The 54738-nt window shown below is 59.7% G+C and carries 56 protein-coding genes, 1 other RNA gene and 3 pseudogenes (1 of these 60 only partly in view); 35 read left to right on the top strand and 25 right to left on the bottom strand.

Translation table 11 applies throughout. The features are described from left to right. The 4 genes in view from AUK77_RS13015 to argH are tightly spaced (at most 28 nt apart) and all read right to left on the bottom strand, a layout consistent with a single transcriptional unit that may run on beyond the window. Window positions 1-207 carry the 5' portion of a hypothetical protein gene (locus AUK77_RS13015; RefSeq protein ID WP_296130383.1) on the bottom strand. It extends 60 nt beyond the left edge of the window, so 207 of the gene's 267 nt are visible here — the first part of the coding sequence; the start codon lies at window positions 205-207; its stop codon lies beyond the left edge, outside the window. A 24-nt stretch (window positions 208-231) separates the two neighbouring features. Next, entirely contained in the window at window positions 232-711 is a 480-nt protein-coding gene (locus tag AUK77_RS13010; RefSeq protein ID WP_296130382.1) for a GNAT family N-acetyltransferase, read from the bottom strand. Window positions 712-718: 7 nt separating this feature from the next. Further along, window positions 719-961 carry a hypothetical protein gene (locus tag AUK77_RS13005; RefSeq protein ID WP_296130380.1) on the bottom strand — a complete coding sequence of 81 codons (243 nt, stop codon included), beginning with the start codon at window positions 959-961 and terminating at the stop codon, window positions 719-721. A gap of 28 nt (window positions 962-989) precedes the next feature. Further along, entirely contained in the window at window positions 990-2384 is a 1395-nt protein-coding gene (gene argH / locus AUK77_RS13000; RefSeq protein ID WP_296130378.1) for an argininosuccinate lyase, read from the bottom strand. 252 nt (window positions 2385-2636) lie between these two features. Between argH and AUK77_RS12995 the strand changes: the two genes are divergently transcribed. From AUK77_RS12995 to rsd, 8 genes are all read left to right on the top strand, one after another. Then, complete coding sequence (locus AUK77_RS12995; protein WP_296130376.1) at window positions 2637-3719, top strand: sensor histidine kinase; 1083 nt, start codon at window positions 2637-2639, stop codon at window positions 3717-3719. Continuing rightward, window positions 3716-4462, top strand: coding sequence for a LytTR family DNA-binding domain-containing protein (locus AUK77_RS12990; RefSeq protein WP_296130375.1), 747 nt, complete (start codon window positions 3716-3718; stop codon window positions 4460-4462). Before AUK77_RS12995 ends, AUK77_RS12990 begins: the two co-directional genes overlap by 4 nt. A 131-nt stretch (window positions 4463-4593) precedes the next feature. Next, window positions 4594-5532, top strand: a complete 939-nt coding sequence (gene hemC / locus AUK77_RS12985) for a hydroxymethylbilane synthase (RefSeq protein ID WP_296130373.1) — start codon at window positions 4594-4596, stop codon at window positions 5530-5532. Further along, window positions 5529-6302, top strand: coding sequence for a uroporphyrinogen-III synthase (locus tag AUK77_RS12980; protein WP_296130370.1), 774 nt, complete (start codon window positions 5529-5531; stop codon window positions 6300-6302). Before hemC ends, AUK77_RS12980 begins: the two co-directional genes overlap by 4 nt. A 16-nt stretch (window positions 6303-6318) precedes the next feature. Next, a complete protein-coding gene (locus AUK77_RS12975; protein WP_296130369.1) occupies window positions 6319-7506 on the top strand; it encodes a uroporphyrinogen-III C-methyltransferase in 1188 nt (395 codons plus the stop codon). Further along, entirely contained in the window at window positions 7503-8753 is a 1251-nt protein-coding gene (locus AUK77_RS12970) for a heme biosynthesis HemY N-terminal domain-containing protein (RefSeq protein WP_296130367.1), read from the top strand. The genes AUK77_RS12975 and AUK77_RS12970 overlap by 4 nt, the downstream gene beginning before the upstream one ends. Before the next feature lie 20 nt (window positions 8754-8773). Further along, window positions 8774-9316, top strand: a complete 543-nt coding sequence (locus AUK77_RS12965; RefSeq protein WP_296130365.1) for a DUF3833 domain-containing protein — start codon at window positions 8774-8776, stop codon at window positions 9314-9316. Between the two features lie 193 nt (window positions 9317-9509). After that, window positions 9510-9986, top strand: coding sequence for a sigma D regulator (gene rsd / locus AUK77_RS12960; RefSeq protein ID WP_296130364.1), 477 nt, complete (start codon window positions 9510-9512; stop codon window positions 9984-9986). A 7-nt stretch (window positions 9987-9993) separates the two neighbouring features. Here the strand turns inward: rsd and AUK77_RS12955 are convergent, their stop codons facing one another. After that, entirely contained in the window at window positions 9994-10638 is a 645-nt protein-coding gene (locus AUK77_RS12955; RefSeq protein ID WP_296130362.1) for an FKBP-type peptidyl-prolyl cis-trans isomerase, read from the bottom strand. 133 nt (window positions 10639-10771) lie between these two features. Here AUK77_RS12955 and AUK77_RS12950 point away from each other — a divergent pair, with 133 nt between their 5' ends. Further along, complete coding sequence (locus tag AUK77_RS12950) at window positions 10772-11551, top strand: AlgP family protein (protein WP_296130360.1); 780 nt, start codon at window positions 10772-10774, stop codon at window positions 11549-11551. On the opposite strand, the gene AUK77_RS12945 is transcribed toward AUK77_RS12950, so the two are convergent. After that, complete coding sequence (locus AUK77_RS12945; RefSeq protein WP_296130358.1) at window positions 11548-12012, bottom strand: TIGR02444 family protein; 465 nt, start codon at window positions 12010-12012, stop codon at window positions 11548-11550. The genes AUK77_RS12950 and AUK77_RS12945 overlap by 4 nt on opposite strands. A gap of 50 nt (window positions 12013-12062) precedes the next feature. Here AUK77_RS12945 and AUK77_RS12940 point away from each other — a divergent pair, with 50 nt between their 5' ends. The 3 genes from AUK77_RS12940 (at window position 12063) to rhtB (ending at window position 15324) form a co-directional block, all read left to right on the top strand. After that, entirely contained in the window at window positions 12063-13973 is a 1911-nt protein-coding gene (locus AUK77_RS12940; RefSeq protein ID WP_296130357.1) for an ATP-binding cassette domain-containing protein, read from the top strand. Between the two features lie 8 nt (window positions 13974-13981). Continuing rightward, complete coding sequence (locus tag AUK77_RS12935; protein ID WP_296130448.1) at window positions 13982-14557, top strand: mechanosensitive ion channel family protein; 576 nt, start codon at window positions 13982-13984, stop codon at window positions 14555-14557. Between the two features lie 137 nt (window positions 14558-14694). Next, window positions 14695-15324: a homoserine/homoserine lactone efflux protein gene (gene rhtB / locus AUK77_RS12930; protein WP_296130355.1), complete on the top strand. Its 630-nt coding sequence runs from the start codon at window positions 14695-14697 to the stop codon at window positions 15322-15324. A 15-nt stretch (window positions 15325-15339) separates the two neighbouring features. On the opposite strand, the gene AUK77_RS12925 is transcribed toward rhtB, so the two are convergent. Then, window positions 15340-16113 carry an SDR family NAD(P)-dependent oxidoreductase gene (locus AUK77_RS12925; protein ID WP_296130354.1) on the bottom strand — a complete coding sequence of 258 codons (774 nt, stop codon included), beginning with the start codon at window positions 16111-16113 and terminating at the stop codon, window positions 15340-15342. 180 nt (window positions 16114-16293) lie between these two features. On the opposite strand from AUK77_RS12925, the gene AUK77_RS12920 reads away from it, so the two are divergent. Beyond that, the gene (locus AUK77_RS12920) at window positions 16294-16743 is read left to right on the top strand and encodes a YaiI/YqxD family protein (RefSeq protein WP_296130352.1); all 450 of its coding nucleotides are present in this window, start codon (window positions 16294-16296) and stop codon (window positions 16741-16743) included. A 79-nt stretch (window positions 16744-16822) separates the two neighbouring features. Here AUK77_RS12920 and AUK77_RS12915 read toward each other — a convergent pair whose 3' ends face one another. Together AUK77_RS12915 and elbB are read right to left on the bottom strand one after the other, a co-directional pair. Next, entirely contained in the window at window positions 16823-17293 is a 471-nt protein-coding gene (locus tag AUK77_RS12915) for a thioesterase family protein (RefSeq protein WP_296130351.1), read from the bottom strand. Window positions 17294-17424: 131 nt separating this feature from the next. Continuing rightward, a complete protein-coding gene (elbB, locus tag AUK77_RS12910) occupies window positions 17425-18087 on the bottom strand; it encodes an isoprenoid biosynthesis glyoxalase ElbB (RefSeq protein WP_296130349.1) in 663 nt (220 codons plus the stop codon). A 155-nt stretch (window positions 18088-18242) separates the two neighbouring features. On the opposite strand from elbB, the gene AUK77_RS12905 reads away from it, so the two are divergent. The 3 genes from AUK77_RS12905 to ppk1 all read left to right on the top strand — a co-directional run bounded on the left by AUK77_RS12905 (window position 18243) and on the right by ppk1 (window position 22966). Then, window positions 18243-19478 carry a sterol desaturase family protein gene (locus AUK77_RS12905; protein WP_296130347.1) on the top strand — a complete coding sequence of 412 codons (1236 nt, stop codon included), beginning with the start codon at window positions 18243-18245 and terminating at the stop codon, window positions 19476-19478. A 246-nt stretch (window positions 19479-19724) separates the two neighbouring features. Further along, window positions 19725-20738, top strand: a complete 1014-nt coding sequence (hemB, locus tag AUK77_RS12900) for a porphobilinogen synthase (RefSeq protein WP_296130345.1) — start codon at window positions 19725-19727, stop codon at window positions 20736-20738. Between the two features lie 17 nt (window positions 20739-20755). Then, on the top strand, window positions 20756-22966 hold the full coding sequence (gene ppk1, locus AUK77_RS12895) for a polyphosphate kinase 1 (protein WP_296130343.1): 2211 nt from the start codon (window positions 20756-20758) through the stop codon (window positions 22964-22966). Window positions 22967-23088: 122 nt separating this feature from the next. On the opposite strand, the gene ppx is transcribed toward ppk1, so the two are convergent. Then, on the bottom strand, window positions 23089-24591 hold the full coding sequence (gene ppx, locus AUK77_RS12890; protein ID WP_296130341.1) for an exopolyphosphatase: 1503 nt from the start codon (window positions 24589-24591) through the stop codon (window positions 23089-23091). A gap of 239 nt (window positions 24592-24830) precedes the next feature. Between ppx and trxA the strand changes: the two genes are divergently transcribed. The 4 genes from trxA to AUK77_RS12870 all read left to right on the top strand — a co-directional run bounded on the left by trxA (window position 24831) and on the right by AUK77_RS12870 (window position 29304). Further along, a complete protein-coding gene (trxA, locus tag AUK77_RS12885) occupies window positions 24831-25157 on the top strand; it encodes a thioredoxin TrxA (protein ID WP_296130339.1) in 327 nt (108 codons plus the stop codon). 243 nt (window positions 25158-25400) lie between these two features. Next, a complete protein-coding gene (rho, locus tag AUK77_RS12880) occupies window positions 25401-26660 on the top strand; it encodes a transcription termination factor Rho (protein ID WP_090254678.1) in 1260 nt (419 codons plus the stop codon). 209 nt (window positions 26661-26869) lie between these two features. Beyond that, window positions 26870-28336: a 4-hydroxy-3-polyprenylbenzoate decarboxylase gene (gene ubiD, locus AUK77_RS12875; RefSeq protein ID WP_296130337.1), complete on the top strand. Its 1467-nt coding sequence runs from the start codon at window positions 26870-26872 to the stop codon at window positions 28334-28336. Next, window positions 28336-29304 (top strand): CDP-6-deoxy-delta-3,4-glucoseen reductase, encoded by a 969-nt coding sequence (locus AUK77_RS12870; protein WP_296130335.1) that lies wholly within the window; start codon window positions 28336-28338, stop codon window positions 29302-29304. Before ubiD ends, AUK77_RS12870 begins: the two co-directional genes overlap by 1 nt. Window positions 29305-29409: 105 nt before the next feature. On the opposite strand, the gene AUK77_RS12865 is transcribed toward AUK77_RS12870, so the two are convergent. Further along, a complete protein-coding gene (locus AUK77_RS12865) occupies window positions 29410-30387 on the bottom strand; it encodes an NADPH:quinone oxidoreductase family protein (protein ID WP_296130332.1) in 978 nt (325 codons plus the stop codon). 156 nt (window positions 30388-30543) lie between these two features. On the opposite strand from AUK77_RS12865, the gene AUK77_RS12860 reads away from it, so the two are divergent. Then, a complete protein-coding gene (locus tag AUK77_RS12860) occupies window positions 30544-30957 on the top strand; it encodes a flagellar basal body-associated protein FliL (RefSeq protein WP_296130331.1) in 414 nt (137 codons plus the stop codon). 39 nt (window positions 30958-30996) lie between these two features. Here the strand turns inward: AUK77_RS12860 and AUK77_RS12855 are convergent, their stop codons facing one another. Continuing rightward, on the bottom strand, window positions 30997-31446 hold the full coding sequence (locus AUK77_RS12855; RefSeq protein WP_296130329.1) for an EVE domain-containing protein: 450 nt from the start codon (window positions 31444-31446) through the stop codon (window positions 30997-30999). 169 nt (window positions 31447-31615) lie between these two features. On the opposite strand from AUK77_RS12855, the gene AUK77_RS12850 reads away from it, so the two are divergent. Further along, window positions 31616-31750, top strand: coding sequence for a hypothetical protein (locus AUK77_RS12850; RefSeq protein WP_296130328.1), 135 nt, complete (start codon window positions 31616-31618; stop codon window positions 31748-31750). A gap of 46 nt (window positions 31751-31796) precedes the next feature. Here the strand turns inward: AUK77_RS12850 and AUK77_RS12845 are convergent, their stop codons facing one another. The 4 genes from AUK77_RS12845 to AUK77_RS12830 all read right to left on the bottom strand — a co-directional run bounded on the left by AUK77_RS12845 (window position 31797) and on the right by AUK77_RS12830 (window position 33175). Then, a complete protein-coding gene (locus AUK77_RS12845) occupies window positions 31797-32393 on the bottom strand; it encodes a 5-formyltetrahydrofolate cyclo-ligase (RefSeq protein ID WP_296130327.1) in 597 nt (198 codons plus the stop codon). A 49-nt stretch (window positions 32394-32442) separates the two neighbouring features. After that, a non-coding RNA gene (gene ssrS / locus AUK77_RS12840) (6S RNA) lies at window positions 32443-32621 on the bottom strand. A 33-nt stretch (window positions 32622-32654) separates the two neighbouring features. Beyond that, window positions 32655-32969: a cell division protein ZapA gene (locus AUK77_RS12835; RefSeq protein ID WP_296130325.1), complete on the bottom strand. Its 315-nt coding sequence runs from the start codon at window positions 32967-32969 to the stop codon at window positions 32655-32657. Then, the gene (locus AUK77_RS12830; protein WP_296130323.1) at window positions 32969-33175 is read right to left on the bottom strand and encodes a TIGR02449 family protein; all 207 of its coding nucleotides are present in this window, start codon (window positions 33173-33175) and stop codon (window positions 32969-32971) included. Before AUK77_RS12830 ends, AUK77_RS12835 begins: the two co-directional genes overlap by 1 nt. A 296-nt stretch (window positions 33176-33471) precedes the next feature. Here AUK77_RS12830 and AUK77_RS12825 point away from each other — a divergent pair, with 296 nt between their 5' ends. From AUK77_RS12825 to AUK77_RS12805, 5 genes are all read left to right on the top strand, one after another. Beyond that, window positions 33472-34026, top strand: coding sequence for a YecA family protein (locus tag AUK77_RS12825; RefSeq protein WP_296130321.1), 555 nt, complete (start codon window positions 33472-33474; stop codon window positions 34024-34026). A gap of 33 nt (window positions 34027-34059) precedes the next feature. After that, on the top strand, window positions 34060-35394 hold the full coding sequence (gene pepP / locus AUK77_RS12820) for a Xaa-Pro aminopeptidase (protein ID WP_296130320.1): 1335 nt from the start codon (window positions 34060-34062) through the stop codon (window positions 35392-35394). Between the two features lies 1 nt (window position 35395). After that, complete coding sequence (ubiH, locus tag AUK77_RS12815; RefSeq protein ID WP_296130318.1) at window positions 35396-36583, top strand: 2-octaprenyl-6-methoxyphenyl hydroxylase; 1188 nt, start codon at window positions 35396-35398, stop codon at window positions 36581-36583. Window positions 36584-36586: 3 nt separating this feature from the next. Further along, window positions 36587-37069: a DUF4442 domain-containing protein gene (locus AUK77_RS12810; protein ID WP_296130317.1), complete on the top strand. Its 483-nt coding sequence runs from the start codon at window positions 36587-36589 to the stop codon at window positions 37067-37069. A 63-nt stretch (window positions 37070-37132) separates the two neighbouring features. After that, on the top strand, window positions 37133-38350 hold the full coding sequence (locus AUK77_RS12805) for a 2-octaprenyl-3-methyl-6-methoxy-1,4-benzoquinol hydroxylase (RefSeq protein WP_296130315.1): 1218 nt from the start codon (window positions 37133-37135) through the stop codon (window positions 38348-38350). 190 nt (window positions 38351-38540) lie between these two features. Here the strand turns inward: AUK77_RS12805 and dctM are convergent, their stop codons facing one another. The 5 genes and pseudogenes from dctM to AUK77_RS12780 all read right to left on the bottom strand — a co-directional run bounded on the left by dctM (window position 38541) and on the right by AUK77_RS12780 (window position 45091). Then, window positions 38541-39824: a C4-dicarboxylate TRAP transporter large permease protein DctM gene (gene dctM, locus AUK77_RS12800; protein WP_296130313.1), complete on the bottom strand. Its 1284-nt coding sequence runs from the start codon at window positions 39822-39824 to the stop codon at window positions 38541-38543. Continuing rightward, entirely contained in the window at window positions 39824-40453 is a 630-nt protein-coding gene (locus AUK77_RS12795; protein WP_296130312.1) for a TRAP transporter small permease, read from the bottom strand. The genes dctM and AUK77_RS12795 overlap by 1 nt, the downstream gene beginning before the upstream one ends. Before the next feature lie 127 nt (window positions 40454-40580). Then, complete coding sequence (locus AUK77_RS12790) at window positions 40581-41585, bottom strand: DctP family TRAP transporter solute-binding subunit (RefSeq protein WP_296130310.1); 1005 nt, start codon at window positions 41583-41585, stop codon at window positions 40581-40583. Window positions 41586-41879: 294 nt separating this feature from the next. Beyond that, window positions 41880-43270: pseudogene (locus AUK77_RS12785) on the bottom strand (sigma-54 dependent transcriptional regulator). Next, window positions 43267-45091, bottom strand: a pseudogene (locus AUK77_RS12780) (ATP-binding protein). The pseudogenes AUK77_RS12785 and AUK77_RS12780 overlap by 4 nt, the downstream one beginning before the upstream one ends. 167 nt (window positions 45092-45258) lie before the next feature. Here AUK77_RS12780 and AUK77_RS12775 point away from each other — a divergent pair. Continuing rightward, window positions 45259-46590, top strand: a pseudogene (locus AUK77_RS12775) (methyl-accepting chemotaxis protein); the annotation flags it as partial. Between the two features lie 59 nt (window positions 46591-46649). Beyond that, window positions 46650-46883: a hypothetical protein gene (locus AUK77_RS12770; protein WP_296130452.1), complete on the top strand. Its 234-nt coding sequence runs from the start codon at window positions 46650-46652 to the stop codon at window positions 46881-46883. Here AUK77_RS12770 and rfbD read toward each other — a convergent pair. Genes rfbD through rfbB form a run of 4 tightly spaced genes read right to left on the bottom strand, consistent with a single transcriptional unit; the run spans window position 46880 to window position 50225 of the window. Then, window positions 46880-47749: a dTDP-4-dehydrorhamnose reductase gene (gene rfbD / locus AUK77_RS12765; RefSeq protein ID WP_296130308.1), complete on the bottom strand. Its 870-nt coding sequence runs from the start codon at window positions 47747-47749 to the stop codon at window positions 46880-46882. The genes AUK77_RS12770 and rfbD overlap by 4 nt on opposite strands. Next, window positions 47746-48291, bottom strand: coding sequence for a dTDP-4-dehydrorhamnose 3,5-epimerase (rfbC, locus tag AUK77_RS12760; RefSeq protein ID WP_296130306.1), 546 nt, complete (start codon window positions 48289-48291; stop codon window positions 47746-47748). Before rfbC ends, rfbD begins: the two co-directional genes overlap by 4 nt. A 2-nt stretch (window positions 48292-48293) precedes the next feature. Next, the gene (gene rfbA, locus AUK77_RS12755; RefSeq protein WP_296130304.1) at window positions 48294-49160 is read right to left on the bottom strand and encodes a glucose-1-phosphate thymidylyltransferase RfbA; all 867 of its coding nucleotides are present in this window, start codon (window positions 49158-49160) and stop codon (window positions 48294-48296) included. 12 nt (window positions 49161-49172) lie between these two features. Then, complete coding sequence (gene rfbB, locus AUK77_RS12750; RefSeq protein ID WP_296130301.1) at window positions 49173-50225, bottom strand: dTDP-glucose 4,6-dehydratase; 1053 nt, start codon at window positions 50223-50225, stop codon at window positions 49173-49175. 147 nt (window positions 50226-50372) lie between these two features. Here rfbB and AUK77_RS12745 point away from each other — a divergent pair, with 147 nt between their 5' ends. From AUK77_RS12745 to AUK77_RS12720, 6 genes are all read left to right on the top strand, one after another. Continuing rightward, window positions 50373-50621, top strand: a complete 249-nt coding sequence (locus AUK77_RS12745) for a hypothetical protein (RefSeq protein ID WP_296130299.1) — start codon at window positions 50373-50375, stop codon at window positions 50619-50621. Next, window positions 50618-50830 (top strand): CsbD family protein, encoded by a 213-nt coding sequence (locus tag AUK77_RS12740; RefSeq protein ID WP_296130298.1) that lies wholly within the window; start codon window positions 50618-50620, stop codon window positions 50828-50830. The genes AUK77_RS12745 and AUK77_RS12740 overlap by 4 nt, the downstream gene beginning before the upstream one ends. A 106-nt stretch (window positions 50831-50936) precedes the next feature. After that, window positions 50937-51770 (top strand): BON domain-containing protein, encoded by an 834-nt coding sequence (locus tag AUK77_RS12735; protein ID WP_296130296.1) that lies wholly within the window; start codon window positions 50937-50939, stop codon window positions 51768-51770. 243 nt (window positions 51771-52013) lie between these two features. Continuing rightward, window positions 52014-52418 carry a DUF4398 domain-containing protein gene (locus tag AUK77_RS12730; protein ID WP_296130294.1) on the top strand — a complete coding sequence of 135 codons (405 nt, stop codon included), beginning with the start codon at window positions 52014-52016 and terminating at the stop codon, window positions 52416-52418. Window positions 52419-52423: 5 nt separating this feature from the next. Continuing rightward, window positions 52424-53215 carry an OmpA family protein gene (locus AUK77_RS12725; RefSeq protein WP_296130292.1) on the top strand — a complete coding sequence of 264 codons (792 nt, stop codon included), beginning with the start codon at window positions 52424-52426 and terminating at the stop codon, window positions 53213-53215. A gap of 339 nt (window positions 53216-53554) precedes the next feature. Further along, a complete protein-coding gene (locus AUK77_RS12720) occupies window positions 53555-54661 on the top strand; it encodes a site-specific integrase (RefSeq protein WP_296130290.1) in 1107 nt (368 codons plus the stop codon). Window positions 54662-54738 lie beyond the last annotated feature (77 nt).

Raw genomic sequence — 54738 nt, 5'->3', positions numbered from 1 at the left:
GAAGGAGCGATCTTCACGCAGCATGCTATCGATCTCATCGGCCAGTACCAGGGCCATCAGTTCGATGATTTCATCGCGCTCATAGCCCACCAAGGTCAGCTTGTTCAGAACGGACTGAACAAAGGCTGGTTCGCCGGCTTCGAGCTGGTTTTCGATGGCCTGGGACAGGGTGTCCTGGGCGAAATCTTCGTCTTCTTGCTCGCTCATGGGCGGCTCCTAAAAAATGCGGCTTCAGCCTTGGGCAAAGTCCAGCAGGGCTTGGCCGGTCAGGCGGTAGGTGGTCCATTCATCCTGCGGCTTGGCACCGAAGGACTGGTAAAAGTCGATAGCGGGCTGGTTCCAGTCCAGCACGGCCCACTCGAAGCGTCCGCAACCCAGGCTGACAGCCTGTTGCGCCAAATGTTTGAGCAGGGCTTTGCCCGCGCCCACACCACGTTTTTCCGGGGTGATGTAAAGGTCTTCCAGGTACAGCCCGTTTTTGCCCAGCCAGGTCGAGTAATTGAAGAAGTACACGGCATAACCAATGGGCGCGCCGTCATGCTCACAGATCAGCGCCTGCGCGCTGCTTTGGGGGCTGAACAAGCTGGCTTCGATGCCGGCGATATCAGTTTGCACTTCGTGTTCGGCTTTCTCGTAGATCGCCAGGTCGGTGATAAAGCGCAGGATCAGAGCGGCGTCGGCGGCGGTGGCGGGGCGAATTCGTAGGGACATGGGGTACTTAGCCGTAGAGAAAAACTAGAACAGTCAGCGGCATGCCGACCACACAGAAAATACCGAAGGCGGCGACCCAGCTACTGCGTGGGTTCATCGGATCGGACACATGCAATGGCAGGCGCGGATAGTTACCCAGGGTCAGCAATCGCAGCACCAGCCAGCCGCAGGCATAAAAGAAATAAGTCAGCAGCCACTCTGCCACAGCCCCAGCTAGGGACAATAAAACGCGCGCAACGAGTTCAAGCATGGGAAGTCCCTTTCCCCTCATTGGCCTATCAGCGTGCTGCAAGCAGCTCGCGGCCACGTACCACAGCCGCGCGCACCTGATTCGGTGCAGTGCCGCCGATATGGTCGCGGGCACCCACGGAGCCTTCCAGGGTCAACACGGCGAAGACGTCGTCGCTGATCTGGTCGCTGAACTGGCGCAGTTCGTCGAGGCTCATTTCGGCCAGGTCTTTGCCGGTCTGCACGCCGTATTTCACGGCATGGCCGACGATTTCGTGGCAGTCACGGAACGGCAGGCCTTTGCGCACCAGATAATCGGCCAGGTCGGTGGCGGTGGAGAAACCACGCAGCGCCGCTTCACGCATGATGGCGTGCTTGGGTTTGATCGCCGGGATCATGTCGGCAAAGGCGCGCAGCGAGTCGCGCAGGGTGTCGGCGGCGTCGAACAGCGGCTCTTTGTCTTCCTGGTTGTCCTTGTTGTAGGCCAGCGGCTGACCTTTCATCAGGGTCAGCAGGCCCATCAGGGCGCCGAATACACGGCCGGTTTTGCCGCGAACCAGCTCGGGGACGTCTGGGTTTTTCTTTTGCGGCATGATTGAGCTGCCGGTGCAGAAGCGATCCGGCAGGTCGATGAACTGGAACTGCGCAGACGTCCACAGCACCAGCTCTTCGGAGAAACGCGACAGGTGCATCATCGCAATCGAGGCGGCGGCGCAGAATTCAATGGCGAAGTCGCGATCCGATACGCCGTCCAGCGAGTTGCCGCCCACGGCGTCAAAGCCCAGCAGTTGTGCGGTGATCTTGCGCTGAATCGGGTAGGTGGTGCCGGCCAGTGCTGCGCTGCCGAGCGGCATGCGGTTGGCGCGCTTGCGGCAATCGACCAGGCGCTCGTAGTCGCGGCTGAGCATTTCAAACCAGGCCAGCAGGTGATGGCCGAAGGTCACCGGTTGCGCGGTTTGCAGGTGGGTGAAACCGGGCATGATGGTCGCGGCTTCACGTTCGGCCTGCTCCAGCAAACCCTGCTGCAGGCGGGTGATTTCGCCGAGGATCAGGTCGATTTCGTCGCGCAGCCACAGGCGAATGTCGGTGGCCACTTGGTCATTGCGGCTGCGCCCGGTGTGCAGTTTTTTGCCGGTCACGCCGATGCGGTCGGTCAGGCGCGCTTCGATGTTCATGTGCACGTCTTCCAGATCGACGCGCCAGTCGAACTGACCGGCCTCGATTTCGCCCTGGATGGTTTGCAGGCCGTCGATGATCGTGTCGCGTTCGGCGTCGGTCAGTACGCCCACTTTGGCCAGCATGGTGGCGTGGGCGATGGAGCCCATGATGTCGTGGCGATACAGGCGCTTGTCGAATTCGACGGAGGCGGTAAAGCGGGCAACAAAGGCGTCGACTGGCTCGCTGAAGCGGCCGCCCCAGGATTGGTTGGTTTTTTCAGTGCTCATGGGCTTCGCTCGGCTGGTGCGCTAAAACGGGCTGACCGCGTATGACGGCCGGCAAGACGGAATCAGGCGCGGATAATAACAGGCTGGCCGGTAAATTCGCCGCGTTGCATGAGCGCTGTCGCGAGCGATCTGTCGGCGGGCAGTGTTGTGCGGTTCACACATTTGCTGCGGCGCGCGCATTTGAGCGCTTTATTTTGCCCGGTCGCCTCGGCATGGCTTGCTGCCAGCCTGGCTCACGCGGAAACTGCGGCAATGAACATAAAAAGCCTGCTGTCAGAAAAACAACCCGAGCCGGTTGATGATTTCTTCGTCCCGGAACTGTGCCAGCCTGAAGCGCTGCTGAGCATGGTGCTGCTGGCCGAGTTGCTGGTGCTGGTGCTGGTTTTGTCTGAGCCGATGTTGCCGGGCTTTGACTGGGTGCGTTTGGCCCTGACGTCGCTGTTTGTGCAATGGATTGTGCTGCTCTCGGCGGCGGTGTTGTGCCGCTTGCGCCCCCTGATGGCGCGCATGGCCGCGGCGACGGCGGGGGCGTTGTGTTGTGCGATTGTGGTTGCGCTGAGCTTGTTGTGCACGGCAGTGGCCGATTACTACGAGCTGGGCGGGCCACTGCCGCGTACGGGTGAGGTCAATCTGTACCTGCGCCATGGCTTGATCAGCCTGATCATGTCGGCGCTGCTGCTGCGCTATTTTTACCTGCAAAGCCAATGGCGCAAGCAGGAGCAGGCTGAATTGCGGGCGCGGATTGAGTCGCTGCAAGCGCGCATCCGCCCACATTTTCTGTTTAACAGCCTGAACAGTATTGCCAGTCTGGTGGTGATTGATCCATATAAAGCCGAGCAAGCGGTGTTGGATCTTTCTGACTTGTTTCGCGCTAGCCTGGCCAAGCCCGGCAGCTTGGTGCCCTGGCGCGAGGAATTGGAATTGGCGCAACGATATTTATCGATTGAGCGCTATCGGCTTGGCGAGCGTCTACAGTTGCAATGGGAGATTGTCGATGTACCGGATGATCTACCGATTCCACAACTGACGCTGCAGCCCTTACTGGAAAACGCCTTGATCTACGGTATTCAACCGCGTATCGAGGGTGGCTTGGTACAGGTCGAAGCGAGTTATCACGAGGGGGTGTTCCAGTTGTGTGTGAGCAATCCATACGAACAACTCGGTGAGCAGCCGCCATCGCGCGGCACGCATCAAGGCTTGACCAATATTGATGCGCGGCTGGTGGCACTTTTCGGTCCACAGGCCAGTCTCAGCGTAGAGCGTCATGACGGACGTCACTTCACGCGTCTACGCTATCCTTGTGCCAGACCCAAGCAGGAAGCCCGTGCATTATGAATGTCCTGATTGTCGATGATGAACCCTTGGCCCGTGAGCGCCTGAGCCGCATGGTGGGCGAACTCGAGGGCTATCGTGTGCTGGAGCCGGCGGCAAGCAATGGCGAAGAGGCATTGAGCCTGATCGACAGCCTGAAGCCAGATGTGGTGCTGCTGGATATCCGCATGCCCGGCCTGGACGGGCTGCAAGTGGCGGCCAAACTGTGTGAGCGCGAAGCGCCGCCGGCAGTGATTTTTTGCACCGCGCATGATGAGTTTGCCCTGGAAGCTTTTCAGGTCAGTGCTGTCGGTTATCTGGTCAAACCGGTGCGTGCAGAAAGCCTGAGCGAAGCGCTGAAAAAAGCCGAGCGGCCTAACCGCGTGCAATTGGCCGCCTTGACCCGTCCCGCCGCGGACAGCAGTGGCGGCCCGCGCAGCCACATCAGTGCTCGCACGCGCAAAGGTATTGAACTGATTCCGCTGGATCAGGTGATCTACTTCATCGCCGACCACAAATACGTGACTTTGCGCCACACCGGCGGCGAGGTGCTGCTGGATGAGCCACTGAAGGCGCTGGAAGATGAATTTGGCGATCGCTTTGTGCGTATTCACCGCAATGCACTGGTGGCCCGTGAGCGCATCGAGCGGCTGCAGCGCACACCGCTTGGGCATTTTCAGCTCTACCTCAAGGGCATGCACGAGGAAGCGCTGATCGTCAGCCGTCGGCATGTCGCCGGGGTGCGCAAGCTGATGAATAACCTGTAGCGCAGGCTACAAGTCCCTAGCCGTCGCCAGCGCTAGGGGCTTGATTGTCGCCGCGCGCGACCTCGCCTGATTAGCTTGCAGCTTGTCACTTCTTGCTATCATCCCCGGCAGTCCGTTTTCTGGAATTGCCCATGTCTCGCGAAATTCGCATTGCCACCCGTAAAAGTGCCTTAGCCCTGTGGCAGGCCGAACACGTTAAAGCCCGTCTGGAGCAGGCGCACCCTGACCTTAAGGTCAGCCTGGTGCCCATGGTTAGCCGTGGCGATAAGCTGCTGGATGCGCCGCTGGCGAAGATCGGCGGCAAGGGGCTGTTCGTCAAAGAGCTGGAAACCGCGCTGCTGGAAAATCAGGCCGACATCGCCGTGCATTCGATGAAAGACGTGCCGATGGATTTTCCCGAAGGTCTGGGCTTGTACTGCATTTGCGAGCGTGAAGACCCGCGCGATGCCTTTGTCTCCAACACCTATGCCAGCCTCGACGCCTTGCCTGCGGGCAGTGTGGTCGGCACCTCCAGCCTGCGCCGTCAGGCTCAGTTGCTGGCGCGCCGGCCGGATCTGAAAATCCAGTTCTTGCGCGGCAACGTCAACACCCGTCTGGCCAAGCTGGACGCCGGCGAGTACGACGCCATTATCCTTGCCGCGGCGGGCCTGATTCGTCTGGGCTTTGCCGACCGCATTCGCAGCTCGATCAGTGCTGAAGACAGTCTGCCTGCCGGTGGGCAGGGCGCGGTCGGTATCGAATGCCGTACGGCCGACAGCGAGATTCACGCCCTGCTGGCCCCTCTGCATCACCGCGAAACGGCCTTGCGCGTCACTGCCGAGCGCGCCTTGAACAAGCACCTCAATGGTGGCTGCCAGGTGCCGATTGCCTGCTATGCGCTGCTCGAGGGTGAGCAGCTGTGGCTGCGCGGGCTGGTCGGCCAACCCGATGGTTCGCAATTGTTACGTGCTGAACTGCGCGGCAGCAGTGCCGAGGCCGAGCAATTGGGCGTGCAAGTGGCCGAAGCGCTGCTGGCCCAAGGTGCCGCGGGCATTCTGCAAGCGGTGTACGGCGAGGCCGCTGCCGAGTGAGCCCATGGCGTGTGCTGCTGACCCGGCCGGCTCAGGAGTCGACCGCGTTGGTTGCCACGTTGGCGCAGCACGGTATTTACAGCAGCAGCCTACCCCTACTGGCCATTGAACCGCTGGCTGAGCGGGCTGAGCAGCGCGCGCAATTGGCGGCGTTGGCCGAGTACAACGCGTTGATCGTGGTCAGCAAGCCGGCGGCCCGCTTATTGCTCGAACGCCTGGCGCACAGCCAGATCCGTGTACCTGCCGAGCAGCCCTGGTTCAGTGTGGGAGCCGCCACTGCGCAGATTTTGTTGCACCAGCACGCGAACGTGCATTACCCCGAACAGGCCGATGACAGCGAAGCCTTGCTGGCGCTGCCGCGCCTGCAACAGGCCATGGCTGCGTGCAAAATCCCCAAGGTATTAATCGGGCGCGGCGAGGGTGGCCGAGAGTTACTCGCTGAGCGCTTGCGCGGCCAAGGCGCAGAGGTGGACTATCTGCCACTGTATCGTCGGGTGCTGCCCGTTTACCCGCCTGCCACGCTGATCCAACGTGTTCGTGCTGAACGCCTGAACGCCCTGGTGGTCAGCAGTGGGCAAGGTTTTGTGCATTTGCGCGAACTGGCCGGTGAGGCCTGGGACGAACTGGCCCAGTTACCCTTGTTTGTACCCAGCCCGCGTGTAGCCGAACTGGCCCGCGCGGCGGGTGCCCATAGTGTTGTCGATTGTCGTGGTGCGAGCGCCGCGGCATTGCTGGCAGTGTTGCAGGCGCAACCTGCGGCCGATCTCTGACGCAAAGGATGGATACGTGAGCGAAGCAACCACCCCGAAAGACCAAGACCTGAACGCCCCTGCACCCGTTATGGCTGCTGACGCGCCGTCTACCGCCAGCCAACCGGCCGCCGCTGTAGGCCAACCGCCTGCGCGCGGTAATGGTCTGGCGCTGTTGGCCTTGTTGGTCGCTGCTGCTGGTGCCGGAGCGGGCGGTTGGGGGCTTTTGCAGATGCAGGCGCTGGAAGCGCGCAGCCAGCAACAGCAGTTGTTACTGCAGGATGCTCAACGTGACGCCCAGCGCCTGGCCCAAGTGGGGCAAACGCTGGATACACGGCTTGATCAACTGCCCAGCGTAGAGGAGCTGGAAACACGGCGGCGTTTGCTGGCGCAGTTGCAGGGCGATCAGCAGCTGCTTAATCAGCGTCTGGAAACCGTGCTGGGTGCCAGTCGCCAGGACTGGCGTCTGGCCGAGGCTGAGCATTTGCTGCGTCTGGCCAGCCTGCGTCTGTCGGCGCTGCAAGACATCAGCAGCGCCACTGCGCTGGTGCAGGCCGCTGATGAAATCCTCCATGAACAGGATGACCCAGCCGCTTTTGCCGCCCGTGAGCAACTGGCCAAGAGCCTGCAGGCCTTGCGTTCGACCGATAACCCGGATCGCACCGGCTTGTTCCTGCAACTGGCGGCGTTACGCGGCCAAGTGGTGCAGTTGAATGCCCTGACGCCCACCTTCACGGGCGAGGGCGGCGTGCTTAGCGAACTGGCCAACGAGGCGGCGGCGCAACCGCAATGGTGGCAGCGTGCCCTGCAGACCCTGTCGGAATACTTCCGTATCGATTTCAACGCGGACCAAAACATTCGACCGCTGCTCGCCGGGCAAAGCCTGACTCAGGTGCGTCTGGCGCTCAGCCTGGCGTTGGAGCAAGCCCAATGGGGCGCACTGCACGGTGAGGCGGCGGTGTTTAAGCAAGCCTTGCAACAGGCGACCGAGGTGCTGGATGCCCACTTTGACGTGGACAACCCTGCCAGCCGCAGCCTGCGTGCCGCCCTTGTTGAGCTGAGCGCCCGGCCGATTGAGGTCACGCCGCCTGATTTAAGCCCGGCGCTGAATGCCGTGCAGGCTTACCTTCAGGCCAAGCAATCAGCGCGCAATCAGCAGCCGACGCCAGTGTTGGATGCACCGACGGATGATATCGAAGCGCACCTGCAGGAGGCTCCGCAATGAAGCGTGTCTACTGGCTGGTGTTGGTTTTGGCGCTGGTTGCCGGCGCGGCCAGCCTGCTGCTGTTCGGGCTGCCGCTGGCCGAGCACAAAGGTTATGTGCTGATTGCCTTTCAAGGCTTTCGCTATGAGTCCAGCCTCTGGGCTTTCGTGGTGCTGGTGCTGCTGATATGGCTGCTGCTGTATTTGCTGCGACTGAGCATCAGGCTGCTGGTCACGTCTGGTAGGTTTATCAACCCCTGGTCGCGGTTGCACAGCCGCCGTCGAGTGCGCCTGGCCAGCGAGCAAGGTCTTCTTGATCTGGCTGAAGGCCGTTGGGCGCGAGCGCTGCGTCATCTTCAACGCGCTGCTGCCGATGCGCCGCAGCCATTGAGCTACTACCTGGGTGCCGCGCGCGCAGCCAACCAGTTGGGCCAGCACGAGACCAGCGACAACCTGCTTGAACAGGCGCTGAACAAGCAACCGCAGGCGGAGTTGGCGATTGCCCTGCAGCATGCCGAACTGCAAGTGGCGCGCGGCCAGACCGAAGCCGCGCTGGAAACCCTGCAGGCCATGCGCGAACGTCATCCGCATCATCATCTGGTGTTACGTCAACTGCAGCAGTTGTACTTGCAGTCGGCCAATTGGTCGGCCCTGCTGGGCTTGCTGCCGGATCTGCGCAAGGAAAAAGCCTTGGGCAATGCCGAGCTGGCCGAGCTTGAGCGTCAAGCCTGGCGTGGTCGCTTGCAGCAGGCAGGTCAGGTTGTCGACGGCGATAAGCCCGCGGCGCTGGCGGCCTTGCATCAAGCCTGGCAGACCATGAGCGCAGCCCAGCATCGTGAGCCGGATTTGCTGGCGGTGTATGCCGAGCAATTGCGCCATCTGGGTGCTGAAGACGAAGCGCAAACGCTGCTGCAAAACGCCCTGAAACAGAGTTACGACGTTGCCTTGGTGCGCCTCTACGGTTTGCTGCACGGGCGTGATGCGGGGCGACAATTGCAGGTGGCCGAGGGCTGGCTCAAGCAACATCCCCAAGATGCCAGCTTGCTGCTGACCCTGGGTCGGCTGTGCATGCACAATCAGCTGTGGGGCAAGGCGCGCACTTATCTTGAGAGCAGTTTGAGCGTTCAGCGCCACCCGGAAACCTGTGCTGAGCTGGCCCGGCTGCTGGCGCAGATGGGCGAACTGGAGCGCAGCAACAGCCTCTATCAAGAGGGCATGCGTCTGCTGGATGAGCGCTTGTGCTCCTCGTCGGTGGCTTTATCCACCTAATTGAATGCTGAGAGGCATTTATGCGCGTCGTGTTGATCTGCTGTCTTGCCTTCATGCTAATGGGCTGTGCCGGTCCGCAGGTGCGTGATTACGCCCAGCAACAGCCAGGCCTCGAGCTGAGTGACTATTTTAACGGCGAGTTGCAGGCCTGGGGCATGTTTCAGAATCGCTCTGGTGAGGTGATCAAACGCTTTCATGTCGCTATGAGCGGAACCTGGGACGGTGATGTCGGCGTACTCGACGAGCACTTCACCTACAGCGATGGCAGCACCGAACGACGTGTCTGGACCCTGCGCAAACAGCCAGACGGCAGTTGGCGCGGGACGGCAGATGATGTGGTGGGCGAGGCGATTGGCCATGTCGCTGGCAATGCATTGCACTGGCGCTACAAGCTGCGCTTGAAGGTCGATGACTCAACCTATGTGGTTGATTTTGATGACTGGATGTTCCTGATGGACGATCAGGTGATGCTCAACCGGGCGCGCATGTCGAAGTGGGGTATCGATTTGGGTCAGGTCACCCTGAGTTTTTACAAGCCTGCCGCCAAGATGAACAAGCCCTGACTACCGGTTAAACGCTTGTATGAAATTATCTTCCGGCCTGTCTTGAAGGCCTGTGCGTGGCAGAATAATCTGGCCACAGTCACCGCCGGAAAGTTGCCGTTTCACGGTTGTCTTCCCAGAGCTTGCCGCTAATGACAGAAAAATGTCTTGGTTCGCTCACAACACTAATAGCAATAGGGAAGTAGAGGTCACCATGCTTGAGAGTTGCCAAAATGCCCAGGAACGTTGGGGCGGGGTTCATCTGCTGATAGACCGCTGGTTGCAGGAGCGTCGCGAGTTGGTAGAAGCCTATGCCGCTATCAATATCGCTGCGCAGGCGCCCAGCACCCATTGCGAGACTGTCCAGCGCTTCTGTGAAATCTTGGTTGATTACGTCTCGGCGGGCCACTTTGAGGTCTACGAGCAGTTGACCAGTGAAGCCAAAGCCTTTGGTGATCAGCGTGGCCTGGACCTGGCCAAGCAAATTTACCCGCGCATTGAGGCGATCACCGAAGTGGCGTTGGCCTTTAATGATCGTTGCGACAACAGCGACCGTCAGGACTCAGGCTCTTTGCTGGATGAACTCAAGCGTCTCGGCCAGTTGTTGCACGAGCGCTTCGAGTTAGAAGATTGCCTTATCGAGGTGCTGCACAACGCCCATCGCGAGCAGGCTGCCGCCGCCGCTTCCTGAGCCCCTGCTACTCCTTGGTGTCGAGCAATTCCAGTTCGAACACCAAGGGCGAGTAAGGTGGAATCAAATCCCCCGCGCCTTCTTCGCCATACGCCTGAGCCGACGGAATCACTAAACGCCACTGCGCGCCCACCGGCATAAGCGGTAGTGCACTGCGCCAGCCGGCGATGACGCTGTCCAAGCGAAACCATTGCGCCGTCTGGCTCTCATCAAACGGGCTGCCATCGGCCAGAAATCCGACATAGCGCACCTGCACGCGATCATGCGGGCGTGGTTTTTGGCCGCTGCCAGCACGCAATTGCTGCATCAATACGCCATTGTCCAGCACGCGTACACCTGCCTTAGCTTTCTCGTTGGCGAGAAAACGCTTCTCGGCTTGCTTCGCTTTTTCAAGCTGCTGCGGCACCTCGGCCAAGTGCGCGTCGTGCTCGGCCAGCAGCTCCTCAATACGTTCTGCTTCCAGCGCTAAAGGCTCGTTGCGATAGGCCTGGCGCAGGCCGTCGAGCAGCGCTTGTAACTCTAACTGTGGCACTTCGTCGCGCAGCCGCTCGCCCAGTTTCACGCCGAGGCTGTAGGCCAGGTCGTGGGCGTGATCGTCTGCTTGCGTGTAGGACGCCAGCAGGCAGAGCAGCAGCAAGGTCAAACGTGGCATGGGGAATCTCCGGCCTATGATCGCCCGATTATGCCAGCCACGCGCGCGAGCTCAATGCGGGCGTGCGTGAGGTAGCGAGGCAGGGCGCAGGAGGTCTAGTATGGCGGTAACTTCATCCGCCAGGAGGCGCGTCATGTCCGCAACAAAGAATGCGAAGAAGAAATCCGTGAGCACCCCGCTGCACTTGCTGCAGCAGCTCTCCCACAGCCTGCTTGAGCACCTGGAGGACGCCTGCACGCGTGCTTTGGTCGAAGCCGAGCAGCTCCTCGCCAAGCTGGAAAAGCAGCGCGGCAAGGCTCAAGAGAAATTGCACAAAGCGCGCAGCAAGATGCAGGACGCTGCGGTAGCGGGTAAAGCCAAGGCGCAGCTTAAAGCCAAAGAGGCGGTTGAAGAGTTGGAGCAACTGCTCGACACCCTGAAAGACCGTCAAAGCGAGACGCGCAGCTACATCGCCGAATTGAAGCGCGATGCGCAGGAAAGCCTGAAGCTCGCCCAAGGTGTAGGCAAGGTCAAAGAAGCGGTTAACAAGGCGTTGGACAGCCGTGCAGTCAAGGCAGCTCAGGTTAAACCAGCAGCCAAGCCAGCAGCGTCCAAACCTGCTGCTGCCAAGCCCGCAGCTAAAACAACTGCCGCAGTGGGTGCGGTAAAAGCACCGGCCAAAGCGCCCGCCAAGGCCGCAAGCAAAGCACCTGCTGCGCCCAAAGCTGCCGCAAAACCCGCCGCCGCCAAACCTGTAGCCAGCAAGGCTGTTGCGCCTAAGCCAGCTGCCAAACCAGCCGCGAAGCCAGTCGCTAAACCGACCGCCAAACCCGCTGCGAAAAAACCGGTCGCCAAGCCCGTGGTAGCCAAAGCTCCAGCGGTCGCTGCGCCAGCCGCGCCGGCTGCCGACAGCAACCCAACCAGCGCCGCTTAAGCGTTTAGTTGTGTTGCCGCGATGCGCAGCGTTTGCAGCGCATCGCGGTTGGCCGGTTCGGGCGCTAGCGCGTCCAGCCATTGCGCAGGGGTTGAAGCGCCTGCGCGCGGCCAAGCCTCGCTGCATTGCGCCAGTCGCTGCAGTTGTTGCCGTTCGGCAGCCAGTTCCAGTTGTTTGACCTGTTCGCGCAGCAGCGCCAGAGCATCGTCACCCGCTGCCCGCTCACGCCAGCTTTGCCGTAACTGACGCAGCGGTACCACCACCTGTTGTTGCCAAGGTAGCGCGAGTTGGCGCAACGCCCCGGCGCGCGTTGCGTTGCAGTCGATCTGCCTACGCTCCAACCAGGCGGCGCACAGCAGCAGGCAGACATCCGCGCCGTCAGCTTGCAGGCGCAGGCACGCGGCCTCAACGCCGGGTTGTTGATACAGGTTTTGGGCGAATCGCCACAGGTCAGTCGTCATGGTGCTTTCCGGGTTTCTCTAAAGGGACTCTGGTAGACTCCGTCGCCATTATGATCCGACTCCAGAACCTGACTTTACAGCGTGGCCCTCAGCGTCTGCTAGAAGACGCCGAGATGACCCTGCACCCCGGCCACAAAGCCGGCCTGATCGGCGCTAACGGTGCCGGTAAATCCAGCCTGTTTGCCCTGTTCCGTGGCGAGCTGAGTGCCGACGCGGGCGATTGCCTGATACCCGCCGACTGGCGCGTGGCACACATGCGTCAGGAGATCGACGCTGTCGAACGCCAGGCCGTTGATTACGTCCTCGACGGCGATGTAAAGCTGCGCCGGGTGCAAGCCGAACTGGCCGTGGCCGAAGCCGCGCATGACGGCGCTGCCGTGGCGCGCTTGCACACGGAACTCGACACCCTCGACGGTTACAGTGCTGATGCCCGCGCGCGCAAGCTGCTCGCCGGCTTGGGCTTTGACAGTGCGCAGATGGACCGTCGTGTTGGTGACTTCTCCGGTGGCTGGCGCATGCGTTTGAACCTGGCGCAGGCACTGATGTGTCCGTCCGACCTGTTGCTGCTCGATGAGCCGACCAACCACCTCGACCTCGACGCGATTCTCTGGCTGGAAGGCTGGCTCAAAGGCTATCCCGGCACCTTGCTGCTGATTTCCCACGACCGCGATTTCCTCGATGCCGTGGTCGATCATGTGGCACACCTCGATCAGCAGAAGCTGACCCTGTATCGCGGGGGCTATTCAGCCTTTGAACGCACCCGTGCCGAGCGTCTCGCGCAGCAGCAACAGGCGTACGAAAAGCAGCAAGTGCAGCGCGCGCACATGGAAAAGTACATCGCCCGCTTTAAGGCTCAAGCCACCAAAGCGCGCCAGGCACAGAGCCGGATCAAGGCGCTGGAGCGCATGGAAGAGCTGTCGGCGGCGCATGTCGATTCGCCGTTTGATTTCAGCTTCCGCGAGGCCGACAAGATCTCCAGCCCACTGCTCAGCTTGAGTGAAGGTCGCCTTGGCTACGGCGATAAGGTTGTGCTGGAGAAGGTCAAGCTCAGCCTGGCGCCCGGTGCGCGCATCGGTCTGCTCGGGCCAAATGGTGCGGGCAAGTCGACCCTGATCAAAAATCTCTCGAACGAACTGCAGCCCATCAGCGGCCATCTGCAGCGCGGCGAGAATCTGGTGGTCGGCTACTTTGCCCAGCATCAACTTGATGCGCTGGACGATAAAGCCAGCCCGCTGCTGCACTTCCAGCGTCTGGCACCTACCGAGCGCGAACAAACCCTGCGCGACTTCCTCGGCGGTTTCGACTTCCGTGGCCCGCGTTGCGATGAGCCGGTGCTGAATTTCTCCGGTGGTGAGAAAGCCCGTCTGGCCTTGGCGCTGATCGCTTGGGGCAAGCCGAATCTGCTGTTGCTGGATGAGCCGACCAACCACCTCGACTTGGAAATGCGCCTGGCGCTGACCATGGCCCTGCAAGAGTTCAGCGGCGCGGTGGTGGTGGTGTCCCACGACCGTCACTTGCTGAAAAGCACCACCGACGAATTTCTGCTGGTGGCCGATGGGCAGGTGCTGCCCTTCGACGGTGATCTGGAAGACTACGCCCGCTGGCTGGTCGATTACCGCGTGCGTCAGGCACCGGCGAGCAGCAGCGAGAGCAATCCGGATAAAACCGACAAGCGCGTACAGCGTCAGGCTGCCGCCGCGTTGCGTCAGCAATTGGCACCGCACAAGCGCGAAGCCGACAAGCTAGAGAAAGAGCTGGGCCAGTTGCATGAAAAGCTCGCGGCGGTTGAAACCCGCTTGGGCGAAAGCGACATCTACGACGCCGCGCGCAAGGACGAACTGCGTGACGCCCTGGCCGAACAAGCCAAGCTGAAAAGCCGCGAGGCCGATCTGGAAGAGCGCTGGTTGCTCGCACTGGAAACCCTCGAAGCGCTGCAAGCCGAGTTGGAGGCTGCCAGTTGACGATCAGTCTGCCAACCCTGGAATGGCTGCTGGCCTGGCGCGAGCCTCTGCTAACGGCTGGTCAGGTGTTGCTGATCATTCTGCTGGCTTGGTTACTGCAGCGTCTGCTTACCCGTGGCATCACCCGCCTTGGTAAGCGTTATCCGCAGTTACCGGCGGAGTTGCTGGTGCCACTGCGCGGCGTGTTGCGATGGTTGGTTCTAGGCAGTGCATTGTTGCTGGTACTGGAGCGTGTCGGTGTCTCGGCACAGGTGCTTTGGGGGGCTTTGACCGGGTTTGCGGCGGTGGCTGCAATCGCCTTCTTTGCGTTGTGGAGTGTGTTGTCGAACATGTTCTGCGCGCTGCTGATCTTTACCCTGGGGCCTTTTCGTATCGGTGACTGTGTTGAAGTGCTGGAAAGTGCCGACAAACCCGGCGTGCGTGGCCGGGTTATGGAGATCAATCTGTTTTACACCACCCTAGAGGACCTTAGCGGCGACGCGCCTGGGGCCTGGGTCCAGATCCCCAATACCCTGTTTTTCCAGAAGGCTGTGCGTCGCTGGCGTAACGGCGATTTGCCCCCTGAGCGACCGCGCAACGTTTAATCGGTGTGGGGCATGTGATCCGCGTCTCGCCGGGGTCTCGTTCTAATCAGCTTGCGCGCTGCAACTGGGCGGATGGTCCAACACGCGTTAGTCTCGCTGCCTATCTTCCTTTCTCTGTTCTGTTTGAGGTAACTGCCATGGCACTGGAAACCTGGCTCGCGTTCTTTGTTGCCTGTTGGATCATCAGCCTGTCACCGGGAGCGGGGGCGATTGCCTCGATGTCGGCCGGTTTGCAGTATGGTTTTTTGCGCGGTTACTGGAATGCCCTGGGTCTGCAACTGGGCTTGGTCCTGCAGATCGTGATCGTGGCAGCTGGTGTCGGGGCGATTCTGGCCGCCTCTGAACTGGCGTTCAGTCTGATCAAGTGGTTCGGTGTGGTGTACTTGGTTTACCTCGGCTATCGCCAGTGGCAGGCGCTGCCTAGCGATATGGCGACACAGACCGAGCGTCCGATTGGCCGTCCGCTGACCTTGGTGCTGCGCGGTTTTCTGGTCAACTTCAGCAACCCCAAGGCGATTGTTTTCATGCTCGCGGTGCTGCCGCAGTTCCTCAATCCACAAGCGCCGCTGCTGATGCAGTACCTGGTGATGGGCGTCACCATGATTTGCGTCGACCTGATCGTGATGGCCGGTTACACCGGCTTGGCGGCACGGGTGCTGGGTGCGCTGCGTTCGCCGCGTCAGCAGCGTGTGATGAACCGCACCTTTGGTGCCCTGTTCATTGGTGCGGCAGCCTTGCTGGCCAGCGTGCGCCGCGCCCCCGTTTGATCGGCAAGCTGATCCTTACCAAGGAATCGGCTGGCCGTCCCAGCCCCAGAACGTGCCGGTTTGTGCAGGGCCGTGCCGCTCAACTTGCGCCAGCAAGCATTCGGCGGAGTAGTGCGGTGTAAACAGTTTTTCGGCCGGCACATTGGCCTGAAAGGGTTTTGATAGGTCGGTGTCAGTGGTGCCGGGGTGCAGGCTGAGCACGCAACTGTTGGGGTTGAGTCGGCTCAGTTCGATGCTCGCCGTGTGCAGCAGTTGATTCAACGCCGCCTTGCTGGCGCGGTAACTGTACCAGCCGCCGAGGCGGTTATCGCCGATCGAACCCACCCGCGCCGACAGCGCTGCCACGGTGCACGGGTGCTGGCCGCGCAGCAGAGGCAACAAATGTTTGAGCAGCAGAATCGGTGCAAAGCTGTTGCGCTGAAAGGTCGCCAACAGCCCGTCAAGATTCAACTGCGCCAAGCCTTTCTCGGCGCGCGATGCGCCGTCCTGCAGCACGCCGACGGTGCACAGCAACAGATGCACGCGCGGTATCACCGCTCGCAGATGAGCGGCCAGCGCACTCAGCGCCTGCTCATCGCACACGTCCACATCCAGGCACTGCAACCGTGGCCCATGCACGGCGACCACGGCCTGCAAGCCCTGCGCCTGTGTCGCGTGGCGGGCCACCGCATATACGCGAGCAACATCGGCACGGGCCAATAACTGCTCAGTCAAGGCCAGACCAATCCCCCGGCTGGCCCCACACACCACGACATGGGCGGGTTCTTCCAAGCGTTGCCAAAAACTCATGGGTGGCTCCTGCGCCGGGTGATTTGGTTCTCGCTGCTCAGCACTCTGCGCTATCTGGGCTTGCCGTGCGGCGCTTGAGTGTTCAGCCTATCGGTTCTGCACGATGCCCGCGAGCGCTTGGCATCGCTGTGGCTGGTATGCGCCCCTCTTAACATGGTGAAACAAGGAGATTGCGCGCTGATGCGAGTCTGGATCGATGCCGATGCCTGCCCTCGGGCGGCCAAGGATCAGGTGGTGAAGTTTGCCTTGAAGCGGCGCTTTGAGGTGGTGATGGTGGCGGGGCAGGCGTTGGCCAAACCGGCCTTCAGTTGCGTGCGTTTGATTGTGGTGCCCAGTGGGCCGGATGCGGCGGATGATTACCTGGTGGAGCACGCCCAGCCCGGCGAACTGGTGATTTGCAGCGATGTGCCGCTGGCGGATCGGCTGGTGAAGAAGGGCGTGGCGGCGCTGGACCCGCGCGGGCGCGAGTTTGATGAGCGCAACATGGCGGACAAGCTGGCGGTGCGTAACCTGTTTACCGAACTGCGCGAACAAGGCCAGATGGGCGGAGGCCAGGCCGCTTATGGCGAGCGCGACAAGCAGGCGTTTGCCAATGCGCTGGATCGTATCCTCACCCGCTTGAGCCGTTAGCGCATCCTGCGTACTGCTGTGGGAGGCGCTTTAGCGGCGAGCCTTGGCGTCTCATCGCTGTTCTCTGATCCGACCTGGATTATCCGCACAGGTAGGTACCGGTGCCGACTGCCACCAGCGTGCCGTCGTCGCTGTGCAGTTCACTGCGCACCACCGCGACTTTGTTGCCGGAACGCAGCAGCACCGCCGTGGCGGTGAAACGTTGACCACGGCCAGGGCGCAGGTAGTCGATGCGCAGGTCGATGGTGCCGAGCTTGGACAGTTTGGCCATGCGTTCGGCGCTGGACAGGTGTTGATGTTTGTCGAACGCGCCGATCAGCGCCATGGCCCCGCCGGTGACGTCCAGCAACGAGGAAATCACCCCGCCATGCAGGATGCCGTGGACGAAGTTGCCGATCAGCTCGGGCTTCATCGGCAGGTGCATGGTCACCCGCTCGGTGCTCAGTTCGTCCAGTTCGATGCCGAGCATCTGGTTGAACGGGATGCGCTGAAAAAACGCGGCCACGGCCTGCTGCAATTCAGCGGTGAGTTCGAAAGACGGCTTGCTCATGGGGTATACGCCAAGTGAGGGAATGGTCAACCTGCCGCAGTGGCGAGCATCTGACCAGAGGCGCGGCGCGAGTGCCGCGCGCATTGGCGTGATTGGCGTGCTGCTGGTCTGATCCAGCCATAAACAGCCTGTTAGGCCGGGTGGCTCAGCTCCAGTACCCGATCCACCAGCTTGTTGATGCCTGCGGCCGCTTCGCTGATCGACTGCGCGAGCATATAGGCCGGCGTGGTGACCAGTTTGTGTTGCGCGTCCTCAACAATGTCGTTTACCTCGCACTCGTGGTGCTCGGCACCCATTTGCGTGAGTGCGGCGGCGGTGTCGTGATCCTTGCCGATGGTGCAGATCACGCCCGCACCGAAGATTTTCGCGGCCAGTGCCGGGGCGATGCACATCAAGCCCACCGGCTTGCCGGCCTTGACGAAGGTCTGGGTAGCGCTCAGTACATCGGCCTGCACGTTGCAGTTGGCTCCGCTGACAACGAAGTCCGAAAGGTTTTTCGCCACGCCAAAGCCGCCGGGCAGGATCACGGCGTCAAAGTCGCCGACATGCAGTTCTTTGACGTCCTTGATCTGGCCGCGGGCAATACGGGCCGATTCAACCAGCACATTGCGCGTTTCATCCATTTCGTCGCCGCTGTAGTGATCGACCACATGCAGTTGCGCCACGTTGGGGGCAAAGCACTGCACCACGGCGCCGCGCTGGTCGAGACGCAGCAGGGTGAGCACGCTTTCATGGATTTCAGCGCCGTCATAGACGCCACAACCGGACAGAATCACCGCGATTTTCTTGTTCATCAAAGGCTCCTCCAAGCAGATTTTTCGGGGCTAGGCTTACCTTTGAGGCGGCCCGGCATTGTCGTCAAATGCCCCTTACCTTGGCATCCTGCGTCGCGAGGCTGGCCGGGCTTGGGGCTAGGATGCGCTGAGTAATATCACGTTCAGGCCAGACTATGAATTACATCCTCTATGCCGTGCCGTTCTTCTTTGTATTGATTACTCTTGAGCTGTTCTTGGACCGCTGGCGCGGGGTTCACACCTATCGCTTCTCTGATGCCGTCAACAGCCTCAGCGCGGGCGTGCTTTCGACCACCGTGGGCTTGCTGACCAAGGCAGTGGGGATGCTGACCTATACCCTAGTCTGGCAATACTTGGGCGTGTTCGAACTGTCGGCGAGCAGCCTTTGGGTGTGGATCTTCGCCTTTGTCTTCTATGACCTCTGCTACTACTGGAACCATCGCCTGGGCCATGAGCGCAATGTGCTTTGGGCCGCGCACTCAGTGCATCACCAGAGCGAGGACTACAACCTGTCCACCGCGCTGCGCCAGACCAGCACTGGGTTTATCTTCGGCTGGATATTTTATGTGCCGATGGCCGTGCTCGGTGTGCCGCCGCTGGTGTTTCTCACCGTGGCGGCGCTTAACCTGCTGTATCAGTTCTGGGTGCATACACGGCATATCCCTAAACTGGGCTGGTTCGAGTGGTTCTTTATTACCCCGTCCAACCATCGTGTGCACCATGCGCAGAATGCGGTGTACATGGACCGTAATTACGGCGGCGTATTTATCCTCTGGGACCGCCTGTTCGGCACTTTTCAGGAAGAGTTGGACGAAGAGCCGGTGGTGTTTGGCGTGACCACGCCGTTGGCGAGCTGGAATCCACTGTGGGCCAATGCGCAGTTTTACCTGGCGCTGTGGCGCGATGCAGTGCGGGCGGAGTCGTGGTGGGACAAGTTGCGCATCTGGTTTATGCGCACCGGCTGGCGACCCGCTGATGTTGCAGCGAAATACCCGCAGCAAAAGCCGGATCTCAGTCAGTTCGTTAAATTCGATGTGCCGCTCAACTTGGCGCAAAAGCTCTATGCCGGGGCGCAATTCAGTCTGTATGTGCTGGGCGGCACTGTGCTGTTGGGCATGGGCGATACCTTGAGTCTGGCGCAGACCTTGTTGGGGGTCGCCTGGATGGCCCTGGGGCTGACCGTGATTGGCCTCTGGCTGGAAAATCGGCCCACGGCCAAGGCGCTGGAAATGCTGCGCCTGCTGTTCAATGTGCCAGCGGTTTGGATGGCGCTGCAGCTCGGCTTGCTGCCGGCGCTGCCAATGGTATGGGGGCTGCTGCTGGGCTACAGCCTGCTGAGTCTCATGGCGCTGTTCTGGACGCCCCGCGCCGAGGCCGCCGTGCCGGCATAAGCGAGCATTGCGCGCGGTCAAGCCCAACACCCTTGCCGGTCTGTTGGGCTTTTTTATGCCGCACGGTCAGGTCGGGTTACGCGGGCGCTGGTGCGCGCGGCGGCATATCCGCGCGCCGATCACAGCGCTATGCTTGCAAGGCTTGCGGCAAGCGGTCGCAGCGCTGTCGTGTGTTGTCATACTTTGGTCATAATGGCCGCTTATAACTGTCACACTCGCCCGTTACTGCGGGCTTCGGAGCCTACCGTGAGCTTTACCCCTGCCAATCGCCTGTTTCCCGCCACCCGCCTGCGTCGCAACCGTCGTGACGATTTCTCCCGGCGTCTGGTGCGGGAAAACCGCCTGAGTGTGGATGACCTGATTCTGCCGGTGTTCGTCCTCGACGGCGAAAACCGCCGCGAAGCGATTGCCTCGATGCCCGGCGTCGAACGCCTATCTATCGACCTGCTTCTTAAAGAAGCCGAGCACTGGGTGGCGTTGGGTATTCCGGCGTTGGCGCTGTTTCCGGTGACGCCGCTGGAAAAGAAATCCCTGCTGGCGGAAGAAGCCTGGAACCCAGACGGCATTGCTCAGCGCGCGATTCGTGCCCTGCGCGCCAAGTTCCCTGAGCTTGGGGTTATCAGCGATGTGGCGCTGGACCCGTTTACCACCCACGGTCAGGACGGCATCCTTGATGAGTCCGGCTATGTGCAGAACGACGTCACGGTCGATGCGTTGGTCAAGCAGGCGCTGTCGCATGCCGCTGCTGGTGCTCAAGTGGTTGCACCGTCGGACATGATGGACGGCCGCGTGCAGGCCATTCGTGAAGCACTGGAGTTGGCCGACCACAGCAACGTGCGGATCATGGCCTACTCGGCCAAGTACGCCAGCGCCTACTACGGCCCGTTCCGTGATGCGGTCGGCTCGGCAGCGAATCTGGGTAAGGCCAACAAGGCCAGCTACCAGATGGACCCGGCCAATGGTGACGAAGCCCTGCATGAAGTGGCCGCCGACCTCGCAGAAGGCGCGGACATGGTCATGGTCAAGCCAGGCATGCCCTACCTGGACATCCTCTGGCGGGTGAAAACCGAGTTCAAGGTGCCGACCTTTGTTTATCAAGTCAGCGGTGAATACGCCATGCACATGGCTGCGATCCAGAACGGCTGGCTAAGTGAAGCGGTCATTCTCGAATCGCTCACTGCTTTCAAACGTGCGGGTGCCGATGGCATCCTGACCTATTTCGCCGTGCGCGCGGCAGAACTGTTGAAGCAGGGGCAATAGCCCCACAGGAACCCGACATGAACACCGAAGGACTCAGTAATAGCGAAGTGCAGGACGCCCAACCGGTCGTCGAAGACGTGGTGGCCGTGGAGGCGCCGGTCGTTGAAGCGGCGGTGGTGGTTGCCCCGGCTCCGGCCCCGGTGGTGATCGCTAATCTGGATGACAGCAGCCTGTACATCCACCGCGAACTGTCGCAACTGCAATTCAATATTCGCGTGCTTGAGCAGGCGCTGGATGAGTCCTACCCGCTGCTGGAGCGGCTGAAGTTCCTGCTGATCTTCTCCAGCAACCTCGATGAGTTCTTCGAGATTCGCGTCGCCGGCCTGAAGAAGCAGATCAACTTCGCCCGCGAACAGGCCGGTGCCGATGGCTTGCAGCCGCATCAAGCGCTGGCGCGGATTGCCGAACTGGTGCATGAGCAGGTGGATCGGCAGTACGCGATTCTCAACGACAACCTGTTCCCAGCACTGGCCAAGCACAACGTTAACTTTGTTCGCCGGCGTTTCTGGACAACCAAGATCAAAGCCTGGGTGCGTCGCTACTTCCGCGATGAGATCGCGCCGATCATCACCCCGATTGGACTCGACCCGACGCACCCGTTCCCGCTGCTGGTGAACAAAAGCCTGAACTTTATCGTCGAGCTGGAAGGCATCGACGCCTTCGGGCGCGACTCTGGTCTGGCGATCATTCCGGCCCCGCGTTTGCTGCCGCGTATCATCAAAGTGCCGGAAGAGGTTGGCGGGCTGGGGGATAATTTTGTCTTCCTCTCATCGATGATCCACGCCCACGCCGATGACCTGTTCCAAGGCATGAAGGTTAAAGGCTGCTACCAGTTCCGCCTGACCCGTAACGCTGACCTGTCAGTCGATACCGAAGACGTCGAAGACCTGGCCCGAGCGCTGCGCGGCGAGCTGTTCAGTCGTCGTTATGGCGATGCCGTGCGCTTGGAAGTGGTCGACACCTGCCCGCGGCCACTGCTCGATTACCTGCTCAAACAGTTCAGTTTGACCGAGGCCGAGTTGTACCGCGTCAATGGGCCGGTCAACCTAACCCGCCTGTTCAGCATTACCGGCCTGGAAAGCCATCCGGAGCTGCAGTACACGCCCTTTACGCCAGTCATCCCCAAGCTGCTGCAAAACGCCGAGAACATCTTCAGCGTGATCAGCAAGCAAGACGTGCTGCTGCTGCACCCGTTTGAGTCGTTCACCCCGGTGGTTGACCTGCTCCGTCAGGCGGCGAAAGACCCGCACGTCTTGGCGATTAAGCAGACGCTGTACCGTTCTGGGGCTAACTCGGAAATCGTCGATGCGCTGGTTGAGGCGGCGCGCAACGGCAAGGAAGTCACGGCGGTGATCGAACTGCGCGCGCGTTTCGATGAAGAGTCCAACCTGCAACTCGCCAGTCGCCTACAGGCCGCCGGTGCGGTGGTGATTTACGGCGTGGTGGGCTTCAAGACCCACGCCAAAATGATGCTGATTCTGCGCCGTGAAAGTGGCGATATCGTGCGTTACGCGCACCTTGGTACCGGCAACTACCACGCCGGCAACGCCAAGCTGTACACCGACTACAGCCTGCTCACCGCCGACGTGGCGCTGGGTGAAGACGTTTCCAAGCTCTTCAGCCAACTGATTGGCATGGGCAAAACCCTGCGCATGAAGAAGTTGTTGCACGCGCCGTTTACCCTGAAAAAGACCCTGCTCGACATGATCGCCCGCGAAACGGCCCTGGCCGCTGATGGGCAGCCGGCGCACATCATCGCCAAGTTCAACTCGCTGACCGATCCGAAGATCATCCGCGCGTTGTACAAAGCCAGTCAGACTGGGGTGAAGATCGATCTCGTGGTGCGCGGTATGTGCTGTCTGCGTCCTGGGATTGTTGGTGTTTCGCACAATATTCAGGTGCGCTCGATTATCGGCCGCTTCCTGGAGCACACGCGGGTGTTCTATTTCTCCAATGGTGGCGAGGAAAAAATCTACCTGTCGAGTGCTGACTGGATGGAGCGCAACCTCGACAAGCGCGTCGAGACCTGCTTCCCGGTGGAAGGCAAGAAACTGATCCTGCGGGTGAAGAAGGAGCTGGAAAGCTACCTCACCGACAACACCCAGGCGTGGGTGCTGCAACCGGACGGTCGCTACCTGCGCACCAGTCCGAGCGGCAACCAAAATGCGCGTAGTGCCCAGGCCGGTTTGCTAGAGAAGCTGACCGCCCCGTTGATCAACGCGCGGTAGCGCCAGCCCACGCTATCGAGTGTCGCCGTCAGATGATCCTCAGGTAACCTGCCATGGATGGCAGGCTTGCTCCTCTGCCGCTTGTGCACGCAGTGGCAGAGGTTGACCGAATGGCGTTCGCGTCAGCGCACGCTCAGTTCGATGCCAATACGCTTAAGCCATTCCGCTTCTTGGGTGAAGTCAGCCTGGGTCAGCGGGTTGCATTCCAGCCAGCCTTCCGGGAATAGAATGTCGAGGCGTTGTTCTGATGCTTTGAGTTCAACGTTGGGCATTTCCTGAGTGCCACGGATGTGGTGGAACAGGATGGCGAAACGCAGCAACACGCACAGGCGCGTCAGTTTGATGCCTTCGGCGCCAAACTCGGCCAGCTTGTCCTTGGGGATGTTGCGGCGATGGCCGCGTACCAGCAGGGCAAGCATTTGCTGATCCTGACGGGAGAAACCGGACAGGTCCGAGTGTTCGACCAGGTAAGCGCCATGCTTGTGATACTGATAATGGGCAATATCCAGGCCCACTTCATGCACTTTAGCGGCCCAGCTGAGCAACTCGCGGTGCCAATCGTCTTCCAGACCCCAGTCTTGGGCCACTTTATCCAGTGCTGAGAGCGCTTTGCTCTCAACCCGTGCGGCTTGCTCCAGGTCTACGTGGTAGCGCTCCATCAGCGAGCTTAAGGTGCGCTCTCGCACGTCCTCGTGCTGGTGGCGGCCGAGCAGGTCGTACAGCACACCTTCGCGCAGCGCACCTTCAGAGTGGCTCATGCGCTGGATATCGCAGGCATCAAAAATAGCTTCGAGAATGGCCATGCCTGCGGGGAAAATCGCCCGTCGATCAGGTTTGATGCCGTCCAGATCGAGCTTCTCAGCTTCGCCGGCCTTGAACATCTTGCGCTTGAGCCAGGCCATGCCCTCGGAATTAACTTCACCAGCTCCCAGGCCCGCAGCCTGAATCGCCAAACCAATGGCCTTGATGGTGCCAGAGGCGCCCACTGTGTCTTCCCAGCCCAGGCGGCGCAGGGCGTGCTCAATGCCCATGATCTCCAGCCGTGCAGCGGTGTAGGCCTGCGCATAGCGTGCCGGGGTGATTTTGCCGTCCCTGAAAAAGCGTTGAGTGAAGCTCACGCAGCCCATCTGCAAGCTTTCGCGCAGCAGCGGCTCGAAGCGTTGGCCAATAATAAATTCGGTGCTGCCGCCGCCAATGTCGGCGACCAGTCGTCGGCCGGGTGTGTCCGCGATGCTGTGGGATACGCCCAGGTAAATCAGTCGCGCTTCTTCACGGCCGGATATGACTTCAACCGGATGGCCGAGAATCTCCTCGGCGCGGTGGATAAACTCGCTGCGGTTACGCGCTTCACGCAGGGCGTTGGTGCCCACCACGCGAACTGCGCCCTCAGGCAAACTGGCGGTCAGTTGGGCAAAGCGACGCAGGCAGTCGAGGCCGCGTTGCATGGCTTCTTCACTGAGCAAGCGGTCTTCATCAACGCCGGCCGCCAGCTGAACCTTGTCGCCCAGCCGTTCAAGGATACGGATTTCTCCGTGATCGGCTTTAGCCAGCACCATGTGGAAACTGTTGGAGCCCAGATCGATGGCAGCGATCAGCGGGAACGATTCGGCAGGGGTATGCGGCATGGCAGAAACATCTCAATGCGTAATCACGCCATCGTGCCACGATAGACAGACCACGCCAACGCATACTGATGTCGCAGGTCCGGTTTGCTGAACAGTGCCTGCAAAGGGGAGATACCTGCATGTGGCCACTAAGCTTTGAGGCATGGCCATAGATAAGCTCAATTACAGTTGCCTTCCTGTGTGAGAAAAGCCGGGCTATGATGCCCCATCTTTTTTGCTTGCGAATACGGAGACCTCCCATGAGCGAATTCATCACCAATGTCAGCGATGCCAGCTTCGACCAAGATGTCCTGCAGGCCGAAGGGCCGGTGCTGGTCGATTACTGGGCTGAGTGGTGTGGCCCGTGCAAAATGATTGCCCCGGTGCTCGATGAGATCGCCCAGACCTATCAGGGCAAACTGAAAGTCTGCAAGCTGAACATCGACGAAAACCAGGAAACGCCGCCTAAGTTCGGTGTACGCGGTATTCCGACGCTGATGCTGTTTAAGAACGGCAATGTTGAAGCCACCAAAGTGGGTGCGCTGTCCAAGTCGCAACTGGCGGCTTTCCTCGACAGCAACATCTAACAGCCGTGCTGCTGAATAAGCCCCGCAATTAGCGGGGCTTTTTTCTGTCTGGAAGCTGGACGGATCAATAAACCCGGTGTTACATTCGGCCTCGCTGCATTTCCTATGCTGCCCCCTGCAAGCCGTCGCCGACGGATTCCTCTGCGAATACCCTCGATTCACGCTGGCGATCAAATCGCTGCTCAGTGGCACGGCCTCCCAAGCTTTTTAGCTTATTTCCCTCCTCATGATTACGTCATTCCTATGAATCTGACCGAACTCAAGCAAAAGCCGATTACCGAACTGCTGGAACTCGCCGAACAACAGGGCCTGGAAAACATGGCCCGTTCGCGCAAGCAGGACGTGATTTTCTCCCTGTTGAAAAAACACGCTAAAAGCGGTGAGGAAATCTCCGGTGATGGCGTGCTGGAGATTCTCCAGGACGGTTTCGGCTTTCTCCGCTCTGCGGATGCCTCGTACCTTGCTGGCCCCGATGACATCTATGTCTCGCCGAGCCAGATCCGCCGCTTCAACTTGCGTACAGGCGATACCATCGTCGGCAAGATTCGCCCGCCGAAAGAAGGCGAGCGTTACTTCGCGCTGCTCAAGGTTGACACGATCAACTACGACCGTCCGGAAAACGCTAAGAACAAAATTCTGTTCGAAAACCTGACGCCGCTGTTCCCCACCAAGCGTCTGGTCATGGAGGCCGGTAACGGCTCTACTGAAGACATTACCGGCCGGGTCATCGACCTGTGTGCGCCCATCGGTAAAGGTCAGCGCGGTCTGATTGTTGCGCCCCCGAAAGCCGGCAAAACCATCATGCTGCAGAACATCGCCGCCAACATCGCGCGTAACAACCCCGAGTGCCACCTGATCGTGCTGTTGATCGATGAGCGCCCGGAAGAAGTGACCGAGATGCAGCGCACCGTGCGCGGCGAAGTGGTTGCGTCGACCTTCGACGAGCCGCCAACCCGTCACGTGCAGGTGGCCGAAATGGTCATCGAAAAGGCCAAGCGCCTGGTCGAGCACAAGAAGGATGTGGTCATCCTGCTTGACTCCATCACCCGTCTGGCGCGTGCCTACAACACGGTGATCCCAAGCTCCGGCAAGGTGCTCACCGGTGGTGTGGATGCTCATGCGTTGGAGAAGCCGAAACGCTTCTTTGGTGCAGCGCGTAACATCGAAGAAGGCGGTTCGCTGACCATCATCGCCACTGCGCTGGTTGAAACCGGCTCGAAGATGGATGAAGTGATCTACGAAGAGTTCAAAGGCACCGGCAACATGGAACTGCCGCTGGACCGTCGTATCGCTGAGAAGCGTGTGTTCCCGGCCATCAACATCAACCGCGCCGGCACCCGTCGCGAAGAGTTGCTGACCGCCGATGACGAACTGCAGCGCATGTGGATTCTGCGCAAGCTGCTGCACCCGATGGATGAAATTGCCGCCATCGAGTTCCTCACCGACAAGCTCAAAGCGACCAAGACGAACGAAGAGTTCTTCCAGTCGATGAAGCGTAAGTAAGAGGATCTACTGCGGGCTGCATACGTGATGCTCTGTTAATAAGCGCCTTGCCTGACCTTCGCTCGCTACGATCCCAAACATACGCACTCTACAAAAGCCGGGTACGCCCGGCTTTTGTGTTCCTGCCTATTGCCTTTCTCTTCTGAAAGACCGAGTTCAGCGCTAAACTTTGCGACCCTATTCCGGTTCGCCCAACACGAGGCACGAACATGCAGTATCGCGACCTGCGCGACTTTATCCGCGGTCTTGAGGCGCGTGGTGAACTCAAGCGCATCCAAACGCCGGTCTCCCCGGTGCTGGACATGACTGAAATCTGCGACCGCACCCTGCGCAAGGGTGGCCCGGCATTGCTCTTTGAAAACCCAACCGGCTTCGATATGCCGGTGCTCGGCAACCTGTTTGGTACACCCAAGCGGGTGGCCTTGGGCATGGGCGCGGAAGAAGTCAGCGAACTGCGTGAAATCGGCAAGCTGCTGGCATTTCTCAAGGAGCCTGAGCCGCCGAAGGGGCTAAAGGATGCCTGGAGCAAGCTGCCAATCTTCAAGAAAGTGCTGAGCATGGCGCCCAAGGTGCTGAAAGATGCACCGTGCCAAGAAGTGGTCGAAGAGGGCGATGATGTCGACCTCGGTAAGCTGCCCGTGCAAACCTGCTGGCCGGGCGATGTTGGGCCGCTGATCACTTGGGGTCTGACTATCACCAAAGGGCCGAATAAAGAGCGGCAGAATTTGGGTATCTACCGCCAGCAGGTTATCGGCCGCAACAAGCTGATCATGCGCTGGCTGAGCCACCGTGGCGGTGCGCTGGATTTCCGCGAGTGGTGCCTGAAGTACCCGGATCGTCCTTATCCCGTGTGTGTGGCGCTGGGTGCTGATCCGGCCACCATCCTCGGCGCGGTGACACCTGTCCCCGACACGTTGTCTGAATATGCGTTTGCCGGCCTGCTGCGCGGCCATCGTACCGAGCTGATCAAGGCCCGCGGCAGTGATCTGCAGGTGCCGGCCAGCGCCGAAATTGTTCTTGAAGGGGTCATCCATCCGGGCGAAACCGCGCCGGAAGGCCCTTACGGTGATCACACGGGCTATTACAACGAGGTCGACACCTTCCCGGTGTTCACTGTTGAGTGCATTACCCGCCGGCAAAAGCCGATTTACCACAGCACCTACACCGGCCGTCCGCCAGATGAGCCGGCGATTCTCGGTGTGGCGCTGAACGAAGTGTTCGTGCCGATCCTGCAGAAGCAGTTCCCGGAAATCACCGACTTCTACCTGCCGCCAGAAGGTTGCTCGTATCGCATGGCGGTGGTGACCATCAAGAAGCAGTACCCGGGCCACGCCAAGCGCGTCATGCTCGGCGTATGGTCGTTCCTGCGCCAGTTTATGTACACCAAGTTCGTGATCGTCACCGACGACGATATCAACGCACGGGATTGGAATGACGTGATCTGGGCGATTACCACGCGCATGGACCCCAAGCGCGATACCGTGCTAATCGACAACACGCCGATTGATTACCTCGACTTCGCCTCGCCTATCTCCGGCCTTGGCTCGAAGATGGGCTTGGACGCCACCCACAAATGGCCGGGTGAAACTACCCGCGAGTGGGGGCGCGCCATCGTCCAGGACGAGGCCGTCAAACAGCGTGTGGACGCGATGTGGTCTGAGTTGGGAATCGATTGATGCGAGTCACTTTGAACCCTTCGGGCGCGGTGCTGGATGTGCTGCCCGGTGAACGCATTCTCGATGCGGCGCGGCGTCTCGGTTATGACTGCCCGCAAAGTTGCCGCAATGGCAATTGCCACATCTGTGCCGCGCTGCTGGTCGAAGGGCGCGTGCAGCAGGGCGGGGTCGAACTGACCCAAGGTGAACTCTTCACCTGCCTGGCCGAACCGCTGCAAGACTGCGTGTTGCATTGGGATGGTGTGCTCGCGCCGGGTGAGTTGCCGGTGCGTGAGTTGGCTTGCCAGGTACTCAGCAGCGATGAGTTGGGCGGCGATGTGGTGCGTTTGCGCTTACAGGCTCCGGCCGGTAAAGCGCCGCGTTATCACGCCGGGCAATACCTGCTGCTGCAACGTGACGGCGATGACTATGCGGCGTTTTCTCTGGCTTCAGCGCCGCACAGCGGGCGCGAATTGGAGTTGCATGTGCTGGCGCGTGACGAGGCGACCCTCGGCATGTTGGCCCAGGTGCGCCGCAACGGTCTGGTGCGAGTGAAAATGCCCTTTGGTGATACGCACTTGGCAGCGCTGCCGGACGGCCCTCTGGTGCTGATTGCTGCAGGCACCGGCATGTCGCAAATGCACAGTTTGATCGAGCATTGCCGCGCCAGTGGCTTCGCGCACCCTGTGCACCTGTATTGGGGCGCGCGCCGCCCAGAAGATTTTTACACGCTTGAGCAGTGGGCGCACTGGCAGCAGGTGCCCAACCTATTTCTGCATCAGGTGGTGAGCGAGGCGGGCGATTGGTCAGGGCGTTGCGGCTTGCTGCATGAGGCGGTGCGTGAAGACTTTGCCGATCTGAAGGCGCTGCACGTCTACGCCAGCGGTTCTCCAGCAATGATTTACGCCACGTTGGATGCGCTGGTCGAGGCCGGCATGGACGCACACCAGATGCGTGCTGATGTATTTGCTTACGCGCCACGGAGCTGAATGAAAGAAGCCGCTCTGCGGCGGCTTCGTAGGGTGGATCACGCTTCATCGATCCACCCATTTGGGCGTGAGTGGTGGATGAATACAGCGTCATCCACCCCACATTTAACGCACCTGCACCACGACTTTGCCCACGGCCTTGCGCTGGCCAAGGGTGTTGATCGCCTCTGCCGCTTGCTCCAGCGGGAAGGTTTGCGATACCAAAGGTTTAACCTTGCCTTCGCCGTACCAAGCGAACAGTTGCTGGAAGTTGGCGGCGTTATCCTGCGGCTGGCGCTGCGCGAATGCGCCCCAGAACACCCCAACCACGGCTGCCCCTTTGAGCAGCGCTAGGTTGACCGGCAGCTCAGGGATACGCCCGCTGGCAAAGCCCACCACCAGTAAACGGCCGTTCCAGGCGATGCTGCGGATGGCTTGGTCAAACAAGTCGCCACCCACTGGGTCATAAATGACGTCAGCGCCCTGGCCGCCAGTCAGTCGTTTGACTTCATCCTTGAGGCTGCTTTCGCTGTAATTGATCAGTTCGTCGGCACCAGCGGCTTTGGCCACTTCCAGTTTTTCCGCGCTGCTGGCGGCTGCGATCACCTTGGCACCCATGGCTTTACCGATTTCCACGGCGGCCAGTCCGACGCCGCCCGATGCGCCAAGCACCAGTAGGGTTTCGCCCGGTTGCAGGTTGGCGCGTTGTTTAAGCGCGTGCATCGAGGTGCCGTAGGTCATGCCAAAGGCGGCAGCGCTGGCGAAGTCCATGCTCGGCGGAACGGGTATGACGTTGTAGCCGGGCACGGCCACTTCTTCGGCAAAACTACCCCAGCCGGTCAGGGCCATAACCCGATCACCGACTTTCAGGTGGCTGACTTTCTCACCAACAGCCGTGATTACGCCGGCTGCTTCCCCGCCTGGCGAAAACGGAAAGGGCGGTTTGAACTGGTATTTGCCTTCGATGATCAGCGTGTCAGGGAAGTTGACCCCGGCCGCATGCACCTGAAGTAGTACCTCGTTTTTCTTCGCTTCAGGGCTGGCGATTTCTTCCAGTACCAGGGTTTCGGCGGGGCCGAAGGCTTTACACAGCACGGCTTTCATCGGGCGTTCCTCTGCGGTTGATGGCTTTGCAGTGTAGGGCTGGCCAAGGTTCGGTCAACAAGCATGGTCAGCCCTGATGGTTGTGTATAAGCCGAGGGCTTGGGCTGTACGCCGACTGTGGCTATGCTAGAGGCTGAACTAATGAGGTGACTGCCTGTGAAAGCCTGGATCGTATTGCTGATGGCCCTGTGTTTGCCGCTGATGGTGCAGGCATCGGAAGAGGAAGAAGATGCCGAGAAACCGCCCGCGCCAGTGGTGGCTTACGTGACACTGGCCCCCGCGCTGGTGGGCAATTTTGGAGATGGCCCGAAACTGAAGTTTTTTAAGGCTGACTTGTCTCTGCGCGTCACGGGTGTCGACGTAGAAGCCAAGATCAAACATCACGAACCATTGATCCGTAATCAACTGGTGATGCTGTTTTCTCAGCAGACGGAAGAGGCCATGGCCGCTGCCGGATCGCGGGAAGTGCTGCGTGCCGAAGCGCTCAAGCAGGTACAGGACGTGATCACCCAGGAAGAAGGCCAGCCACTGGTTGAAGATTTGCTCTTCAACAATTTGATCATTCAGTAAGCGTTTCCTGCTGTTGCGTTACTCCTCGCGCGGGCGCTTTTAGCGCAGCGCCAGGATCGCGGCCCACTCTTCCTCGGCAACAGGCATCACCGACAGGCGAGTGCCTTTTTGTACCAGAGGTAACGCTATTAGGGCGCTTTGTGCCTTGAGCGTTGCTAGGGGAATGACCCGCTTGAAGGCCTCGACAAAGCCTACATCGATGGCGCTCCAGGGGTTTTTATCCGCGCTGGCTTTTGCATCGAAGTAATGGCTGCCCGGCTCCAGTGCAGTGGGATCTGGGTAGTGCGCTGAAGTGATGCGGCCAATCCCTGCAATGCCCGGCTCAGGGCAGCTTGAATGGTAAAAAAAGAACAAATCTCCCGGCTGCATGCTGCGCACAAAGTTGCGCGCCTGGTAATTACGCACCCCATCCCAGCGCGCCTGCTCAAGGCGCTGCAGGTCGTGAATGGATAATTCGTCGGGTTCCGATTTCATTAGCCAATAAGGCATGAACTTTGCTCCTGGTCGGCAGTCCGTTAAGCGGTTGGTTCGACTCAGTTGATTGCACACCTTGAGTGACAGGTTGGCGTTCAGCGCGTGTACGAACGGTTGTAAGCGGATCTATAACAATAATCGCCGCAAAAATAGCGTGCGGTATGCCTTAAGGGGGAGGCATTTGATGAAACGTAAACCAGATGTGCTGTTGATTATGGTGATTTTGTTCAGCCTGGGCGTGGTGACTACTGGGTATACGCAAAGTCTGTGGGAGCGTCAGGCCGACACCCCTCCCGCGCAGTCGCAAGCGGCTGGTTGAAGGTAGTGAGTACCGCAGGGAGTGCGGTACAGCCTCGATTCACTTTTTAGAACCACGTCTTGTCTGTCACGGTGCCCTGCAGCGGCACATCCCAACTGGCCACGGCCAAGCGTTCAACCTGCTGACATCCATGAGCTAGGCCCAGCAATGTCGGTTTGTGCCAATTTTTGCGCAGTTGCCGGTAAGCCAGGCTGCGATCGTAAAAGCCACCGCCCATACCCAGGCGTGCGCCGTGGCGGTCGAAGCCAACGAGCGGCATCAGAATCAAGTCGAGTGTCCACACCTTGCGCTGTTGTTTAAGGCAGCGTCGAGGTTCGTCAATGCCAAAGCGATTCTTGTGCAGTCGCTCTCCCGCGCGAACTCGCTGAAACACCATTTTGCTGCGTGGCCAGGGGCTGAGCACGGGTAGGTAGGTGGCTTTGCCGCGTTTTTGCGCGGCGCGCAGCAACAGGCGCGGATCGATCTCACCGTCGTTGGGCAGATACAGGGCGATGTGTTTAGCACGGCGAAACACGGGGCTGTGTATCAGTTGCTTGTACAGCCCGCGTGCAGCTTGATGTTGCGCCAACGGGCTAAGTGCGCGGCGCATACCTCGCAGATGGCGACGAAGTTGGGCGCGGCTTAAAGATGAGGTGTCGAGCATGGGCTTGCTTGATGGCCTTTGCCTCGGGCGGGCAATGGGCTGGAAGAAATGACTCCCCGACGTGCCGCTGTCGGCTTAGCCCTTGAACCCGAAAGTTCAAGGTGGAGGTTGCAGGAGGCGTTAAGGCTTTCCGTCAAGCGGACATGCACACCGGCTTCAACGTGCAACCTCCGGGGTTGTGCGAATCGGCTCAGGGACATCACCAACTGGCGCACACTCCAGGGAGCTGTTCGAAGTATACCTTAAACTTCAGCCAGGTAATCAGTGGCTGGGCTCATCGGCATTACGTTGCAGTGCGCTGTCCACTCGATTGAGCAAGCTGCGCACCTGTTCGCGGTTGTCTCCGACTTGCTGATCAAGGTGTTGCTGTTTGTGTAGCAGGTCATGGGTGATGTTTAGCGCAGCCATCACGGCGACACGGTCGGCACCTACCACTTTGCCGCTGGAGCGGATTTCGCGCATCTTGCCGTCCAGATAGCGGGCGGCGCGTTCAAGGTTGTTGCGCTCCTCGCTCGGACAGGCGATGCAATATTCTTTGTCCAGAATTTGGACGGTTAGGGTGTTTGACTCAGTCATTAATCCTGCTCCAGGGCTTTGAGGCGCGAAATCATGGATTCGACCTTGTGCCGTGCCATTTCGTTCTTTTCGATTAATTGCGAGCGCTCTTCACGCCAAGCCTTCTCGCTCGCCAGAAGCAACCGATTATGTGTTTTGAGTTGTTCGACACGCTGGATCAGAAGGTCCAGCTTGGCTGCAAGCGCCTGCAGGTCGACATCTTCCATGGTTATCTACTCGATGCTGGGTAAATGGGCTGGCAAATTAAAAATAGCGTTTTTAAGCGGACTTCGACAGCGGCTCCCACGGATGGGCTGTTACTTGATGCAACGGCAGTGCGCGCGAGCCGCTCAACCGCAAGCGTACAACTGTAGCGGTCTAGATTTGCGGCATTTGTCGATATATGACCGATTTACCTAACGCACCTGCTGAGCTCAAGCGCTGCATGGTCTTGGCACGCCTGCCGGTGCTAGGATACAAGGCCTCCATTCTAGTGATCGCGCAGCATTGCGCCTAGTTATCTATGCCTATCTCGAATTCGCCTTACTCTGCTTTTGCCGCCCTGCTTACCAGTAGCGGCCACACTGTTTCCCCCGCCGAATTGCATGGCCTGCTGCTCGGTCGAAGCTGCGCTGGTGCTGGCTTTGAAATCGACTATTGGTTAGTTGATGCCGCCGAATTGCTGGGTGCCGCGCCAGAAGACGGCGTACGCCAGGCGCTGATCGGCCTGCAGGAAATGGTCAAAAACGAATTGACCGGTGTCGACGTAACCGTAGTGCTGTTGCTGCCCAGCGACGATGCGCCGCTTAGCGAGCGCGCCGTAGCTCTGGGACAATGGTGCCAAGGCTTCTTGGGCGGTTTTGGGTTGACCGCTCGCGACAGCGCCCTCAGCGCTGAGGCCATGGAAGTGCTGCAGGATCTATCGGCGATTTCTCAGGTGCAGAACGCCCTGGATGAGTCCGACGATGGCGAGCACGATTACATGGAAGTCATGGAGTACCTGCGCGTCGCGCCGCTGCTGTTGTTTAGCGAGTGCGCCAAGCCTGTGGTTGCCGCGGCAAAACCGTCGCTGCATTGATTTTCATGCATTAGAAGTGGACTCAATCTGCCCATGATCAGCATCCCCAAGTCGGAATACGCCCGTCGGCGCAAGGCGCTGATGGCGCAGATGGAACCCAATAGCATCGCCATTCTGCCGGCGGCGCCGGTGTACATCCGCAACCGCGATGTCGAGCACATCTACCGTCAGGACAGCGACTTCCAATACCTCTCCGGCTTTCCCGAGCCGGAGGCGGTGATCGCCTTGATTCCAGGGCGTGAACATGGCGAGTACGTGCTGTTCTGCCGTGAGCGCGATCCGTTGCGCGAGTTGTGGGACGGTTTGCGCGCCGGGCAGGACGGTGCCATCAGCCAATACGGTGCGGATGACGCCTTCCCGATTGGCGATATCGACGACATCCTGCCGGGTCTGATCGAGGGGCGTGATCGCGTCTATTCCTCCATGGGTACTCACCATGAGTTTGACCGGCAGCTGATGGAGTGGATCAACGTGATCCGCTCCAAGGCCCGTCAGGGTGCGACGCCACCCAATGAATTTGTAACCCTTGAACACCTGCTGCACGACCTGCGTTTGTACAAGTCCTCTGCTGAAATCAAAGTGATGAAAGAGGCCGCCGAGATCAGCGCGCGTGCCCATGTACGGGCCATGCAAGCGAGCCGCGCCGGGTTGTTTGAGTACTCGCTGGAAGCGGAGCTGGATTACGAGTTCCGCAAGGGCGGGGCGAAGATGCCGGCCTATGGCAGCATCGTCGCGGCGGGCAAGAATGCCTGCATCCTGCACTACCGCGAGAACGATGCGCCGCTCAAGGACGGCGACTTGGTGTTGATCGACGCCGGTTGCGAAATTGACTGCTACGCCAGCGACATCACCCGCACCTTCCCGGTCAATGGCACCTTTTCGCCGGAACAGAAGGCGATTTACGAGTTGGTGCTGGCCGCTCAGGAGGCCGCCTTTAAGGAAATCGCTCCCGGCAAACATTGGAATCAGGCCCATGAAGCGACCGTGCAGGTGATTACTGCCGGGCTGGTTGAGCTGGGTTTGCTCAGCGGTGATGTGGACGAGCTGATTGCCACCGAGGCTTACAAACCGTTTTACATGCACCGCGCCGGTCACTGGCTGGGCATGGATGTGCACGATGTTGGCGAGTACAAGGTCGGCGGTGAATGGCGCGAGCTGGAAGTCGGCATGGCCATGACCGTCGAGCCGGGCATTTACATTGCCGTGGACAATCAAGACGTGGCGAAGAAGTGGCGCGGCATCGGCGTGCGCATCGAGGACGATGTGGTGGTGACCAAGACCGGCTGCGAAATCCTCACCGGCGGTGTCCCGAAAACCGTTGCCGAGATCGAAGCGCTGATGGCTGCCGCGCGCAGCGTGGCGGCCTAGCATGTCGCGCAGCGATATCGCCATTATCGGCGGCGGGCTGGTCGGGGCCAGCCTGGCGGTGGCGTTGCAGGCGGAAGCCAAGCAGCGCGGTTGGCGCATCTGCCTGATCGAGCCCTTCACCCCCGGCAGCGGCTATCAACCCAGCTACGATGCCCGTTCGACCGCGCTGGCGTTCGGCTCGCGGCAAATTTATCAACGCCTGGGGCTGTGGACGCAGATCAGTCAGCGCGCTGAGCCGATCAAGCAGATTCATGTCTCCGACCGTGGGCGCTTTGCTGCTGCTCGCCTGAGCGCCGAGGACGAAGGCGTGCCTGCGCTGGGTTATGTGGTGGAGAACGCCTGGCTCGGTGAATGCCTGTGGCAGGCGCTGGATCAGGACGTGGTGAGCTGGCACAGCCCGGCACAGGTCACGCGCATGCAGCCCGTGGCCGATGGCTACAGCCTGAGCTTGGACGACGGTACGGAGTTGGCCTGCAGCTTGGCCATTCTGGCGGAAGGCGGTCGCTCTGGCTTGCGGGAGCAACTGGGTATTGCCGTGAGCCACACGCCTTACGGGCAGAGTGCGCTGATCGCCAACGTCAGCCCTCAGGACGCGCACAACGGCCTCGCCTTTGAACGCTTCACCGAAGAGGGACCAATGGCACTGCTGCCCCTGGCGGATAACCGCTGTGCGCTGGTCTGGACGCGGGCCACGCAGGAGGCTGAGCGTCTGTATGGGCTCGACGATGCCGCGTTTCTCGCCGAGCTGCAGCAGGCCTTCGGCTATCGTCTTGGCAGTTTGCGCCAAGTCGGCACCCGCCATCTCTACCCGCTGGCGCTGACCGCCGCGCAAGAGCAGGTCCGCCAGCATCTGGTGGTGCTGGGTAATGCGGCGCACAGCCTGCACCCGATTGCCGGGCAGGGCTACAACCTGTCGCTGCGCGACACCTTGGTGCTGGCCGAAACCCTGCTGGCCAGTGATGCACCCTTGGGTGATCTGGCGACCTTGCAGCGTTACCTGAGCAGTCAGCAGATGGATCAGCAATTGACCGTTGGCTTTTCCGATCAGGTCACCCGCTTGTTCAGCACCGGCCAGCCGTTGCTGGCCACCGGGCGCAATCTGGGCTTGCTCGGGCTGGATCTCTTTCCTCCGGCGAAACGCTGGTTTGCGCGCCAGGCCATGGGCCTGGGCACGCGCGCGGAGCACTAAGGCATGTCGGCTAAAAAATTGGCGCGCAAGGCGCGGCTGCTGCGCTGGGCGATGAATCTTTATCCGCCCTATCTGGGGGCCGGTGTGCGGGTGCGGCAGATCAGCGCGGACTTCCGGCAGGTGCAGGTGAGAATGGGCCTGGGCTGGTATAACCGCAACTATGTCGGCACTCAGTTCGGCGGCAGCCTGTATTCGATGACCGACCCGTTTTTCATGCTGATGATCATGGAAAACCTCGGGCGCGATTTTATCGTCTGGGACAAGGCCGCGCGCATCGACTTTATCGCCCCCGGCAAAGGCCCGGTGTTCGCCGATTTCAGCATCAACGAGCAGTTGCTCGACGACATTCGCCAGCACACGGCAGAGGGTGAAAAATACCACCCCGAATTGCACGTGGAAGTGCGCGATGGCAGCGGTACCCTGGTGGCGCGGGTGCATAAAACACTCTACGTGCGGTTAAAACCGCGTGCTCGGCAGGCCGCCTAGGCACCTGTTCAACCTCTACGCGCTCGTAAGCCCTGAACAGGCTTTCAGTAAGAAGGAAATGCGATGCAAGCGGATCTGATCATTGTTGGCGCAGGCATGGTGGGCAGCGCCCTGGCGTTGGCCCTGCAGGATCAGGGCTTGGACATCATCCTGCTCGATGGCAGCCCGCTGAACGTCAAGCCTTTCGATAAAGCGGCCGCTTTTGAGCCGCGAGTCAGCGCTCTCTCGGCGGCCAGCCAGCGCATTCTTGAACGCCTGGGTGTGTGGCAGGGCATTGCTGACCGGCGCGCCTGCCCTTATGGTGAAATGCAGGTGTGGGATGGTTCCGGCACCGGGCAGATTCACTTCAGTGCCGCCAGCGTGCATGCCGAAACGCTCGGTCATATTGTGGAAAACCGCGTGGTGCAGGACGCCCTGCTGGAGCGTCTGCACGACTGTCCGATTGGTCTGCTGTCTGGCGCTCGTTTGGAACAACTGCGCCGCTCTGGTGATGGTTGGTTGGTCAGCCTGAGCGACGGTCGCGAGTTGCGTGCGCCGCTGGTCATTGCGGCGGATGGGGCCAACTCGGCGGTGCGCCGCCTGGCTGGCTGCGGCACCCGTGAATGGGATTACCTGCACCACGCCATCGTCACCAGCGTGCGCTGCAGCAAGCCGCACCAATCCACCGCTTGGCAGCGATTTACCGATGACGGCCCATTGGCGTTCTTGCCCTTGGCAGGTCCGCCGGGTCAGCACTGGTGCTCGATTGTCTGGTCGACCACACCCACTGAGGCCGAGCGCTTGATGGCGTTGGACGATGCTGGTTTCTGCCGCGCATTGGGCTTTGCCTTCGAGCATCGCCTCGGTGAGATACAGCACGCCGACGCCCGTTTGTGCATTCCGCTGCGTCAACGGCACGCCAAGCGTTATGTCGAAGAAGGCTTGGCGTTGATCGGCGATGCCGCACATAGCATCCATCCGCTGGCCGGGCAGGGCGTCAATTTGGGTTTTCTCGATGTGGCGGTGCTGGCTGAAGTGCTGTTGCACGCAGCGCAGCGTGGCGAACGCCTGAGCGATGTGAAGGTGCTGAGCCGCTACGAGCGTCGGCGCATGCCGCATAACCTGGCGATGATGGCGGCGATGGAAGGTTTTGAGCGGCTGTTCCAGGCCGATCCACTGCCGGTGCGCTGGTTGCGTAACAGCGGCCTGAATTGGGTCGATGAACTGCCAGAAGCCAAGGCGTTGTTTGTGCGTCAGGCTTTGGGTTTGTCCGGTGACCTGCCGGATTTGGCGCGGGTTTAACGATCTAACCCAGTGACGGTATTACATCGATGGCGGGCTACGCCGCGTTTCGAGCGGCGTGATAATTAGGCATTGCTTTATGCGGCTAACCTGCCCGCCCCGCCCCGACCAACAAAAGCTATAGACAAAAAAAGCCCGGCACTAAGGCCGGGCTAAAAATGTGTGTAGGGAGGTACACACGGAGTTGCTGTCAGGTCATGCCCAGCCAGGTCGGCAGTGCCAGGGAAATTGACGGTATGTAGGTGATAACGACCAGGAAGCTGAGCAGGATCATCAGCCACGGCCAAGCGGCTTTGATCACTTCGGTTAGCTTCATACCGGTCACCGCTGAGGTGACGAACAGGTTTAGGCCCACCGGCGGTGTAATCAATCCGATCTCCATGTTCACCACCATGATGATGCCCAGGTGAATCGGGTCGATGCCCAGTTGCACGGCAATCGGGAAGAGAATCGGCGCAAGAATCAAGATGATCGCTGACGGCTCCATAAAGGCGCCGGCGATCAGCAGCACAATGTTCACCACCAACAGGAACTGCCAAGGCTGCAGGCCCATATCCACCACCCAAGCGGTGATGGTTTGCGGGATCTGCTCGGTGGTCAGTACGTGGGCGAAGAGCATGGCGTTGGCAATGATGAACATCAGCATGATGGTCAGCTTGCCGGACTCCAGCAGCACCTTGGGGCACTCGCGCACGGTCATATCTTTGTAGACGAACAACGCTACGAAGCCTGCGTAAATCGCAGCTACAGCGGCGGCTTCAGTCGGCGTGAACATGCCGGAGTAGATGCCGCCGAGGATGATCACCATCAGCAGCAAACCCCACACGGCTTCTCGTGCGGTACCAAGCAATTGACGGAAGGTAGCGCGCGGCATCGCCGGTAGGTTCATCTTCCGCGCGACGATGTAAATCGCCACCATCAGAATCAGGCCCAGCAGCAGCCCCGGTACGACGCCAGCCATAAACAGCTTGCCCACCGACTGCTCGGTTGCAGCGGCATATACCACCATGACGATCGACGGCGGAATCAGAATGCCCAGCGTACCGGCGTTACAGATGATGCCTGCACCGAAGGCTTGCGGATAACCCGAGCGCACCATGCCGGCAATGGCGATGGAGCCTACAGCCGCAACAGTGGCTGGGGATGAACCCGAGAGCGCGGCGAACAGCATGCACGCCAGTACCGCAGAAATCGCCAGGCCACCGCGAATATGGCCGACACAGGCATTGGCAAAGTCGATCAGGCGTTTGGCTACGCCGCCGGTGGTCATAAAGGCACCGGACAGCAGGAAGAACGGAATCGCCAGCAGAGTGTAGTGCTCGGAGGTTTCGAACAGCTTAATCGCCAGCGAGCGAACCGAATCCGGGCTGAACAGCATGATGGTGATCGAGCCTGCCAAGCCGAGTGACGCGGCAATCGGCACGCCGATAAACATCAGCAGGAATAGCAGCAGGAAGAGGAACAGAATGGTCATTATTTTTGCTCCCCATGCTCGTTGATTTTCAAGGCGTCAGCGGCCTCATCAGCCAGGCCAAGACCGGTCTGCTGATTGCGCAAGATGCGCACGAAAATCTCGAAAAAGCGGATGAATACCATGGCAAAGCCAAAGGGTACGATCAGGGTGATGTGCCACTGCATGATGCCGTAGTGGCCGAGGTCTTCAGCGCCAATACCGGCAATAAACAGGGTTTTGACCCAGTCAAAGCTGGCCACGCTGATCAAGCCGGCGTAGCCCAGGCAGGCTGAGCAGGCGATGAGGCCGATGATGCGTTGCACCGGTTTGCTGGTCAGTTTGACCAATGCATCAACACCGATATGACCGGCGGTGCGAACACCGTAAGCCAGGCCGAAGAAGATCAACCAAGCGAATAACGCTTTGGTCAGGGCAATGCTCCAAGTCATTGACTGAGCCATGCCGAGAATACTGTCGCCAATGGCGAAAAACAGTTCACTGCTGCCTTCCCAGCGGTCGGCTAGGTTGTAGAACAGCGTGTAGAGGTTGTTGAGGATCACGTAGGCGAAGGTCACCAGCGTCATGGCGGCCAGCAGAAAGGCAATAAAACCTTCCTCGAAATGGTCCCAGACGCGCCGCAAGGCGTTCATCGATAAAGTCTCCAGAGATTGGGGTGCGGTGTCCCCCGGCGGATTGCTAAGTGCCGGGGTACTCAGCCAGTAGCGCAGCCGGGCGGCTGCGCTGTGGTTGGGTGCAGGCTGGTGGGCCTACTTCGCCCTACTGGTTGGCAGCGTCAGCGGCTTTGATCAGGTCTGCGCCGATTTCCGCTTCAAACTTGCCCCATACCGGCTTCATCGCATCGCGCCAGGCGGTACGTTGCTCGGCCGTCAGGGTGATGATTTCGGTGGTTTTACCGTCGATGATGCGTTGCTTGTCGCCTTCGTTCAGGGCGTCAGCTTGCTTGTTCACTTCGGCAGTCACTTCCACGATGATTTTGTCCAGCTCGCTGCGCACATCGGCAGGCAGGCCATTCCAGAACGTGGTGTTGGTGATCAGCATGTAGTCCAGTACACCGTGGTTGGACTCGGTGATGTACTTCTGCACTTCATGCATTTTTTGGCTGTAGATGTTCGAGTAGGGGTTCTCGGCACCGTTGACTACGCCAGTTTGCAGGCCTTGGTAAACCTCGGCGAAGCTCATCTTGCGTGGGTTGGCTTTAACCGCTTTGAACTGCTCTTCCAGCACGGCGGACGCCTGTACGCGGAACTTCAGGCCGCGGGCATCTTTCGGCTCACGCAGGGCTTTGTTGGCGGACAGTTGCTTGAGGCCGTTGTGCCAGTAAGCCAGGCCCGTGATGTTCTTGCTTTCCATGGATTTCAGCAGTGCCTGGCCTTCCGGGCTTTGCTGGAAACGGTCAACAGCGGCCATGTCCTTGAACAGGAACGGCAGGTCAAACACCTGGATTTGTTTGGTGTAGTGCTCAAACTTGGCCAGCGACGGGGCGATCAGCTGTACGTCACCGAGCAGCAGCGCTTCCATTTCTTTGCCGTCACCAAACAGCGAGGAGTTGGGGTACACCTCGACTTTGACTCGATCGCCCAAGCGCTCTTCAGCGAGCTTCTTGAACATTACGGCGCCCTGGCCTTTGGGGGTGTGGTCGGCAACCACGTGAGCGAACTTGATCACAATCGGGGCGGTCGGCGTCGACTCGGCCGCTTGGGCCATACCGGCGATGCTCAGCGACAGGGCGCAAGCCAGTGCCTTGGCAGTCAATTTGAACATGGAGTCTTTCCTCTTGTTTTTGTATCACGCGATGCGCCGCAGCGCGGCAGGTTGGGCGAACGTGCTCTATCGAGGCGGCCTGTCAAAAGATGACGGGCGCTTGGCAGCAAGGGCCTGGATGTGGGCGTGAGCAGGTTGCCTATCAGGGGCTAGAGCAACCGCCATGCCAGCGTGCTAGCTGTGTCGTGATAGCGCAATTAAACCTATATATATCAAGGCTTTGCGCAGATTTGCAGGAGGTGGAAAGGCCTTCTGCTTGAAGGCCATTAGATGGGTTTGGCGAGAATCCGCCAGCTAGTCGAGGCTGTCTGGCGAGCTTCCGCCAGAGTCGGCGAAGCTCAGGCCGTGTTTGCGCAGTTTGTCGTGCAGGGTTTTACGCGGCACACCCAGCGCCTCGGCCAGGCTGCGTAATGAGCTGTGGCTGCGGCTGAGTTCGGCGCTGATCAGGCTGCGCTCGAAGGCCTCGACCTGAGCATTCAGGCCAGCTTGACTGCTGTCATATTCGGCTGGAGCGGGGGCGTTGCTTTGCAGGTCAAGGTCCAGCTCCAGGCCGAGGGCAAAACGTTCTGCCGCGTTCTGCAGTTCACGCACGTTACCGGGCCAGGGGTGGCGCAGCAGGGCGGCGCGCTGGCCAGGCTGGAGGTTACGTTCACTCAGACCATGGCGGCTGCGTGCGGCCTCGGCGAAGTGTTGAAACAGCAGCAGGGCGTCTTCGCCGCGCTCGCGCAGCGCCGGAATACGCAGCGGGGCGACGTTGAGGCGGTAGTACAGATCGGCGCGAAAACGGCCCTGATCGGCCGCTTGGCGCAGGTCTTCCTTGGTCGCGGCAATCACACGAATATCCAGCGGGATCAATTGGTTGCCGCCCAGGCGCTCGACCACGCGCTCTTGCAGCATGCGCAGCAGTTTGACTTGCACATCCAGGCTCATGCTTTCGATTTCATCGAGGAACAGGGTGCCGCCATTGGCGAATTCAAACTTGCCAATGCGGCGTTTTTGCGCGCCGGTAAAGGCGCCTTGCTCATGGCCGAACAGTTCACTCTCCACCACGGATTCAGCCAGCGCGCCGGCGTTAATGGCCACGAATGGGCCGTTGCGGCGGTTCGACAAGTCATGCAGGGCGCGCGCGACCACTTCTTTGCCAGCTCCGGTTTCACCGAGGATCAGCACATCGCTGTTGATCCCGGCCAGTGCGCCGATCTGTTCGCGCAGGCGCTGTAGGCCGACGACTGGCCAACCAAGCGCGCCGACAGGGTGTGGCGGTCGGACAAGGCCATGCGCAGGCTGCGGTTTTCCAGCACCAGGCGGCGCACCTCAAGGGCGCGTCGAACGCTGCCCTGCAGGTCGTCGCTGGCAAAGGGTTTTTCTAAAAAGTCATACGCGCCCGCGCGCATGGCCTGCACGGCTAAGGGCACATCGCCGTGGCCGGTGATCAGCAGCACGGGCAGTTCGGGATCTTTCTCCTGCAGCTGTTGCAAAAGTTGCAAGCCGTCGATGCCGGGCATGCGGATGTCGCTGACCACTACGCCGGGCCAGTCCCGCTCAATGCGCTCTGCGACGCCGCGCGCATCGGCCAGGGTGCTGACTTTCAACCCCGCCAGGTCGAGAGTTTGGCTCAATGCCTGGCGCAGGTGGGGGTCGTCGTCGATCAGCAGCACCTGGATGCGGGAATCGATCATGCTCATACAACAAAGTCCTCAGGCGACTGGGTTTTGATGCCCTGCGCGGCCGCGCGCAAGCGCAGGGTTAGTTGTGCGCCGCCGCCGGGGTGGTTGGCAAACAGCAGTTCGCCGCCCAGGGCGCGCATCAGGGTATCGCAAATGGCCAAGCCAAGGCCTAAGCCTTGGGCGCTGGTCTTGGTGGTGAAAAACGGCTCGCGGGCGCGTTGCAAGGCTTCCTGGCTAAAGCCGGGGCCGTTGTCGCGCAGGTGCAGGTCGACGCCTTCAGCGGTGAGTTCGGCACTTAGCCACAGTCGGCGCGGCTGTGGCACTTCGCTCAAGGCATCGAGGGCGTTGGCCAGCAGGTTGCCGAGCACTTGGCGCAGGCGGGTTTCTCCCGCTTGTACCCAGAGAGTGGCGTCCGGCATGTCGCGGATTAATTCGACCTGCATGGCCTGACGGCGCTTGGCCAGCAGCGCCAGTGCGTCGTCGATGGCCGGTTGCAGGGCCACACTTTCCGGTGCGTGCCGGTCGCGGCGGGCAAACGCGCGCAGGTGGGCGATGATCGAGGCCATGCGTTCGGTGAGTTGGCTGATCAGCTTGAGGTTGGCGCGGGCGTCGTCGTGGCGTCCATGGTCGAGCAGCACACCGGCGTTGTCGGCGTAGTTGCGAATGGCCGCCAGCGGCTGATTGAGCTCATGACTGATGCTGGCGCTCATGGTGCCTAGAGCACTGAGTTTACTGGCCTGCACCAGTTCATCCTGGGCTTGAACCAGTTCCTGTTGCGCCTGCTCGCGTTCAAGCACCTCCTGTTTAAGTCGGCTGTTGAGCCGCTCCAGGTCTTGGGTGCGTTCCTGCACCCTGAGTTCAAGCTGTTGCCGGGCCTGGCTGTCGAGGGCGATGCGCTCCAGGTAATGACGGCGACGCTGCATCAACAGGCCAAGCAAGAGCATCAGCAGCAACAGCATGCCGCCTCCCGCCACTAATGCCGTGCGTACGGGGCGGTCGAGCAGGCTGCGCGGCGCGAGGATGCTGACGGTCCAGCCGGTTTCCTCCATTTCGCGGTCCTGACGAATCCAGTTCTGCGCATCCAGTTTGATCGGCGGCGGCGCTTGCGTTGGATAGGGTAGGTTGGTAGCAATGGCGGCGCGTTCAGCGGCGTTCAGCGGCGTCCAGCGGACGGCTGGCGGTAAAGCGCCAGTGGCTGTTGGAGGTGAGGATCACCACGCCATTGGCATCGGTCACCAGCAGCTGTTCCGGTGTGTTGCCCCATAGGGTTTCGGTGTGATCTAGGTCGACCTTGACCACCAGCGCGCCGAGGTTGCGCTCGCCATCCCGCACGGCGGCGGCGAAGTAGTAGCCGCGTTTACCCGAGGTGGTGCCCAAGCCAAAGAAGCGCCCCGGCCGTCCGGCAATGGCCTCGCGGAAATACGGACGAAAGGCGAAGTTGCGATCAACGAACGAGTCGGCTTGGGCCCAGTTCGAGGCCGCCAAGGTTTTGCCGTCCGGATCCATCAGGTAGATGACATCGGCGCCGGTCTGCTCGCGTACTTGGTCAAGCAGGTGATTGGCGTTGCTTAGGCGGGTCGAGTCCGTAGGCGTTTGCAGCGCCAGACGCAGCGCCGGCAAGTCGCCCAAAATCGGCGGCAGCACCTCGTAACGGCGCAGCGTGCCGAGCAGGTTGGCCACGTACAGGTCCAGGGTCTGGCGGTTCTGCTCCACCAGCACGCCGCTGTAATAGCGCTCGGCTAGTTGTTGCAGTGGCCACAGCAGGGGCGTCAGCACCAAGGCCAGCAGGGCCAGGCTGCGCCAGCGCGGACGGCTGGGGTGGGGGAGCGGGGTGTGCATGCGCTTACTCGGTCAAGGCTGAACGTTGAGAGTGGCGGTTATGCAATAAGTGGGCAAGGTTGTCTTTTGGGGTCAATACTGAAAATGTCCGGTATCGCTGCGCAGTCGCTGATGCCGCCGTTTTGCCTCAAACGGACTTCGGCACCTATTTCTGCGGAGATACGCACATGTTGACGCACGTTACGGTTAAATCTCGGCTGTTAATGTTGGCTGTAGTGCCTTTGCTGGTGCTGGTTTTTGTCATCGCGATGGCGTTGTCGAATGCCAGTAAGTTGAACGCCAGCTTTGCTGAGTTGTTCACTGATCGTATGCAGCCAATCAGTCAGCTCAAAGTGGTGTCTGATGCTTATGCCGTGGCGATGGTGGATGCGCTGCATAAATACCGTGCCGGCCTATTCGATGAGTCCGCGTTGCGCAAAGCGTTTAGCGATGCACGCCGCCAAGGCGACGAAGCCTGGGCTCAATACATCGCGACACGCCTGACGGAGGATGAAAGCCGACGCGTTGAGCGGACCAAGCCGCATTTAGTGAGCGTGCAGCAATTAGCTGAGCACTACCTCGGGCAGATTTCTAGCGGCGAGTTAATGGCGGCGGAGCCGGGCTCGTTCAACCGCCAGCTCTACGACACGTTTGACCCTTTGGGTGCCGAGCTCGGCGGCCTGATCGCGTTGCAATTGAGCGAAGGTGAGCGACTCAATTCGGAGGCTATTACTCAGTATCAAACCATGCGCACTGTGTTTCTACTGATTGGTGCTGTGGCTCTGGTGCTGGTGTTGGTGGCAGCGCTGGTCATTGGGTTATCGATTATTCGTCCGCTGGCCGGCTTGCGTAGCCTGATCATGGATGTCCAGCAGTCCTCCAATTTAACGCTGCGCGCGGACACCCGAGGCCGTGATGAAGTTGCTGATACAGCGCGGGCGTTCAACACCATGCTGGAGCATCAACAAGCGCTGATCCGGCATTTGACGGATACCGCAATTCAATTGGCAGCTGCTTCCGAAGAAATGAGCGCGATCAGTGCTCAGGTCAGCCAGGCTGCCTCGGCTCAAGGCGATCAAACCCATATGGTGGCCACGGCCGTGCACCAGATGAGCATGGCTGTGCAAGAGGTGGCGCGTAATGCCCAGGCCACGGCGAGCAATGCGGCAGATGCCAATAAGGAAGCACGTCAGGGCAGCGATCTGGTGCAGTCCAATCTCAAGGCGATTCAAGGGCTATCGGCCTCCGTGGAGAAAGCCGGTCAGGTGATCGACAGCCTGCATAGTCAGAGCGATGAAATCAGTAAGGTGCTCAGCGTGATTCAGAGCATTGCCGAGCAGACCAACTTACTGGCCCTCAACGCCGCTATTGAAGCCGCACGGGCCGGTGAAGCGGGACGTGGGTTTGCCGTGGTGGCCGATGAAGTGCGCAGCCTGGCCAGCAATACGCAAAAGGCCACTGAGTCCATTCGCGGCATGATTGATGCCCTGCAGGGCGGCGCGCGCAGTGCCGTCAGCGCGATGCAGCTATCGCGTGAGCAGGCTCAGAACAGTGTCAGTCATGCGCGTGAAGCGGCGAGGTGCTCAATCACATCGCTCATGCGGTTGAGGGCATCGCTGATGGCAATGTGCAGATTTCCGCTGCTACGGAGGAGCAAACCGCTGTGGCAAATGAGATCAGTGAAAACATCAGCAGCCTCAACGACAGCATCAGCGAGGTGGTCAATGGTGCGCAGCAAAGCTCAATTGCCAGCCGTGACCTGGCGCAACTGGCGACTGGACTGCAGGTGCAAATTCAGCGTTTTCGCGCCTAGTTGGCAGCGTGCAGGCACTCATTTAACGCGCTCTGCCAGTCTGGTAATTGGACCTGCCAGTCTCGCTCCAAGCGACTGCAATCGAGGCGCGAGTTCAGGGGGCGTTGAGCCGGTGTCGGGTAGGCGCTGCTGGGGATGGGGTGCAGCTCGGCGACGCGCTTGCCCAGGCTTTGCAGGTGCGTGGCAATCTCCTTGGCAAAGTCGAGCCAACTGGCTTGACCCTTTGCGGTCAGGTGATAAACGCCCCAAGGGCCGCTCTGGCCAGTGTGCCAGCGCTTGACAAGCTGCGTCGTGGTGTGGGCGATGGTGCCGGCCCATGTGGGCGCGCCGATTTGGTCGTCCACGACGTTCAGGCTGTCGCGTTCCTGCAGCAGACGTTGAATGGTCAGCAGGAAGTTTTTGCCGTGCTGCGAATACACCCAACTGGTACGCAGAATCAGGTGCGAGCCGCCGACAGCGGTAATTGCTTGTTCGCCAGCCAGTTTGCTACGCCCGTAAACGCTCAGTGGGTTGAGGGTGTCAGCTTCGTGGTAAGGAGTGGCTTTACTGCCGTCAAACACGTAATCGGTGGAGTAGTGGATCAACGGTGCGCCCAGTTCCGCAGCGGCTTCAGCCAGGATGCCGGGTGCTGTGGCGTTGATTGCAAACGCCAGTTCTGGCTCGCTTTCGGCTTGGTCCACGGCTGTGTGCGCGGCTGCATTAATGATCAGCGCCGGGCGCTGCTGCAAGACCTGTTGGCGGATCTCATGTGGTTTTGCCAGGTCGAGCTGTTCGCGGCCCAGCACCGTCAGTTCAATGTGGCGGCCAAGCGACTGTTGTAGTGCCTGGCTGACTTGGCCGTGCTGGCCGAGGAGCAGAATCTTCATGGGAATACCGGTGCATCTTGGAAGTTGAGGCCGGCCTGGTCTTTGGCGGAGAGCTGGGGGGCTTCTGTCAGCGGCCAGTCGATGGCCAGTGTTGGGTCATCCCAGCGAATGCTGCGCTCATGTTCGGGGGCGTAATAGTCGGTGGTCTTGTAGAGAACTTCGGCGAATTCGCTGAGCACCACAAAGCCATGGGCAAAGCCTTCCGGCACCCACAGTTGGCGTTTGTTGTCGGCGGACAATATTGTCCTTACAAATTTACCAAAGGTGGGCGAGCTGCGGCGTAGGTCCACCGACACGTCATAGACTTCCCCCGCGGTGACGCGCACCAATTTGCCCTGCGCCTGCTGCACTTGGTAATGCAGGCCGCGCAAAACGCCTTTGACTGAGCGCGAGTGGTTGTCCTGGACAAACTCACGGTGCAGGCCGGTGGCTTCGGCGAAGCGGCGGGCATTAAAGCTTTCAAAGAAGAAGCCGCGTTCGTCGCCAAACACCTTCGGTTCGAGGATCAGTACGTCGGGCAGTGCCGTGGTGACAACCTGCATGATCAGTCCTCAGCCAGTTTGAACAGGTATTGGCCGTAGCCAGTTTTGCCAAAGGCCGTGGCCTGCTTGAGCAATTGCTCACGGTCGATCCAGCCTTGCTGGTAAGCGATTTCTTCCAGGCAGGCGACTTTCAAACCCTGACGGTGTTCGATGGTCTGCACGTATTGCGAGGCCTCCAGCAGGCTGTCATGGGTGCCGGTGTCGAGCCAGGCGAAGCCGCGGCCTAAACGTTCTACACGCAAGTCACCACGCAGTAGGTAGGCATTATTGATGTCGGTAATTTCCAGCTCACCGCGGGGAGAGGGCTTGACCGCTTTGGCGATCTCGATCACATCATTGTCGTAGAAATACAGCCCTGTGACCGCATAGCTGGACTTCGGCGCGGCGGGCTTCTCCTCAATGGAAATTGCCTTGCCCTGCGCATCGAACCCGACCACGCCAAAACGCTGCGGATCGTTGACCCAGTAGCCGAAGACCGTCGCCCCAGACGGCTCAGCAGCGGCGCGCAGGAGTTTTTCGGTGAAGTGCTGGCCGTGGAAGATGTTGTCGCCGAGGATCAGGCACACCGAATCCTGGCCAATAAAGTCTTCCCCCAAAATAAAGGCTTGCGCCAGACCATCGGGTGGGGGTTGTTCGATGTATTCGAACTGCACACCAAACAGGCTGCCATCGCCGAGTATCTTGCGGAAGTTGGGCAAGTCCTGCGGGGTGGAAATGATCAGGATCTCGCGCACGCCGGCGAGCATCAGCACCGAGATCGGGTAATAGATCATCGGCTTGTCATAGATCGGCAACAGCTGTTTGGACACGCCCAAGGTGATGGGGTGCAAGCGGCTGCCGGAGCCGCCTGCGAGAACAATGCCTTTCATCGGTGTGTTTCCTTAAAATGTGCCGAGGCGTTCGCGCTGGTAACTGCCGTCCTGCACGCGGCGGCACCAGTCGAGGTTATCCAAGTACCACAGCACCGTCTTGCGCAGGCCGCTGTCGAAGGTTTCAGTTGGTTTCCAGCCTAGTTCGCGTTCGATCTTGCTGGCGTCGATGGCGTAGCGCAGGTCATGGCCAGGGCGATCGGCCACAAAGCTGATTTGTTCCTTATAGAAGCCTTCGGCGCGCGGCTGCAATTCATCGAGCAGTGCGCAGATGCTTTCCACTACGTGCAGGTTCTTCTGCTCGTTGTGCCCGCCAATGTTATAGGTCTCGCCGACTTGCCCCTCAGTCACCACGGTTAACAAAGCGCGGGCGTGGTCTTCCACATATAACCAGTCGCGCACCTGCTGGCCGTTGCCATAGACCGGCAGCGGCTTGCCATCCAGGGCGTTGAGGATCACCAGCGGAATCAATTTTTCCGGAAAGTGAAAAGGGCCGTAATTATTCGAGCAGTTGGTGATCAGCACCGGCAGACCGTAGGTGCGCTGCCAGGCGCGCACCAGGTGATCCGAGGCCGCCTTGCTCGCCGAGTAGGGCGAGCTGGGCGCATAGGGCGTGGTTTCCGTGAACAGGTCATCGACGCCGTGCAGGTCGCCATACACCTCGTCGGTGGAAATATGGTGGAAACGAAATGCCGCTTTACGTGCAGGTTCGAGCTGCGACCAGTAGGTGCGGGTGGCTTCCAGCAGCGCGTAGGTGCCGACGATGTTGGTCTGGATAAATGCGGCCGGGCCATCAATGGAGCGGTCCACATGGGACTCGGCGGCCAGGTGCATGATCGCGTCTGGCTGAAACTCGGCTAAAGCCTGCGCCACTGTTGTGCTGTCGCCGATATCGGCCTGCAAAAACTGATAGCGCGGGTTCTCTGCCACGCTACCGAGCGACTCCAGATTGCCGGCATAGGTTAGTTTGTCGAGATTGAGCACCTGATGATCTGTGTTGTTCAGCAGGTGACGAATCAGTGCTGAACCAATAAAGCCTGCACCGCCGGTGATAAGAATACGCACGTGTCTGCACCCGATATGTGCTTTGGAAGAGCCCTTCCACTGATTTGTTAAGCGCGATAGCGCACCGACATGCTCGCCAGTGACTGCCATTGTCAGTGCTCAAGAGGCCGCAATCTCTGCAGGCCCCAAGCATTCACTGAGATCGTTATGCATAAGCCTATCGAGCAACGTTACCCCAGTGGCCCCGCCACCGTTGGCGAGCAAAAACCTGGCGGCAAGCATGCCACCCAGCCGTATTACAAGGCCAACACCATTTTCCCGGATGGTCAGGTGAAGGGCTCCGCAACTGTTATCCGCCAGGAGCAGCAACCCCTTCCCAATCCCGTTACCCCGGCACCTTTGCGCAGCGTCAAGCGTGATGAAGCCCACCCTTCGCAGGAGTCAGACAAATCATGAGCATGCCTAGCAGCGACGAACTCAAGGGCAAATGGAAGCAGCATGTTGGCGCCGCCAAGATCGCGTGGGGCAAGTTGACCGAGCATGAAATTCTTCAGTCCGAAGGTCAGCAGCAAAAGCTCGCCGGCCTGCTTCAAGAGCGTTACGCCATCACCCGCGATGAAGCGGAAAAACAGGTTGAAGACTTTATCCATAAACGCAAAGGCTGATTCCGGCTCCGTTGCCTTCCAGCTAAGGCTGCGGGCTGTCAGTGCGGTTGAAGATCGTCATCTGACAGCACCGAAGCATCATCTTTTTCCATAAGTGGAGAACACCATGCACAAACAATCGCGCAATCTCTTTCTCGCTTCGGCTCTTGCTCTGGCTGTTACAGGTACAAGCCTGACCGCCGGCGCGCAGGAATCGTCGCAAGCCATTATGGACGCTCGTCAGGAAGCACAGGTGTCAACCACCTACGCCCTGAGCCCCTACCTGCGTGCTAACGACATCAACGTAAAGGTGGTGAATGGTAAAGCCACGCTCACGGGCCACGTAGCTGAGGAGGTCCACAAGGACCTGGCCACGGAAATCGCAATGGGCGTTAAGGGCGTCACCGACGTTGACAACCAGATTGTTGTCGACGCGGATTACCTTCCCCCTAAGCCGGGTGCTGAGCGCGGGTTTGGTGATGTTATTTCAGATGCCAGCATCACCACGGCAGTGAAATCCAAATTGGTCTGGAGCAAAAGCACCGACGGCATGAGCACCCAGGTCGAGACGCGTTTTGGTCGCGTGGTCCTGCGGGGCACTGCACAGAGCGCTGTTGAGCGCGACCTGGCAGGTCGTTTGGCCCTTAATACCCACGGTGTGGTTGCCGTCGATAACCAGCTCAAGGTTAACGCGCAAAAACCGGATGCCGCCGAAAGTGGCAAGCAAGCGGTTAAAGAAGCAGGCGTCGACATCAGTGATTCGTGGATCACCACCAAGGTCAAATCGAGCTTGTTGTACACCAGTAACGTGGCGGGTTCGGCCATTGAAGTGTCGACCGATAAAGGTGTCGTGAGCCTCAGCGGCCGTTTGAACAGCAGTGTAGAGAAGGCACTGGCTGTTGAAGTCGCGCAGAACGTACGCGGAGTTAAAAGCGTGAAGTCGGCTGAGCTGGTTTTCTAGCGCTCCTCCCTACTGGCAACACAGTGTCTGGCTTTCTGCACGTAAGCCACTCGCCTGTACTCATGGCATGCGGCCATACCGTTTAAGCCTTCATGCCTGGCTGGCTACCTTTTATTGCGATGACTATTTCCGTCGGCAACTGCAGCCCTGCTGTGAGCTGCCGGCTGGGGTGCTGTGTCGTGCGCAATCCGTTCACCCGACTGAGCGCTTTCGCGCATCGGTAGGGTCTTTGAGGATTTCAACATGACTCAATTTGTAAGGCTATCTCAGCGCCGGGTAGCACCGCAGCTGCTGGCCATTGGCATTGTCGCGCTCTTCCTGAACGCGTGCGCTTCACCACCGCCGCCGCCCCAGCAGGCCCTGCAAGCGGCTGAATCAGCCATCAAAAATGCTGAGCAAGCGCGCGTTGCTGACTACGCCTCGCCAGAGCTGGGCGTGGCGCGGACGAAGCTCACTGCGGCCAATGCAGCGGTTGAACGTGAAGAGATGTTGTTGGCCGAGCGTTTAGCTCAGCAGGCGCGGGTTGAGGCCGAGCTGGCCCTGGCCAAATCGCAGGCAACCAAGGCCCAAGTGGTCAACGACGAAATGCGCAAAAGCACCGACAGCTTGAAGCAGGAAATGCAGCGCAATACAGGGGCTCAACAATGAACATCATGCACAATCGTCAACACCTGTTGGCTGCAGCCATTGCGCTCGTTCTGGTGGGCTGCGCTGCGCAACCGAGCATGCCGCAAGGCGCCGCCGAAACGCGCAACAAATTGATGGGGTTGCAATCTGACCCACAACTGAACACGCGCGCGCCTGTGGCGTTGAAAGAGGCAGAGGTTGCAGTGAAAGCTGCCTTGGAGCTGCGCGAGGAGCAAGAACAGGCGCTTGGGCAGCATCTGGTGGTCATCGCTGACCGCAAGGTCGAGATTGCCCGCGCGTTGGCACAGGCCCGCTTTTATGAAGACCAGCGTAAAACACTCAGCGAGCAGCGCGAAGGGGCTCGGCTAGACTCACGCACCCTTGAGGCAGATCAATCGCAACAAGAGAATGCGGCCCTGCATGCTCAGCTGGACGAGATGAACGCCAAGCAAACCGAGCGCGGAATCGTGATGACCCTGGGGGACTTGTTGTTTACCACGGGGCGCGCGGAACTGCGCCCGGGGGCAGTCAATAATCTGGATAAGTTAGCGCTGTTTCTTAGCCAGCATGCAGATCGAGATGTCTTGATTGAAGGCCACGCAGACAGCGTCGGTGGTCAGGAGGCCAACCTCCTCTTGTCACAGAGCCGCGCGGATTCTGTGATGAACTACCTTCTGGGCCAAGGTGTGGCGTCCATCCGTCTCGATTCAACCGGCAAGGGCGAAAGCGCCCCCGTGGCCAGCAATGATTCGGCGTCGGGGCGGCAAATGAACCGCCGGGTTGAAGTGATCATCCGCACCACCGCCCGCGCTCAGTAAAAAGCCAACAGCGATCCCGCGCGGGAAGTCGACTCGCGACTATCACGTGCGGGCACGCCTACTGGTGGCGATAGGCTAGGTAAGAAAATTTGGGCAAATAAAAAAGGGTTACGTTTTCACGTAACCCTTTCTTTGTATGGTGCCGGCACCAGGAATCGAACCCGGGACCTACTGATTACAAGGCAGCAAGTGCGAGATTGCAGGACATTTCTTGAAAATGCAAACCGCCGTGAAATCATAGACTTATTGGGTTTATGGTATTCACTGTCATCCTGTGGTTTGCATTGGCTTTCAGAGAAGTGTTGAGCAAAGTGTTGAGCAGGATTGGTAGGGGGTAGCGTGGGGCAAAAACTGACAGATGCTCAGGTGAAAAGCTGGGCGATGACCGGTAATGTCAAGAAGAGCGGTGTAGTTACACCAGTCCGCACGCTCTCAGAGCAACTGGGGGAACGCGGAGCAGGCTCAATGCTTCTTGAGCGCCGTTCCAGTGGCGTCATCGAGGTCTACCTATCCAGGCGAGCTAATGGACGTCAGGAGCGGAGCAAGCTTGGAGTTTTTGCTGAGGTTGGTCCCGATGGGCAAACAAGAGGGCTCGCTTTTTGGAGAAGGGAAGTTGAGCGGCTTGCAGCCGAGGTTCGTGTGCATGGTTCTTTGGCTGCGTTCAATGATGCCCAGCAGGCCAAAAAGGAAAAGCTAGCTCAAGTGGCACGGCTTGAGGCCCAGAAGGGGAGCCTCGAACAGTTATTGCAGGCCTATGTCGATGATTTGAAGAGGCAAGGAAAATCCAGTGCAAAGAATGTGCTGGCTGCGTTTCGGCTGGATGTGATGCAGGCATTTCCTGATCTGGTTTTGCGTAAAGCGCGGGACATAGAACCAGCGGACATCTCTGAAATCCTGAGGCACTGCATTAACCGAGCGCCTGCATCGAAGGGGCGTGGAAAACGTAAGACAGTGGCGAGTGTGACGAATGGCAAATTAACTACTGCTAATCGATTGCGGTCCTATCTGCGCACGGCATTTTCTTTCGGGCTTAAGCACGACTTGAACCCTCTGCGTGCTGGCGACGCAGTGCTTTTCGGTTTGCGGGATAACCCTGTGGCCTACCTGCCTACGATTGAGGGGGCCGAGCGCGCCAATACCGAAGCTCTAACAAAGGAAGAGTTGCGGCAGCTCTTGATCGCTGTTCAAGAACTTCCTGAGCGCAACAGAGCGATGGCCAATGCGATGCTTTATTTGGGTGGGCAGCGCGTGAAAATGCTTCTTCGCGCAACTTGGCAGGACGTAACCGAAGATACGGAATATGGTGCTGTATTAGGTCTGGTTGATCGGAAAGGCGGGAAGGGTAGTCCGCCGCGTGATCACCTCTTGCCGATCAGCGACCGCTTAAGTGAAATACTTGAGCCATTTCTATCCCGCAAGGAAATGTCACCTGAATTCAACCCATAAGTGCAACGCTCACCCCTGCATACACTTCGTACGGTGTCTTCCAGCCCAGGCGTTTGCGTGGGCGTAAATTGATCTTC

The organism is Pseudomonas sp. Ga0074129 (assembly GCA_001465025.1).
GTDB lineage: Bacteria > Pseudomonadota > Gammaproteobacteria > Pseudomonadales > Pseudomonadaceae > Aquipseudomonas.
The sequence above is the reverse complement of the archived record's forward strand: the minus strand, read 5'-3'. Positions and strand labels throughout refer to the sequence as shown.

Excerpts from the sequence above, each read along its gene's own strand:
- AUK77_RS12835 (WP_296130325.1), bottom strand. The coding sequence starts at position 32,969 with ATGACTGAGTCAAACACCCTAACCGTCCAAATTCTGGACAAAGAATAT.
- dctM (WP_296130313.1), bottom strand. The coding sequence starts at position 39,824 with ATGACCATTCTGTTCCTCTTCCTGCTGCTATTCCTGCTGATGTTTATC.
- AUK77_RS13005 (WP_296130380.1), bottom strand. The coding sequence starts at position 961 with ATGCTTGAACTCGTTGCGCGCGTTTTATTGTCCCTAGCTGGGGCTGTG.
- AUK77_RS12745 (WP_296130299.1), top strand. The coding sequence starts at position 50,373 with ATGCATAAGCCTATCGAGCAACGTTACCCCAGTGGCCCCGCCACCGTT.
- AUK77_RS12735 (WP_296130296.1), top strand. The coding sequence starts at position 50,937 with ATGCACAAACAATCGCGCAATCTCTTTCTCGCTTCGGCTCTTGCTCTG.
- rhtB (WP_296130355.1), top strand. The coding sequence starts at position 14,695 with ATGGCACTGGAAACCTGGCTCGCGTTCTTTGTTGCCTGTTGGATCATC.
- hemC (WP_296130373.1), top strand. The coding sequence starts at position 4,594 with ATGTCTCGCGAAATTCGCATTGCCACCCGTAAAAGTGCCTTAGCCCTG.
- AUK77_RS12795 (WP_296130312.1), bottom strand. The coding sequence starts at position 40,453 with ATGAACGCCTTGCGGCGCGTCTGGGACCATTTCGAGGAAGGTTTTATT.
- AUK77_RS12905 (WP_296130347.1), top strand. The coding sequence starts at position 18,243 with ATGAATTACATCCTCTATGCCGTGCCGTTCTTCTTTGTATTGATTACT.
- AUK77_RS12970 (WP_296130367.1), top strand. The coding sequence starts at position 7,503 with ATGAAGCGTGTCTACTGGCTGGTGTTGGTTTTGGCGCTGGTTGCCGGC.
- AUK77_RS12870 (WP_296130335.1), top strand. The coding sequence starts at position 28,336 with ATGCGAGTCACTTTGAACCCTTCGGGCGCGGTGCTGGATGTGCTGCCC.
- AUK77_RS12865 (WP_296130332.1), bottom strand. The coding sequence starts at position 30,387 with ATGAAAGCCGTGCTGTGTAAAGCCTTCGGCCCCGCCGAAACCCTGGTA.
- pepP (WP_296130320.1), top strand. The coding sequence starts at position 34,060 with ATGATCAGCATCCCCAAGTCGGAATACGCCCGTCGGCGCAAGGCGCTG.
- AUK77_RS12920 (WP_296130352.1), top strand. The coding sequence starts at position 16,294 with ATGCGAGTCTGGATCGATGCCGATGCCTGCCCTCGGGCGGCCAAGGAT.
- rfbC (WP_296130306.1), bottom strand. The coding sequence starts at position 48,291 with ATGCAGGTTGTCACCACGGCACTGCCCGACGTACTGATCCTCGAACCG.
- AUK77_RS12790 (WP_296130310.1), bottom strand. The coding sequence starts at position 41,585 with ATGTTCAAATTGACTGCCAAGGCACTGGCTTGCGCCCTGTCGCTGAGC.
- AUK77_RS12805 (WP_296130315.1), top strand. The coding sequence starts at position 37,133 with ATGCAAGCGGATCTGATCATTGTTGGCGCAGGCATGGTGGGCAGCGCC.
- rfbD (WP_296130308.1), bottom strand. The coding sequence starts at position 47,749 with ATGAAGATTCTGCTCCTCGGCCAGCACGGCCAAGTCAGCCAGGCACTA.
- ppk1 (WP_296130343.1), top strand. The coding sequence starts at position 20,756 with ATGAACACCGAAGGACTCAGTAATAGCGAAGTGCAGGACGCCCAACCG.
- trxA (WP_296130339.1), top strand. The coding sequence starts at position 24,831 with ATGAGCGAATTCATCACCAATGTCAGCGATGCCAGCTTCGACCAAGAT.
- AUK77_RS12940 (WP_296130357.1), top strand. The coding sequence starts at position 12,063 with ATGATCCGACTCCAGAACCTGACTTTACAGCGTGGCCCTCAGCGTCTG.
- AUK77_RS12845 (WP_296130327.1), bottom strand. The coding sequence starts at position 32,393 with ATGCTCGACACCTCATCTTTAAGCCGCGCCCAACTTCGTCGCCATCTG.
- AUK77_RS12830 (WP_296130323.1), bottom strand. The coding sequence starts at position 33,175 with ATGGAAGATGTCGACCTGCAGGCGCTTGCAGCCAAGCTGGACCTTCTG.
- AUK77_RS12925 (WP_296130354.1), bottom strand. The coding sequence starts at position 16,113 with ATGAGTTTTTGGCAACGCTTGGAAGAACCCGCCCATGTCGTGGTGTGT.
- AUK77_RS12810 (WP_296130317.1), top strand. The coding sequence starts at position 36,587 with ATGTCGGCTAAAAAATTGGCGCGCAAGGCGCGGCTGCTGCGCTGGGCG.
- rfbA (WP_296130304.1), bottom strand. The coding sequence starts at position 49,160 with ATGAAAGGCATTGTTCTCGCAGGCGGCTCCGGCAGCCGCTTGCACCCC.
- AUK77_RS12955 (WP_296130362.1), bottom strand. The coding sequence starts at position 10,638 with ATGCCACGTTTGACCTTGCTGCTGCTCTGCCTGCTGGCGTCCTACACG.
- ubiD (WP_296130337.1), top strand. The coding sequence starts at position 26,870 with ATGCAGTATCGCGACCTGCGCGACTTTATCCGCGGTCTTGAGGCGCGT.
- rho (WP_090254678.1), top strand. The coding sequence starts at position 25,401 with ATGAATCTGACCGAACTCAAGCAAAAGCCGATTACCGAACTGCTGGAA.
- AUK77_RS12740 (WP_296130298.1), top strand. The coding sequence starts at position 50,618 with ATGAGCATGCCTAGCAGCGACGAACTCAAGGGCAAATGGAAGCAGCAT.
- AUK77_RS12950 (WP_296130360.1), top strand. The coding sequence starts at position 10,772 with ATGTCCGCAACAAAGAATGCGAAGAAGAAATCCGTGAGCACCCCGCTG.
- argH (WP_296130378.1), bottom strand. The coding sequence starts at position 2,384 with ATGAGCACTGAAAAAACCAACCAATCCTGGGGCGGCCGCTTCAGCGAG.
- elbB (WP_296130349.1), bottom strand. The coding sequence starts at position 18,087 with ATGAACAAGAAAATCGCGGTGATTCTGTCCGGTTGTGGCGTCTATGAC.
- AUK77_RS12855 (WP_296130329.1), bottom strand. The coding sequence starts at position 31,446 with ATGCCTTATTGGCTAATGAAATCGGAACCCGACGAATTATCCATTCAC.
- AUK77_RS12990 (WP_296130375.1), top strand. The coding sequence starts at position 3,716 with ATGAATGTCCTGATTGTCGATGATGAACCCTTGGCCCGTGAGCGCCTG.
- AUK77_RS12730 (WP_296130294.1), top strand. The coding sequence starts at position 52,014 with ATGACTCAATTTGTAAGGCTATCTCAGCGCCGGGTAGCACCGCAGCTG.
- AUK77_RS12915 (WP_296130351.1), bottom strand. The coding sequence starts at position 17,293 with ATGAGCAAGCCGTCTTTCGAACTCACCGCTGAATTGCAGCAGGCCGTG.
- AUK77_RS12945 (WP_296130358.1), bottom strand. The coding sequence starts at position 12,012 with ATGACGACTGACCTGTGGCGATTCGCCCAAAACCTGTATCAACAACCC.
- AUK77_RS13010 (WP_296130382.1), bottom strand. The coding sequence starts at position 711 with ATGTCCCTACGAATTCGCCCCGCCACCGCCGCCGACGCCGCTCTGATC.
- AUK77_RS12995 (WP_296130376.1), top strand. The coding sequence starts at position 2,637 with ATGAACATAAAAAGCCTGCTGTCAGAAAAACAACCCGAGCCGGTTGAT.
- rsd (WP_296130364.1), top strand. The coding sequence starts at position 9,510 with ATGCTTGAGAGTTGCCAAAATGCCCAGGAACGTTGGGGCGGGGTTCAT.
- AUK77_RS12725 (WP_296130292.1), top strand. The coding sequence starts at position 52,424 with ATGCACAATCGTCAACACCTGTTGGCTGCAGCCATTGCGCTCGTTCTG.
- AUK77_RS12825 (WP_296130321.1), top strand. The coding sequence starts at position 33,472 with ATGCCTATCTCGAATTCGCCTTACTCTGCTTTTGCCGCCCTGCTTACC.
- ppx (WP_296130341.1), bottom strand. The coding sequence starts at position 24,591 with ATGCCGCATACCCCTGCCGAATCGTTCCCGCTGATCGCTGCCATCGAT.
- AUK77_RS12850 (WP_296130328.1), top strand. The coding sequence starts at position 31,616 with ATGAAACGTAAACCAGATGTGCTGTTGATTATGGTGATTTTGTTCAGC.
- AUK77_RS12965 (WP_296130365.1), top strand. The coding sequence starts at position 8,774 with ATGCGCGTCGTGTTGATCTGCTGTCTTGCCTTCATGCTAATGGGCTGT.
- ubiH (WP_296130318.1), top strand. The coding sequence starts at position 35,396 with ATGTCGCGCAGCGATATCGCCATTATCGGCGGCGGGCTGGTCGGGGCC.